Origin of the sequence: Streptodolium elevatio (assembly GCF_040649515.1) — a bacterium.
Taxonomy (GTDB): domain Bacteria; phylum Actinomycetota; class Actinomycetes; order Streptomycetales; family Streptomycetaceae; genus Yinghuangia; species Yinghuangia elevatio.
Genome location: NZ_JBEZFP010000009.1, coordinates 1 through 56,157, shown reverse-complemented (window position 1 = coordinate 56,157; position 56,157 = coordinate 1). Strand labels below are relative to the sequence as shown.

The following is a 56,157-nucleotide window of genomic DNA, read 5'->3' as shown; positions in this document are numbered from 1 at the left end:
CGCGTCGGCGGAGACGGCCCGGCCGCGCTCGGCGAGGAGGGCGGCGAGGAGCGTACGCACCTTCAACTCGGGGACCCGCACCGGCCTCCCGTCGGCGGTCCACACCTCCAGCGGACCCAGGACTCCGAAGCGCATCCCGTCACGGTAATGCACCGGCACCGCCGACGCCGCCCGTTATGCGCGGGGTGACCTGCGGGAATGCCGCCGGAGGCGCTTTGCCTCCGAACCACGGCAGCCGACCCGAAGCCGACCGTAAGCGGATCCGAAGCCCCTCTCGGCAGTGTGCGGTTGTCGGTCGAACGCGGGCGGTCCGGCCGGCCCCCCGGCCACGTCCTCCCGGCCGCCCCGCCCCGTCCGCGTCACCTGGCCGCCATAGGCCGCCCCGCGACCACCCCGCGACCGCCCGCCTGTTCTCGTCCCCGTCTTCCTCAGGAGTCCGTCATGCATGTCACCGCCGCCGCAGGCGCCGAAGTCCCGGCCCGGGCCGACCGCCGGGCGTGGCTGGGCCTGGCCGTGCTGGCCCTCGCGACGCTGCTGCTGTCATTCGACGTCACGCTGCTCTATCTCGCGGCACCACAACTGAGCGCGGATCTCGATCCGAGCAGCACCCAGATGCTCTGGATCATGGACATCTACAGCTTCATGATCGCGGGCTTCATGGTGACCATGGGCACGCTGGGCGACCGCATCGGCAGGCGCAAGGTCCTGCTGGTCGGCGCGCTGGCGTTCGGGGCGGCGTCGCTGCTCGCGGCGTACGCGCCGAACGCCGAGACCCTGATCGCCGCCCGTGCCCTGCTGGGGGTGGCGGGCGCGAGCATCATGCCGTCCACGCTGTCGCTGATCGGCCTGCTGTTCCGCGATCCGCGGCAGCGGGCGTTCGCGATGGGCGTCTGGGCCGCGGCGTTCTCGGTGGGCGTCGCGCTCGGCCCGGTCATCGGCGGGCTGATGCTGGAGGTCTTCTGGTGGGGCTCGGTGTTCCTGCTGGCGGTTCCGATCATGGGCGTGCTGCTGGTGGCCGGCCCACTCCTGCTGCCGGAGTACCGCAACCCCGAGGGCGGTCGCCTCGACCTGGTGAGCGTCGTGCTGTCGCTGGCCGCCATCCTGCCGATCGTCTACGGCATCAAGCAGATCGCCAAACACGGCGTGGACGGCGTCTCGGTCGGCGCGCTGGTCGTCGGGGTGGCCATGGGCGTGTGGTTCGCGCTGCGGCAGCGCGGCCTGGAGCACCCGCTGCTGGACATACGCCTGTTCGCGAACCGGTCTTTCAGTGCGGCCCTGGCCACCAGCACGCTGGTCGGTGCGGCGCTGGGCGGCACGTACCTGTTCATCACGCAGTACCTGCAACTCGTCGAGGAGCTGTCCCCGCTCGAATCGGGACTGCTGCTGGTGCCGGGATCGCTCGCCCTGATCGGCACGTCGATGCTCGCGCCGGTGCTCACCCGGCGGATCCGCCCCGCGTACGTGCTGACCGTCTCGATGCTCGTCTCCGCGACCGGCTACGCGCTGCTCACCCAGGTCGACGAGGGCGGACTCGCGATCCTGGTCACCGGGTTCATCCTGCTGTACGCCGGCACCGGCCCGGAGATGTCGCTGGCCACCGACCTGGTGGTCGGGTCGGCTCCGCAGGAGAAGGCGGGTTCGGCGTCCGCGATGCACTCCACGGGCGGTGAGCTCGGCATCGCGTTCGGCGTGGCGGTGATCGGCAGCATCGGCACCGCGGTCTACCGCGACGAGCTGTCGGGGCGGATCCCCGAGTCGGTGCCGGCGGACGCGGCGAGTGCCGCGGAGGACTCGATGGCCGGGGCGCACGCCGCGGCGGCCGAACTGCCGGACACGGTCGCGCGGTCGCTCATGGAGCCGGCCCGCGAAGCGTTCGTGAGCGGCCTGGGTGCGGTGTCGGTGGTGGCGACGGCGCTCATCGTGGCGCTGACCGTGCTGGTTCTCGTGGCCCTGCGGCACGTGCCGCCGACCGCGGCGGGCACGGTTCCGGACGCCGGGAACGACGACTCCCCGGACGCCGGGCAGGACGCCGGACCGGGCCCCGCCGCGGACGCCGCCCCGGTGACGGCCCGCGCCTGACGGGTTCCTGCCCATGGCTCAGCACTCGGCGTTCAGGGCTCGGCGTTCAGGGCTCGGGCTTCCGGGCACGGCGCGCCGCACGCCGTTCCCGGCCAAGGCCGGCAAGTCCCCCGATCGGGCGGGGACTTGCCGGCCTCGGCTTTCCGCGATTCCGCTCTGGGCCTTCGCTTTCGGTGCTGCGCTTTGGGCCTTCGCTTTGGGCCTTCGCCTTTCGTGTTCCGCGTCAGTGGACGGTCAGACCACCGTCGGGGCTGATCACCTGGCCGGTGATGTAGCTGCCCGCGTCCGAGGCGAGCAGCAGCGCGGGGCCGACCATCTCCTCCGGCGCGGCCATGCGGCCCATCGGGGACGACTTGGCCATCGACGCGACGACCTCGGGCGTGTTGTTGCGCACCATGTCGGTGTCGACGGTGCCGGGGGCCAGGGCGTTGACGCGGATGTTCTCGGGGGCGAGGGCGCCGGCCGCGGAGCGGGTGAACGCCAGCAGGCCGGACTTCGCCGAGGCGTACAGCGACGTCGGCTCCGAGCGCAGGAAGACCCCGGCGCTGATCACGTTGATGACGGAGGCGCCGACTGTGCTGCGGCGCAGGTGCGGCAGCGCGTACTGGGTCAGGAACACCGGGCCGCGCAGGTTGACGTGGAACGACTTCTCCCACGCCTCGGGCGTGTACTGCCCGATCGGGAGGGTGAGCGGGTTCGCGGCGTTGTTGACCACGATGTCGATGCCGCCGAAGCGCTCGACCGTACGGTCCACGAGGTTCTGCAGCGCGTCGAGTTCGCCCATGTGCGTGGCGACGGCGAGGGCCTCGCCGCCCGTGGCCTCGATGTCCTTGACCGCCGCGTCGCACGAGTCGGCCTTGCGGCTGGCGACCACGACCTTGGCGCCGCGCGCCGCGAAGCCCTTGGCGATGGCCAGGCCGATGCCGCGGCTGCCGCCGGTGACGATCGCCACGCGTCCGGTCAGGTCGAACGGATCACGCGCGGCGCCCTGGCCTGCGTCGGGGGCGGTGCTGGTCGGGTTGTCGGACATCGGGCCTCCGTGCCGTCGTCGCCTGTGCCGTGGGTGCGTCGCGGAGAACCGCGTGCAGCACCTGAGAAAACCGGTTTTCTTAGCTCTGGTCAAGTTCTTGCTACCACCCGCGGACCGCGCTCCGGAAGGGCGGTTGACCGCGCGGGGCCGCACGGAGGAAATCCACTGAGACATTCATGTCTCATATGAGGTATCATCGGATCATGTCCACCGACCGCGAGCACGTCCTGCGCGAAGCCGCGACCCAGTTGATCCGGCGTCCCGCGTCCTCCATGGACGAGATCGCGCGTGCGGCCGGGATCAGCCGGGCGACCCTGCACCGGCTCTACCCGGGGCGCGACGCCCTCGCCCTCGCTCTCGGGGCCCGCGCGCTGGAGCAGGTGGAGGCCGCGGTCGACGCGGCCCGCATCGAAGAGGGCGACGCGGGCGACGCGTTGCGGCGGCTGGTGGACGAGCTGATGCCGATCGCCGAGTTCCTCGGGTTCCTCTACGGCGAGAACGCGCTGCTGGACGTCCCTGAGATCGACGCCGCGTGGGAGCGCATCGACGGGCGCGTGACCGCGGTCGTACGCGAGGGCCAATTGGCCGGAACGGTACGCGTCGACCTGCCCGCGCAGTGGATCAGCGAGGCGGCGTTCTCACTGGCCGTCGGGGCCGGCTGGTCCGTGCGCGACGGGCGGCTCGCCCGGCGCGAGGCGCCGCGCGTGGTCGTCGAGCTCCTGCTCGGCGGGGTGCTGCGGCGGGAGTCCTAGGTCCCGGAGACCTCTTCGGCCCCGTCCTCCCCCGCACTTCCCACCCACTCTCTGCGGACGCCCTGCCCGCTCGCTGCTCCTCCCCCGCGACTCCGCCCGCCGGCCCGGACCTCTCCGAGCCCTCGGCGACGCCGCCCACGGCCCGCCCGTGCACCCGATCCCGCCCGGTCCGACCACCTGCGGGGTGTCTGATCGCGACACCTCTCCGTCCCACGCCCCGTGAATTCGTCCCTGCGACGCCTCCCTCCTTTCCGCCGCCCACTTTCCGCTGCTTCTCCCCTACCTGCCCCACCCTGACCTGGGACTTCCCGTGAACCACTCACCCGCCGACACCACAACGCACTCACCCGCCGGCCCTCCGGGCAAGACCGCATCCTCCGGCCACGCCGAGGGCGAGGGCGCGCACCCGGGCCGCTGGCTCGCCCTGACCGTGCTGACGCTGGCCGTACTGCTCGTCGCGATCGACGCGACCGTGCTGGGGCTGGCCGTGCCGTTCCTCAGCGCGGATCTCCAGCCGTCCGGCTCGCAGTTGCTGTGGATCGGGGACGCGTACTCGTTCGTCATCGCGGGTCTGCTGGTGTCCATGGGCACACTCGGCGACCGGCTGGGCCGCAAGCGGCTGCTGCTGTGGGGCTCGGCGGCGTTCGGCCTGCTGTCGCTGGTCGCGGCGTACGCTCCGTCCGCCGAGGCGCTGATCGCCGCCCGCGCGGCGATGGGTGTCGCGGGTGCGACGCTCATGCCGTCGACATTGGCCCTGATCCGCAACCTGTTCCCCGACCCGCGTGAGCGCAGCTTCGCGATCGGCATCTGGGGTGCGATGTCGATGGCCGGTGCCGCGGTCGGCCCGGTGGTCGGCGGGCTGCTCCTGGAACACTTCTGGTGGGGCTCGGTCTTCATGATCAACCTGCCGGTGATGGCTCTGCTGATCGTCGTCGGCGTCAGGGTGCTGCCGGAGTCCCGTAACCCGAACCCGGGTCCGTGGGACGTCCCCAGCGCGCTGTTGTCGCTGGTCGGCATGATCGCCGTCGTGTACGCGGTCAAGGAGACGGCCGCGTACGGCCCGCACTGGGAGGCGGTGGCGTCCGGCGTCCTCGGGGTGGCCGCGCTCGTTTGGTTCACCCGTCGCCAGTTCTCGCTACCGGTGCCGCTGCTGGACATGCGGCTGTTCCGCAACCGCAACTTCTCCGGTGCGGTGCTGGCCGACCTGCTCACCGTCTTCGGGCTGTCGGGCGTGGTGTTCTTCCTGTCGCAGTACTTCCAGCTCGTGCAGGGCCTCAGCCCGCTCAAGGCCGGTCTGGCCGAACTGCCCGCGACCGTCGGCGCCGTCTTCACCGGCGTCGTGGCCGGGCTGATCGCCCGCCGCCTGTCGCCGCGCCTCGTGGTCTCCACGGGTCTCGCGGCGGTGGGCCTGGCACTGGGCGCGCTCGTGGCGCTGGACGACGGCTCGCACTATGCGCTCGTCGGTACCGCGCTGCTGTTCGTCGGCCTGGGCGCGGGGCTGTCGTTCACCGTGACCGCCGACCTGATCATGTCCAGCGCGCCGAAGGAGAACGCGGGCGCGGCGTCGGCGATCTCGGAGACCGCGTACGAACTCGGCGCGGCACTCGGCATCGCGCTGCTCGGCTCGGTGATCACCGGCGTCTACCGCGGGCACCTCACCGTGCCGTCCGGCGTCGACGGCTCGGCCGCGCACGCGGCGAACGACTCCTTTGCCGGCGCGGTCGACGCGGCCGGCGCCCTGCCGGACCCGCTGGGCACCGCGCTGGCCGCCTCGGCGCAGGACGCGTTCCTCGACGGCCTGCGCATAGCCGCGGGCGCGGGCGCGGCCGTCCTCGTCGCCGCCGCCGTCGCCGCGTGGTTCATGCTCCGCGGATCCCGGCTCGCGGAAGACGACGACCACGCGGACCACTGAGCCCGAGACCCACAACCCCGCAGCCCGCAGCCCGCAGCCCACAGCCCACAGCCCACAGCCCACAGCCCACAGCCCACAGCCGCACGGTCGTACAGCCGCAATGCCTATGGAAAGGGCTGAGAGCGCAGGGGTTCTACGGGCAGCGCCGAACCATACGGCGCCACGACCGGCGGTCACTCCAGCAGCAGCGTCCCGCTCGTCGCGCCGCGCACCGACACCGCGGGCGGCAGGAACTCCAGCGGCATCGGCGCCGCGGCCGCCAGTGCCCGGCCCACGGGGTACCGGTGCGCGGCCGGCGGCAGGACGCCGGGGCGACCGTTGGCAACCACGTCCACGCGGCCGGGAGTGGCGGACGGTGCGTGGTCGGTGCCGAGCCTGCGGAGCGCCTGCCGGGCGACGGCTTCGGCGCTGTCGTACAACGTGGTGGCCTCGGGAAGGCCGAGCAAGATCTGTTCGGCGACCAGCGGGTAGTGCGTGCAGCCGAGCACGACCGACCCGCACGCGCGTGGTGTCTGCTCGACCGCCGCGGCGACGGCCTGGGCGATAGCGGCGCCGTCGCCGCGGTCCACCGCCTCCGCGAGTCCTGGGCAGGCGACGGGAAACACCTCGATGCCGTCCGCGTGTTCGGCGATCAGGCGCTGCTGGTAGTCGCTCTGGGTGGTTCGCACGGTCGCCCACACGGCGATCGGCACCCCCGCGGCCGCGGCCGGCTTGACGGCGGGGACGGTGCCGATGACCGGGATGTCCGGCTCGAATCGCTCGCGAAGTGTGTCGATCGCGGTGACCGTGGCGGTGTTGCACGGCACGACGAGGGCCTGCGCTCCGCGCTCGACCGCGACCTCGCCGCCCGCGAGCAGCCGGTCGGTGACGAATTGCGCCGACTTAGAGCCCCACGGCATACCGTCCGGGTCGAGCAGCAGGAGCAGGTCGAGGCTCGGGGCCAGTCGGCGCAGCCAGCCGGCCGTGGGGAGGAGTCCGAGCCCGGAGTCGATCAATGCCACTGTCATCCCGCGAACCTAGCAACCGGCCAACCGGCCGACCCTCCGACGGGCCGGGACCTGCTCTTCGTGTCCGGAGTCGGCGGGTCCCCGACTCCAAGAACCAGTCGTGGTGTCCCGTGCGGTGGCGGAGGTAGGCGATGCCCTGCTGCGGCGCGGCGAGGCGCCGCGGCCACGTACCGGGCCCAGGGTGGATCGAGTTCGCCGCGCAGCCGGCAGTGGCAGGCCAGGGCGTACCCGATTTGCGCGGGGTCGAGGTAGTCCTAGGCGACGGACAGAAGTAGTCGACTCCGTTGAGCGTGCTGTCGTCGAAGTCGCCCAGCGGGGCGGCCGCCCAGGCCGCGGCGCGCGTGGCGCGGGTGAAGGCGGCGGCGTTGGCGGTGAACACGCCCATGCCGAAGAACACCGTCGCGAGGTCGGTGATGTTCTCGTGCTCCGGTCCGTCGAACCCGGTCCGGCCTTCGCCGAGCAGTCGGGCGTGGGCCAGCGCGTGGCCGAGGGTCGCCACGAGGGTGGTCGGCGGTCGACGGGGTCGAATGTGCTCGCCCGGTAGAAGCGCCGGTACCTGCCGACCGTGTGCCGGGAGCGGCCGCCGCTGTCGTGCCTCACCGCGGACGGGACGAAGTCCGGTGTCGGCAGCGCGATCTCGCGGCCGAACTCCGCGGTCAGGCGCCGGTACCACCGCTTGATCCAGTCGCGATCGGCCGGGGACACCGGGCAGGTGTGCCCAGTTGCCTTCGCCGGCAACCACGGCGGACGCCCCCGAGTCCGCGCATCCCACATCGCACAACCACCCCCCGACCGCATTGTGCCCGCCGGACACCGGCCGTCCATCCGGCACTTCCGGGAAACGGCGCTGCCGCCCGCCCCGGCGGCTACCCCTCGCCGGCGCCGTTCGGATGCCGCTCGAAGTGCGCCCGCAGCCGGGCCGCCTGGTGTTCGATCTCGGAGTCCGGGAGCTTTGCCTCCCCCGGCCCGAGCGGGAACGGGCGGCCCGGGGCGGGGTCCACGCGGTAGCGCGGGACGAGGTGGGTGTGCAGGTGCGGCAGGCTGTTGCCGAGCGTCTCGTAGTTCATCTTGAGCGGCCGGTAGCAGGCGATCAGGCCGCGCGCCACGGCGAGGACGTCCGCCCAGTACGAGGTCGCCTCGTCCGCGCTCAGTTCCGTCGGCTCGGTGACGTGTCTGCCGCGCCAGACGACGAGGCTGTAGCCCGGACGCACCTCCGCGCGTTGGAGGTAGGCGTCGGTGTGCTCGCCCGCGCGGATGAGCACGCCGTACTCGGTACGCTCCGGCCTCCCCTGCGCGCACATCCCACAGCCGACGCCCTTGACCAGGTCGTCCCAGTCCGCGGGCCAGTCCTCCGTCATACCGCTCCCCCTTGAGCCGCAATGGAATTCGCCGTCGTGGCCGTGTCCCCTGTTCTCGATTGTCGCAGTGGATCGCGCGCCGGCCCCGGCGGCGGGCGAAATGGGCAGTGCCAGACCCCCGAACGCTTCGGCACCCGGTTCGCCCCCGGGTCCGTCGCCGGCCGGGTCGCATTTTCCGGTGATCCGGATACATCGGCGGGTGTGCGGGCATCGGGTGCGGACCGGAGCTGTGGGCGTACGCCCGCAAAACGGCACGTTAGACGAGTTCCGGCCTGGGTACCCGTACGGGGTATAGGTTCATGGACACGGACGCGGAGGAGGCCGAGATGACGCACACCGGGCACACCGACGGGCAGCCCCCAAGCCGCGGGCCCGGTGACGCGCACGGCAGTGGCCACGGTGGCCACGCCCCGGGCGAAGGCCATGACGGCCACGAAGAGCGGAAGGACCACGCGCGCCACGACACCCAAGGGAACCACGACCCGCACGCGGGCCAGGACGCCCACGCGGGGCACGGCGCGCACGGCGAGGTGTTCCGCCGCCTGTTCTGGCGCTCCCTGCTGCTGTCCGTGCCGGTCCTGGTCTTCAGCACGGGCTTCGCCGACCTGTTCGGCTACGAGCCGCCGGAGTTCCCCCTCTCGACCTGGATCCCGCCGGTGCTGGGCACGGTCGTGTTCGGGTACGGCGGCATGCCGTTCCTGACCGGCGCCCGCACCGAACTGACCGACCGCCGGCCCGGCATGATGACGCTGATCGCGATGGCCATCACGGTCGCCTTCGTGGCGTCGTGGGCGGCCACGCTGGAGATCGCCTCGCACGAGCTGGACTTCTGGTGGGAACTCGTTCTGCTGGTCGACATCATGCTGCTCGGCCACTGGCTCGAAATGCGCGCGCTGGGCGCCGCGTCGGGGGCGCTGGAGGCGCTGGCCGAACTGCTGCCGGACACCGCGGAGCGGATCGACGCCGACGGGACCGCGCACAACGTGCCCATCGCGGACCTCGCCGCGGGGGACACCGTGCTTGTCCGGGCGGGCGGCCGGGTGCCCGCGGACGGCCAGGTCGCCGAGGGCTCGGCCGAGTTCGACGAATCGCTCATCACCGGCGAGTCGCGGCCCGCGCGGCGGCAGGCCGGGGACACCGTGGTCGCCGGGACCGTGCTGATCGACAACGTCGTACGCGTGACCGTCACCGCGACCGGTGAGGACACCCAGCTCGCGGGCATCCGCCGCATGGTCGCCGAGGCCCAGAAGTCACGCTCGCGCGCCCAGGCGCTCGCCGACCGCGCCGCCGCACTGCTCTTCTACTACGCCCTCGCCGCCGCGCTGGTGACCGTCGTGGTGTGGTCCGTGCTCGGCGAGACGGGCGGCGCGGTGGAGCGCATGGTCACCGTCCTCGTCATCGCATGCCCGCACGCACTGGGCCTGGCGATCCCGCTGGTCATCGCCATCTCGACGGAGATCTCGGCCCGGCAGGGCATCCTCGTGAAGGACCGCATCGCCCTGGAGCGCATGCGGGACGTGCAGACGGTGCTGTTCGACAAGACCGGCACGCTCACCAGGGGCGCCCCCGCGGTCACCGCGCACGCCGCGGCCGACGGCCGGGACGCCGGCGAGATGCTGGCCCTGGCGGGCGCGGCCGAGCGCGACAGCGGCCATCCACTGGCCAAGGCGGTGGTCCGGGCCGCGCAGGACGGCGGCGGGAACCTGCCGGGTCCGGTACGGGACTTCCGTACCGAGGAGGGCGTCGGCATCCGCGCCGACGTGGCCGGGCGCGATGTGCGCGTGGGCGGCCCAGGACTGCTCCGCAACGCACGCCTGACCGCGGACGAACAGCTCGCGGGCCGGGCCGCGGAGTGGTCCCGCCACGGGGCGACCGTCCTCTACGTCGTCGCCGACGGACGCCTGGAGGGCGCGCTGGCGCTCGAGGACGAGGTGCGTCCCGAGTCGTACGAAGCCATCGCCGAACTGCACCGCACGCACGTCAGCGCCGCGATGGTGACCGGCGACGCCCGTCCGGTCGCCGAATGGGTCGCCGGACAGCTGGGCGTGGACTACCTCTACGCCGAGGTCCTGCCACGCGACAAGGACGAGAAGGTCGCCGCCCTGCAACGGCGCGGCCGACGCGTGGCGATGGTCGGGGACGGCGTCAACGACGCCCCGGCGCTGGCCCGCGCGGACGTGGGCATCGCAATCGGGGCGGGCACCGACGTCGCGGTGCAGTCCGCCGGGATCGTGCTGGCCTCGGACGACCCGCGCGCGGTCGTCTCGATCCGCCGCCTGTCCAAGGCCGTGTACGCCAAGATGCGGCAGAACCTGCTGTGGGCCGCCGGGTACAACCTGGTGACCGTGCCGATCGCGGCGGGCGCGCTGGCGTGGGCCGGGATCGACATGCCCATGGAACTGGCGGCGATCCTGATGAGCCTGTCGACCGTGGTCGTGGCCCTGAACGCGCAGCTGCTGCGCCGCCTGGACCTGCGCCCCGAGTCGGCCTCGCGCAACGGCGGGCGCTGAGCCGGTCGTCCGGGATCGGCAGACGGGATCGACATCTGCGGTCGGTCCCGCCGACCGGTCCCACCATGACGCAACCGGGACTCGGCGACGCGCGAGGCTCAGCCGATGTCGGCGACGTGCGCGACGTTCTCCCGGTCCACGGGGTCGTCGCTCGGCTCGCCGGCGAACCAGGCGTCCAGCATCTCCTGGAGCAGCGGCGCCGAGGTGAGCCGCAGGCTCAGCGCGAGGACGTTGGCGTCCGCCCATTTGCGGGCCCCGTCGGCCATCACGGCGTCGGTGCACAGCGCGGCTCGTACGCCCGCGACCTTGTTCGCCGCGATGGACGCCCCGGCGCCGGTCCAGCACGCCACCACGGCCTGGTCCGCGCGTCCCTCGGCGACGGCCCGCGCGGCGGCCTCGGAACACCAGGCCCAGTCCGCGCGCTCGCCGGGCACAAGGGCGCCGAACAGCTCCACCTCGTGGCCGCGCCGCTTCAGTTCCTCGCCGATGAGTTCGGCGACGCCCGCCACCTCGTCCGCCGATACCGCGATCCGCATGCCGGCTCCCCTGGTCTCGTGGCTGTCTCTCTCGTCCGCACGATCTCGTACGCACGGTCCCGTACGCGGCGTCCCGTCCGCACGGACACGGTCCGGCACGCGTCGCCGCCGCCGCGGGTCACGGCCCCTCCGCCGATGCGCCTGCCTGCCCGTGTCGGACAACGGTGCCACACTGGGCAACATGGGCACGGCCCCGACACTTCCCGGCACCCTTCGCGCCGATCCGGTCCCGGTTCGGGTGCTGCGGCACGCCTCGGTGCTCGGGACCTGGGAGATGGCCCGCCGCGGCCCGCACCCGGCGCTGGCCGGCCTGATCGGCGAATACTGCGGCTACATCGAGGAATCCACCGTTCCGGTGCGGCGCCGCCAGGTGGCGGAGCGCCGCGTCGTGCTGCTCATCAGCTTCGGTGACCCCATTCGCCTGCACACACTCCCCGGGGTGGACGCGCCCGACGAGACCGTGTCGTTCGTGGCCGGTCTGCACAACGGGCCGACGGTGACCGAGCACGTCGGGGTCCAGGCGGGTGTGCAGGTCGACCTGACACCGCTGGGCGCGTACACGCTGCTCGGTCTGCCGATGGCCGAACTCGTCGACCGCATTGTGCCGTTCGAGGAACTGGCGGGCGGCGCCGCGGGCTTCGGCCGGGAACTGCCGGAACGGCTGGCCTGCGCGGCGACCTGGGACGAGCGCTTTGCCCTGCTGGACGCGGTGTGGACGCGCCGGCTCGCGGAGGGGCCGGTGCCGCGGCCCGAGGTCGTACGGTCCTGGGAGCTGCTGGAAGCGTCGCGCGGGTGCGTGGGCGTCGCCCAACTGGCCGACGAGACAGGATGGAGCCGCCGCCACCTCACGGCGCACTTCCGCCGCGAAGTCGGACTGCCGCCCAAGGCCGCGGCCCGCCTGCTGCGGTTCCGGCACGCGGTGGGCCTGCTGGGCAGCCCCGCGCCGCCCGGGCTGGCGATGCTCGCCGACGTGTGCGGCTACTACGACCAGGCGCACCTGAACCGTGACTTCCGCGACCTGGCGGGCTGCACCCCGACCGCGTACCTCGCCGCGCTGCGGCCGGACGGTGCGGGCGTCGAGGGCTGAGGCACGGCTACCGCCTCCCCTGCCCGGCCACCTTCTCGGCCCTCCTGTCGGCCCGGCCGCGGACCGTTCCCATTCGTCCAAGACGCGCGGTGCGACGGGGGCGAGAGTGGAGGAAGCGGTGTTCCACCGCTGATCGGGGATCCGGAGTTCCGAAGAGAGGAAGTGCGGCCATGTCCGACAAGCCGATTGCCGAGGTGGTCCCCGCCCTGCGGTACCGCGACGCGCCCGCGGCCATCGCGTTCCTGCGGGGCGCGTTCGGCCTGGAGCCGACGTTGGTCGTGCCGGGCGAAGGCGACGTGATCCAGCACGCGCAGCTGGCCTGGGGCAACGGGTGCGTCATGCTCGGGAGCCTGCTCGACGGGGGCGACGGCCAGATCGAGATGACGGTGGGCGGCAGTTGCCTCTACCTGATCCTCGACGACGTGGACGCGCACTACGCCCGCGCGGTCGCCGCCGGTGCGGAGATCACGCGCGAGCTCCGCGACGAGGAGTACGGGGGTCGCGGGTACGTGGCCCGCGACCCCGAGGGCAACCAGTGGTGCTTCGGGTCGTACCGCCCCGAGTAGCAGCCGCCGAGGCCGCGGTGGTCAGCCCTCGTGCGCCGCGAGGTAGCGGTCCACCTTGGCACGCTCGTAGTGGTAGACGGCCTCGACGGGGCCGACCGGCACGAACGTCGCGGTGGCGCAGTCCTCGTACAGGTCGACACGCGTGTAGCCGACGCCGGTGACGCCCTGGTAGGTGCCCGCGGGCGGGAACACGTCCGCGCGGTACGCGACCGCGGGCGCGGCCCACACCGGGACGCCCGCGAGCGCGCCGCAGGTCGCGTGGTGGTTGTGCCCGGTGAGCACGATGCGCACGTCGGTTCCCGCGATGGCCTCGGCCAGGCGCTCGGGGTCCTTGAGCGAGAGGCGTTCGAGGAACGCCAGCGGCGTGGGGATCGGGGGGTGGTGCAGCGCGAGGACCGTCCCGGCCGGGGCGGGCTGGGCGAGTTCGGCGCGCAGCCAGGCGAGTTGGTCGTCCGTGAGGGCGCCTCCGTGGCTGCCGGGCGTGGTGCTGTCGAGCACGATCACCCGTACGTCGCCCGCCCGGTGCACGAAGTCGTGCGGTGCGTCGCCGGGTTCGGTGCCGAGCAGGCCCTCGCGGAACGCCTCACGGTTGTCGTGGTTGCCCATGCCGAACAGCGCGGGCGCGCCGATGCGCGCGGCCGCGGGCTCGACCAACGCGCGCAGGCGGCGGTAGGCGCGGACGTCCCCGGTGTCGGCGAGGTCGCCGGTGAACAGCAGTGCGGCGGGGGCCAGATCGGCGGACTCGACCGCGTCCAGGGCGTGGCCCATCTGCGTGAGGGTGTCGAGAGTGCCCATGAGCAGCTCGCCCTCGGGCACGATGTGCACGTCGCTGAACTGCACGAGGGTGTGGCGGGGAGTGCGCACGGGCGTTCCTCACTCGGGTGGGTACGGGGTCTCGCGTCGACGCGGTCGACGCTGCCGACACGGTCGACACGTGTCGACCGACCGAGTAGTCCAGCCCCAAAGGGAGACCACGTCAAGGGTCGCACTATGCGTCCGCCGCCGACCGTGCCACGCACTCCACCGCCTCCGCGACCCGCCCGGCGCAGCACCGGCGGACGCGGCCGGTTATTTTCTCCTGATGGAGTTCACCGCACTCGGCTACCGGCACCCGGACGTACGCAAGCTGTGCGACGAGGTGCAGCAGATATACGTCGACCGCTACGGGGACCCGGACGAGACGCCGGTCGACGAGGCGGACTTCGACCCGCCGACGGGACTTTTCCTGGTCGTGTACGAGGAGGGCCGCGCGCTGGCGTGCGGCGGATGGCGGATCGGTTCGTACGACGAGCCCGGCCACGACACGGGCGACGCCGAGCTCAAGCGCATGTACGTGCGGCCGGAGGCCCGCGGCCGCGGGCTCGCCCGGGCCGTGCTCGCCGAGTTGGAGCAGCGGGCGCGCGACGCCGGGCAGCGCCGGATGATCCTGGAGACGGGCGCGCGCCAGCAGGAGGCGATCGCGTTGTACCGCTCCTGCGGCTACGCCGACATCCCGCGCTTCGGCTTCTACAAGGACAGCCCGCTCAGCGTCTGCCTGGCCAAGCCGCTCGGCTGAGCCCCACATCGCGGGTACGTCGTCGCGCCGCGGCCGACCCGCCCGCCCGCTCTCGGCACAGAACGTCCGCGGTCGGGCGCGCGTCGGCGAGCACCGCGGACTCAGTCCACCTGCGGAAGCGCGCCGGGCCCACCCGGGCCGGGCCCGTCTGAGGACCGCGTGACCTGACCTGTTCCGCCGGTCCCCCCTGGGCCGCCCCCGCCCGCACCTGCGCCGGCGTTCCCCGTCCGCACCGCGCCCGAGCCGTTCCCCGCGGCACCCGGGGGCGCGTCGTGGAAAGCGTCCTCGGGCAGGCCGAGGGCGTCCGCGACCGCGCGGCCGAGGTCGGCCGGGTGCCGGAGCGAGGTGCCCGGGGTCACTTCGTACGTGTTGCGCCGACCGGTCTTGGTGCGCCTGAGGTAGCCGGCCTCTTCCAGGTCGGCGAGGATGCCCTGCACGGTGCGCTCGGTGAGCAGGCAGGTGGCGGCGATGTCCCGCACCCGGGCGTCGGGGTCCCGGGCGATCACCGCGAGGACACGCGCGTGATTGGTGAGAAAGGTCCACGAGGGACGTGCGTCGTCGAACTCACTCATCACCCCATCGTAGGACGACTCATTCCGGCAATAGAACATCTGAAAAGTTCTTCCGGAATTACTTGACGTGCTTTGGGTCCGATCCCCATGCTGGTTCCGGCCTCACCGGCAGTTGAAACAGCAGTCCCCCACCCGGTACGCGAGGGAGTCGGACATGACTCGGCGGCCACGCCCACGGCCCGAGAACCCCAGCCGCGCCGTGCCCCGGCCGCCCACGCCGGACCTCCGGCTGCGGGCGGCCGCCGACAACGGCCGAGCGCTGCTGCACGTCGTCGGCGAGATCGACCAGGAGTCGGCGCCGCGCCTGCGCCGCGCCCTGGAGACCCTGCTCGGCGACGGGGCGTCACACGTGTACGTCGACCTCGAAGGCGTCACCTTCTGCGACAGCACGGGGCTGCACGCCCTGCTGCACGCCCGCACGCAGGCGCTCGCGGAGCAGGTCGAACTGACCCTCGCCCCCGGCGCGGCGGTGCTGCGGTTGCTGGAAATCACCGAGACCGCCGCCCTGTTCACGCTGCGCACCGCGGAACCGCCCGCCGATCACTCGAGCACTCCCCAGGCGCCCGCACCCCGGCCGTCGGCACCGCGGGCGCCGGCCCCCCAGCCGCCCGCATCCCGGCCGTCGGCGTCGCCCGTACCAACGGCGTCGCCCCGGCCGCCCGAACCGCCCGCGGACCCGCCGGCTCAGCGGTAGGAGTCGACCAGCCGCGCCAGGTGGGTTCCCGCGGCGTCCAGGGGCGTCGTGCTCCGCATGATCTGCGCGGACATCTCGGCACCCTCGAACGTGCTGATCACGGTGTGCGCGAGATCGTCCGCGACGTCGGCGGCGAAGCCTGAGCGCACAAGCCTGTCGCGGACGATGCCGTGCCAGTTCACGAAGGCGCGTTCCGCGGCCTCGCGTACCTCCGGGAGGCGGCGGGCGCTCTCCAGCGCCGCGGTGGTGACCGGGCACCCGTCCAGCCAGCCGGAGTCGCGCATGCCGACGGCGAGTTCGCGGGCGCACGCGATCATCGCGGCGGCGGGGTCGTCCTCGCGATCGAGGACGCCGCGCAGCAGATCCGCGAACTCCCGGTCGCCGTGGCCGATCGCCTCGACCGCGAGCTCGACCTTCCCGCCGGGGAAGAAGTGGTACACCGACCCCAGCGTGGCCTGGGCCTCCCGCGAGATGTCCTTGAGCCCGGTCCCCTCGTAGCCGTGCCGCTGCATCAGGCGCGACGTGGCGTGGACGATGCGGTCCCGGGTGCCGACCTCCTGCTTGCCTCTCATGTCCGCAGCCTACTGGATAGAGCGTTCGTTCTAGTCATCTGCTACGGTCGGACCGCACTGGATAGAACGTTCATTTTAGTCGCGAGGAGTTCTCATGTCTCGACCGTCCGTCACCGTCGTCGGCCTGGGCCCCATGGGGCAGGCGATGGCCGCCGCGTACCTCGACCGCGGGTACGAGGTGACCCTCTGGAACCGGACGCCGAGCCGCGCGGATGCCCTGGTGGCGCGCGGCGCGCGGCTCGCCGCGAGTATCGAAGCCGCTTTGCGGGCGAACGAGTTGGTGGTGATGAGCCTTACCGACTACGAGGCCGTGTACGCGATCCTGCGCCAGGCGCCGCAGGCGCTGTCGGGGCGGACGGTCGCCAACCTCACGTCGGACACCCCGGCCCAGGCCCGCGAGGCCGCGGCCTGGCTCGCCGGGCACGGCGCGGTGCAGATCACCGGGGGCGTGCAGACACCGCCGCCGGGGATCGGGAGCGCGGACGCGGCGACGTACTACAGCGGGCCCGCCGAGGCGGTGGAACGGCACCGCGCCGCGCTGGAGGTACTGACGTCGGTCGACTACCTGGGCGAGGACCCCGGGCTCGCGGCGCTGTACTACCAGATCGGGATCGACATGTTCTGGACCGGGCTGGTGGGCTATCTGCACGGTCAGGCGGTGGCCCTGGCCAACGGCATCTCGGCCGAGCGGTTCCTCGAACACGCGGTGAAGACCCTGGACTTCAAGTACTTCCTGGAGTTCTACGCACCGCGCATCGACGCGGGCAACCACGAGGGCGACGTCGACAACCTCGGCATGGCCGTGGCCAGCCTGTCGCACGTGGTCCGGACGGCGGAGGACTCCGGGGTGGACCCGTCCGTGCCCGCCGCGATCCTCGAACTGTTCCGGCGCGGGGTCGAGTCCGGACGCGGTCGGGACAGCCTGACCAGCCTCACGGAGGTCGTGAAGCGCTGACGGCCGCCGCGGTGCCGCCGCGGTCGGCCCCGGTCGCGGCGGTCAGTGGCCGGATGGGCCGGGTTCGACCTCCCGCGCGGGACTGCGGGTGTTCTCCACGCCGGGAGCGGGCGGGGCGGGAGACGCGGGGCCGGGCGACGGCGTCGCGGTTGCGGCCTGGGCCGGAGGGCGGAGGCCCAGGTCGGCCGGGTCGGCCCCGGCCTTCAGTTGCCCGGAGACGTAGGCGTTCATCGGCTGGGCCAGGACCGGCGGCGGATCGGCCGGATACGGGGCCGCATAGGCGAGGGGCACCGGCTCCGGCTCAGGGCTCGCGGAGGACAGGCCCGCCGACGCGGCTTGCGACGCCTCGGACGACGAGGGCCCGGCCATCGCACGTCCCTCCTTGTGGTCCTCGCGCTACGCAGGTACGTGCGCGGCCCGGCATGACCACGCACGTCTCGGCGGGTCTCCCCCAATCAAACACGAAACGGGCGCATCCCAAGCAACCGGGTGGCCTCACCGAACGCCGTCGACGCGGTCAGCGGCCACTCCCCTCGACCTCCGCCGGCACCCCGCCGCCGGCCACCCGGGCCGCATCCTGTTCCGCCGCAAGCACGCGTACGGCGATCCGCGCGCGCGGCGACGGCCTCGTGTCGGCGAGGCGCTCGGCCCCGTACACCGTGCTCAGCAGCGCACCAAGACCCGAGTCGGCCAAGTAGCCATGGCCACCGCACAGTTCGACGGCTTCCTCCACCACGCCGCGACACGCCCGCCCGACGTGGTCGGCGGCCGCGAGGACCACCTCCTCCGCCGCCCCGTGCTCATCCGCCTGCGCCGCGAGCCGCCAGGCGGCGTCGAGTTCGCCGTACATGTCGGCGAGGCGGCGCCGTACCACCGGCAGCCGCGAAACTGTCGTCCCGTATGCCGTACGCGAGTTGACCCGATCGACCGCGGTCCGCAGGGCGCGCCAGGCGGCCGACAGCGGTTCGGCCACCGCCTCGTCGAAGGCCGCCTTTCCTCCGTCGAAAGGCCGTTCACCGAGGACGAAGGAGGCCACGGCCTCACGGTGCAGGTCGTTCGCACCGACGCTGATCGGGCCGTCCAGCCGCATGACCGCTTCTGCGGCGAACCTGGTCTCCCAGGACTCCAGTTCACTGCGCGCCCGCCCCGGGGGCCGGGTCGCCGCGAACCGCCGCACCGCCGAGGCCGCCTCGCGGGCCGCGTCCCGGACCAGTTCGGTCAGCCGGATCTTGGCGAGCATCGCCGCCACCAGGTCCGGCCGCGCCAACTCCATGGCGAAGACGGGCGCGAGTGCCGTGCCGCGTCCGGCGAGCAGATGTACCCAGAGGCCGCCGAGTTGCTCGGCGAGCACCGGATCGACCTCGCTCCCGTCCCGGCGACCGTCCACGCAATTGGCCCCTACCCCCGCCAGACAGGCCGTCAGGTCCGACACCAGCCGGTGCGCCCAGCCGAGTTGGAACAAGCCGCCGTGCTCGGCACGCACCGCCCGGGCGACCTGGCGCCGCCCGGCCCCCTCGTCGCCCAGCAGCTCGGCTTCCGCACCGTCGAAGACGATCTCGTCGAGCGTGTACCCGGCGATGGTCGGGATCCGCCGGATCTCCACTCCGTCGGCGGCCATCACCCCTCCGGTCCGCGGCGCGGCCGGGTCCGTCGCCACCGCGCTCCGCAACGCCACCACGAACATCGCGGTCCCGCCGGGCGTCCGAGCAACCGTCAGGCAGCGGTCGGCCTTGGCCGCCCCGGTGACCAGTGCCTTGGTCCCGGTGATCCGCCACGTCCCGTCGCCGTCCTGCCGGGCCTCGGCCCGCAGGCCCGCGAACAGGTCGTTACCTGCGGCGAGTTCGGTGTACGCGCAGCACCATGTCTCGCGCCCGTCCAGCATTCCCGGCAGCAGCCGCCCGCGCTGCCCGGCACTGCCGTACGCGGCCACCGGCGCCGACGCCAGGACCACGCCCGTGTCCACCAGCGGCGCGTGGTGCCAGGCGACCTCGTACGCGAACGCCGCCGCCCACGACGCCGGCCGCCCGCCACCGCCCGCTCCGGACGGCACGGAGATCCCGAGCCACCCGCGCTTGCCGGCCTCGCGCAGCAGCGCGCGTTCGAACTCCTCGCCCAAACCCGTCCGGTCGTCGGGATCACGGTGTGCGGCGATCCGGCCGAGCGCCATGGCCGGGGTGAGCCACGCGCACACCTCGGCACGGAACTCCTCGGCCCCCGGCGCGAGTCCGAGGTCGAGCGGGCGGTGCGCGGGCGCGGGTGTCGCAGGGATCACTCGTCCTCCGGCAGGTCGAGGTCCAGCAGGCGGATCGCGTTGCCGCGGGCGAGCTTGTGGACGAGTTCGGGGGCAAGGTGCCCGAACTGCTCCTCGGCGGCCTTGCGCGAGTGCGGCCAGGTCCCGTCCTGGTGCGGGTAGTCCGTCTCGAAGGCGACGTTGTCCTCGCCCACCCGGTGCAGGAGCTCGACGCCGACGGAGTCCTTGAAGAAGCACGAGAACATCTGCCGGTGGTAGTACGTCGACGGCGGTTCGGGGCACAGGCTCTGGCTCCCGGACCAGCCCCGGTGCGTCGACCACACGTCGTCGATGCGTTCCAGGAGGTAGGGGATCCAGCCGATCTGCGCCTCGGCGAACAACAGTTTGAGCCGCGGCCGGCGGTGCAGGACCCCGGAGAACAGCCAGTCGGCCATGGACGCCACGGAGTTGCCGAAGATGATCGTCGACGCCACCGCGTCCGGGCCGTCCGGCGACGCCTGCGGGGTCTTCGTCCCGGAGCCGATGTGCATCGACAGGACCGTGCCGGTCTCCTCGCACGCCTCGAACAGCGGCTCCCAGTAACCCGAATAGATGCTGGGCAGACCCAGGTACGTCGGCAGCTCGCTGAAGGCGACGGCGCGCACGCCCCGCGCGGCGTTGCGGCGCACCTCCTCGGCGGCGAGTCCGGCGTCCCAGAGCGGGACCAGGCACAGCGGGATCAGCCGTCCGCCCGAAGTGCCGCACCACTCCTCGACCATCCAGTCGTTGTACGCCCGCACGCACAGCAGCGCCAGCTCGCGGTCCTGGCCGCCGAGGAACAACTGCCCGCAGAACCGAGGGTAGTTGGGGAAGCACATCTGCGCCTGGACGTGGTTGAGGTCCATGTCGGCGAGCCGGTCCTGCGTACGCCAGCAGCCGGGGCGCATCTCGTCGTACGTGATGCCGGTCATCGTGATCTCGTCGGCGGGGTACCCGGCCGCCGCGATGAGGCGCTTCACCGAGTAGTAGTGGTCCTCGTAGTGCCACCACGCGACGTCCGGTCCGTCGGTCCCCGGCGCCTCGCGGTAGGTCCCGCCGGTCAGCACCGGTACGCCGCCGGGCAGATGCTCGATGCGCGGCCCCTGGTCGCGGTAGCGGGCGGGGAGGCGGCTCGACCACAGGTCGGGCGGTTCGACGACGTGGGCGTCGAGGTCGACCAGGCGGGGAATCGGCGAGGCGGTCACGAGCGGCTCCATCTCCGGTTTTCCGACGGCGTGGCGCGAGCTACGGGCCTATCATCATAATGATTACAAGGTGAGGATGATAGGCTCACGCGACCACGCTCCTCCCCCGTCCGTGCACCATCCGCGCGATCCGCGCGTCGAGGCTCCACCGACGACAGCCAGCCAAGAACCGCCCGCCGCAAGGGAGACCGGAATGGCCGACGGCGATCACTACGGCTTCACCCACCTGCGTACGGAACTTCGCAGCCGGATCCTGCACGTGACGCTGGACCGCCCCGCCCGCCGCAACGCGATCAGCCCCGAGATGCACGCGGAGTTCACCCCCTTGTTCCGCCGCATCGCCACCGACGACCAGGTCGACGTGGTCGTGGTGACCGGCGCGGGCGACAAGGCCTTCTGCGTGGGCGCCGACTTCTCCGGCATGGACGCCAAGCTCGCCGAGGGCTACCCCGACGGGAACCCCGAACTCCTGGAGGGCTCCGCGGCCCTGGTACGCGCCCAACTGGCCGTGCCCCAACCCGTGATCGCCGCGATCAACGGCGACGCGCTCGGCCTCGGGGCGACGCTCGCCCTCTTCTGCGACGTCACCTTCCTGGCCGACACGGCACGCATCGGCGACCCGCACGTCAACGCCGGACTGGTCGCGGGCGACGGCGGTGCGATCCTGTGGCCGCTGTTGCTCGGCGTCAACCGGGGCAAGGAATACCTGATGACCGGCGACCTCATGAGCGCCGAAGAGGCGCTGCGGTACGGGCTGGTCAATCACGTGTGCCCGACCGCGGAGGTGCTGGGGCGTGCCACCGCACTCGCCGAACGCCTCGCCGCGGGCCCCCAGGTGGCACTGCGCTTCAACAAGCGCCTGGCCAACACGGACCTGAACGACCGCGTCAACCGGCTCCTGGACACCTCGTTGGCCTTGGAGGCCATGACGTTCACCACGGCCGACCACCGCGAAGCCGTGACGGCCTTCCTGGAACGCCGTCCACCGCGCTTCGGCGCACGGCCCGCGCCGACCGCCGCGGGCGAGCACCCCGCCCCGGCCCCGGAAGGAGCGCGGCCGTGAGCATCCGCGTGAACCGCATGTCCGGCTCCACCGGCGCCGAGGTCGTCGGCGCCGACCTGGTTCGCGCCGACACCGCGACCCTGGACGCCCTGCGCGCCGCGTTCCTCGAGCACCACGTGCTCGCCATTCGCGGACAGGATCTGAGCCCCCATCAACTCCTGTCCTTCGCCGCCGAGTTCGGCGAGGTCTTCGTCCACCCGTACGTGCCGTCGCTGACCGGCCACCCCGGCCTGATGGAGATCTACCAGATGGTCCCGCTCACCGAGACCTGGCACGCGGACGTCACCTTCTCCGCCGCACCGCCACGCACCACGGTGCTGCACGCGCGCGAACTCCCGCCCGCCGGCGGCGACACCATGTTCGCCAACCAGCACCTCGCGTACGAGCGCCTCTCCCCCGGCCTACGCCGCGTCCTCGACGGGCTCACGGCCGTCCACCAGGGCACCTCCCTCGCCGCCGACGCCGGACTCACCGAGTCGACCGTCACCGCCACCCACCCGGTGGTCGTCGCGCACCCGGAGACCGGACGCCCAGCGCTGTACGTCAACGCGGACTACACGCGCCGGTTCGCCGACATGACCGACGAGGAGTCCGCACCGCTCCTCGCCTACCTCTACGAGGCGGCCACCCGGCATGAGTTCGCCTACCGGCACCGCTGGCTCCCGGGCGACGTGGTCATGTGGGACAACCGCAGCGTGCAGCACCGCGGTGTCAACGACTACGGGTCCGCGCGGCGCTACCTGCACCGCGTCACGCTGGAAGGCTCCGCACCAAGGCCGTTCAGCGCGGCGCACACGGCGCGCCGCGCAGACGCCGCCGACACGAGCGCCGCGGACACCACGGGCGGCACGGACACCGCCGGCACGACGGTCGGAGCCCGCGGATGACCCTCATGACCGGCGCCCAAGCCCTCGTCACGCAACTCCGCCGCGAAGGGGTCACCCACCTCTTCGGCCTGCCCGGCGACCAGATCATGCACCTGCTCGACGCGCTCTACGACGAACCCGGCATCACGTTCGTCACCACCCGCCACGAGCAGGCCACCACCTACATGGCCGACGGATACGCCCGCGCCGTCGGGCGGGAGGGCTGCGCACTCGTCGTGCCCGGCGTCGGCCTCTACAACGCGGGGGCCGGCCTGGCCACCGCGTACGCCGCCTCCTCCCCGGTCCTGCTCCTGGCCGGCCAGATACCGCGCGACGCCATCGACCGCGGCTCCGGCGCGCTGCACGAGATCCACCGCCAACTCGACGTCGTCGCCCCGGTCGCGGGCCACACCGCCGGGATCCGGCACGCCGCGGAGGTCCCGGGCGCGGTGCACCGCGCATTCGCGGCCATGCGCACCGGACGCCCCCGCCCCGCCGTCCTGGACGTCCCGCCCGAGGCGTTGGCCGAGAAGGCCGACGTCAAGCTGCCCGCGGCGGCCGAGAGGCGCCGCGCCCAACCGGACCCCGACGCGGTACGCGACGCCGCCGCGCTGCTCCTGCGCGCCGAACGCCCGCTGCTGTGGGCGGGCGGCGGCGCGGTCTCCGCGGGCGCGCACGACGCGCTCACCGCGATCGCCGAGCACCTCCAGGCTCCGGTGGTCACCACCCGCGAGGGCAAGGGCGCGGTCGACGACAGGCACCCACTGAGCGTGGGAACGATGTGGTTCAACCCGCGCCTGCGGCCCGTCCTCGACGACGCCGACGCGGTGCTCGCGGTCGGCACCCGCTTCTCGGGCAGCGGCATCGCGCCGCACGTCCCGCTCGTCCACCTCGACGCCGACCCCACCGAGTTCGACCGCCACCACACCGCGTCGGTGGCGATCGCCGCGGACGCGCTGCCCGGCGCCAAGGCGCTCCTCGCCGAGCTGCGGCGCACTTCCGGGCCGCGGCCGCCGCGCACCGCCGAGACGGCCCGCATGAGGCGGCAGGTCCACGAGCAACTCGCCGCCGTGGGGCCGCAGTCCGCTATCGTCGACACGGTACGCGCCGCTCTGCCGGACGATTCGATCCTCGTGCCCTGCACGACGACGGTCGGCTACATGTGCCACATGCGCTACCCGGTGCACGCGCGGCGCGGCTACCTCGCCACGTCGTACATGGGGACCCTCGGCTTCGCCTTCCCCACCGGGCTGGGCGCGAAGGCCGCTCGGCCCGACGTGCCCGTGGTGACGCTCAGCGGGGACGGCGGATTCCTGTTCGCGGCGGGCGAGTTGGCCACCGCCGTCCAGTACGGCATCAACACCGTCAACGTGGTCTTCGACGACGGGGCGTACGGCAACTCCAACCGCGACCAGCGCGAACGCTTCGGCGGCCGCGAGATCGGCACCGCACTGCGCAATCCCGACTGGGCGGCCCTGGCCCGGTCGTTCGGGGCGAACGGCGTCGCCCTGTCGGCACCCGACGATCTCGGTCCCGCCCTGCGCGACGCACTCGGCGCCGACGCCCCGACCGTCATCTCGGTACCGATCCCCCGCCTGCCGAGCCCGTTCTGACGTCAGACCCGCACCGGCCGCGCGCCGTGGTCGCGCAGCGGATACTCCTGCGCCCCGGCGATGTGCCGTGACGCCGCTGTGAAGACCTCGACCTCGTCTCCTGACTCGATGAGGTCGATCAGTTTGCCGTGCACGCGCAGCCCCGCCGCCCGCGCGCCGCGGTCCGTGCCGGCGAGCGCCGCCCCGGCCCACGCCTGCTCCTGCCGCGCCCACAACACCTCGACCGCGCCCAGCAGGATCTGCATCGTCGCGTTGCCGCACAGCGCCACCAGCGCCTCGTGGAACGCCCGGTTCTCCCGCAGGTACGCCCCGCCGTCGTCGAGCGCCGCCGCCATCCGCCCGTGCACGTCCCGCAGTTGCGGCACGACCTCGGTCGCCCGGTCCCCGCGGGCCGCGCACAGTGCGGCGCACACCGGCTCCAACTGCCGCAGCGCACCCGCAAGATCCGCGAGCTCGACCTGTCGCGCGTGCATGACCATGCCGAACATGTGGGCCGCGTCCGCGGGTTGCGGTACGTGCACCACCGCCCCGCCGGCGTTGCCGCGCCGCACCGTGATCAGGCCCTCGGTCTCCAGGATGCGGAACGCCTGCCGCACGGTGGTGCGGCCGACCCCGAACTCGACGGCCAGGTCGTCCTGTTTTGGCAGCGTGCCGCCGTCCGGCACGGCGCCGTCGAGGATCCGGGTGCGCAGGCGCGCGGCGACCGCGTCCGCGACGCTGTGGTGGCGTACCGCGTCGGCGCCCGCGGGCGGCCCGGCGCGCGCCGGCAGGCCAACGGTCACCCCTCCTCGACCGGTCCCTTCACCGCGAGGCGGGCGATCCCCGCGACCTCCTCGGCGCTCAGCTCCACGAAAGCCTCGGCATTCGCCACCACCTGCTCGGCGCTCGTCGCGCCGACGAGCACCGACGGCACCTCCGGCTGCGCCGCGAGCCACGACAGGGCCAGCTGCAGCAGGGTCCGGCCGCGCTCTTCGGCGTACGCGGTCACGCGCTCGACGATGGCGAAGTTCTCGTCGGTCGCCACGCTCGCGAACCACGGCCCGGCGGCCAGCCGCGAGCCCTCCGGGAAGTCCTCGCCGCGCCGGTACTTGCCGCTGAGCAGCCCGGACGCGAGCGGGAAATACGGGATCACGCCGAGTCCCAGGTGCCGGGCGGCCGGCACGGTGTCGCGCTCGACGTCGCGGTTGACCAGGCTCCATTCCAGCTGCGTCGCGATGAAGCGGGCGCTGTTCGCGTTGCGGGCGATGTGGTCGGCGTCGACCAGTTGCCACCCGGCCAGGTTGGAGTTGGCGATGTAGCGGACCTTGCCCTGGCGCACCAGGTCGTCGAGGGCGGACAGCGTCTCGTCGAGCGGGGTGTCCGCGTCCGGGAAGTGCAGGTAGTACAGGTCGATGTGGTCGGTGCCGAGGCGGCGCAGGCTGGCCTCGCAGGCGCGCATCACGTGGCGCCGGGAGGCCCCGCCGCCGTACGGGCCCTTGGCGGGCGCGCCGAACTTGGTGGCCACCACCACGTCGTCGCGACGGGCGCCGAGGGCGCGGCCGAGCATCTCCTCGGAGCGGCCGCCGCCGTACATGTCCGCGGTGTCGAAGAACGTCACGCCCGCGTCGAGGGCCGCGCCGACCACCTTGTGCGCGGCGGGCTCGTCGATGCGCATGCCGAAGTTGTTGCAGCCGAGCCCGACCTCGGAGACCTTCAAGCCTGACGTTCCCACTGTGGTGTACCGCACCGGGTTACCCGCTCTCTGCTCTGTGTTCGCTCTGCGCCGCTCGGTGTTCCCCCCGACCTTGCCGCCCCATCATAGCCATGATAGCTATAAAAGCGACCGCTGACGGGCTGTCAGATTCTCCCTTAGGTTCTCCCGGGGAACACACCCGGCACCGGCCGCCGAACACCCGAGCACTCCCCTTCCACCACCCGCCACCGACACCCCTGGGACGGCAGCATGCGCAAGATCCCGTACGCCGGAAGCGTCCACGACCAGGCCGAGATCGACGCCATGCTCGCGATCCTCAACGGCCCGCCCAGCGCCATGACCATCGGCCGCAACGTCGCTGCCATGGAACGCGAAGTGGCCGCACTCTTCGGCAAGAGCCACGGCTTGATGTGCAACTCCGGCTCGTCCGCGCTCTACCTCGCCATCGAACTGCTGCGGCTGGAACCCGGCGACGAGATCATCACCTCGACGCTCACCTTCTCCACCGACATCGCCCCCATGGTCAAGGCCGGCCTCGTACCCGTCCTCGCCGACGTCGACCCCGACTCGTTCCAGATCGACGTCGACCGCATCGAAGGGCTCATCGGCCCGCGTACGAAGGCGATCCTCACCCCCAACCTCGCCGGCAACGCCCCCGACTGGGACCGCATCCGCGAAATCGCCGACCGGCACGGCCTCGCCGTCGTCGAGGACTCCTGCGACGCCCTCGGCGCCACCCTGCGCGGCACCCCCACCGGCACCCGCGCCGACATCTCCGTCACCAGTTTCGCGATGAGCCACATCATCACCTGCGCCGGCAACGGCGGCATGGTCCTCGTCGACGACGAGGCCCTGCGCGACCGCGGCCTCATGCTGCGCCGCTGGGGCCGGCGCTCCGAACTCCAGTTGTTCGGCTCGAAGAAGGGCAACCGCGACTTCTTCGAGGAGATCGACGGCGTCCTGTACGACAACCTCTTCATCTTCGACGAGATCGGCTGGAACTTCGAACCCAGCGAGCTCGGCGCCGCGTTCGGCCTCGCCCAACTCGCCAAGCTGCCGCGCTTCCTGGCCACCCGCCAGCGGCACTTCGCGGCCCACCACGCCTTCTTCGCCAAGCACCCGGACGCGTTCATCGCGCCGCGCCAGACGGACGGGCTGGAGACCGGCTGGCTGAACTTCCCGGCCATCGTCAACCCCGAGGCCGGCTTCAGCCGCGGCGACCTGCAGCAGTTCCTCGAGGCGCGCGGCATCTCCACGCGCACCGTGTGGTCCGGCAACATCCTGCGGCAGCCCGGCTTCAAGGACATCACGCACCGCGCCGACCCCGACGGCTACCCCAACGCCGACCGGGTCATGGAGTACGCCTTCATCGTGCCGCTGAACCACCGCATGGACGACGAGGACACCGCGTACATCCACGAGCAGGTGGAGGCCTTCCTCGCGTCCCGCTGAGCCCCGGCGGACACCGTCCGCCGACCGTCTACGGTGGCACGTATGACAAACCTGGTCACCCTCGACGAGCTGCGCGAAGCCCACAAGCGGGTCACGGGAGCGGTGGTACGCACGCCGCTGCTCCCGTGCCCGCACGGCGACGCCGACCGTCCCCTGTGGCTCAAGCCCGAGAGCCTCCAGCCGATCGGCGCCTTCAAACTGCGCGGTGCCCACAACCTGATCGCGTCGCTCACCGACGAGGAGCGCGCCCGCGGCGTCGTCGCACACTCCAGCGGCAACCACGCCCAGGCCGTCGCCTACACCGCCCGCCGCTTCGGCATCCGCGCGGTCATCGTCATGCCGGACACCGCGCCCGCGGTCAAGGTCGAAGCGACCCGTGCGCTGGGCGCCGAGATCGTCATGGTCACACCTGACCGGCGCGACACGGCGGCCTTCGAACTGGCCGAGGAGCACGGGTACACCGCGGTGCCGCCGTACGACGACCGCCGCATCATCGCGGGCCAGGGCACCGCAGGGCTGGAGATCGCCGAGGACCTGCCGGACGCCTCGACGGTCCTGGTGCCGGTCAGCGGCGGCGGGCTCATCTCGGGCATCGCGACGGCGGTGAAGTCGCTGCGCCCGGACACGAAGGTCATCGGCGTCGAGCCGGAACTCGCCGCCGACGCCGCCGAGTCGCTGCGCACGGGAGTGCGCGCCACGTGGCCGTCCGAGGCGACGTACCGCACGATCGCGGACGGGCTGCGCACCACGTCGCTGGGCGAACTCCCGTTCGCCCACGTGCTGCGGTACGTCGACGACATCGTCACCGTCAGCGAGGACCAGATCCGCGCGGCCGTCCGGTTCCTGGGGCGCTCGGCGCGCCTGGTCGCCGAACCGTCCGGAGCCGTGGCGACGGCGGCCTACCTGTTCCGACGCGACGCGCTGCCGCCCGGGCGCGACCACGTCGCGGTCGTCAGCGGCGGCAACGTCGACCCGGCGCTGTACGCCCAATTGATCTGAACCGGAGGTCCGGCGGCCCCGCTGGGCCGACCGATCCGCTCCGCGTCACTCCGACTGGGCGCGCAGCTCCTTCGCCGCCTCCGACAGGTCCTTCGCGGTGTCGATGGCCCGCCAGTACGCACCCTGCGGGATCGGGAACCCGGCGAGGCGCTGCTCGCGGGCCAGGCGCGGGAACGTCGTGCGCTCGTGGTCGCCGACGTCGGGCAGCAGGGCGGTGAACTCCGCCGAGAAGACGTACACCCCGGCGTTGATCAGGTACGGCGACGGCGGCGCCTCGATGAAGTCCAGGACGTGGCCGAACTTGTCGGTCTCCACGACTCCCCACGGGATGCGCGGGCGGGCGAGCGAGAGCGTCGCGGTCGCGTGCCGCTCCTCGTGGAACGCGGCCATCTCGCGGAGCGAGAAGCGGGTCCAGATGTCGCCGTTCGTGGCGTACCAGGGCTCCTCGGGCCGCGGCAGGGCGGCCGCCGCGAACTTCAACCCGCCGCCGCGCCCGAGCGGTTCGGTCTCCACCACCGTCGACACCGCCAGCGGCAGGTCGGCCGTCTTGAGCCAGTCCTGCAGCACCTCGGCGAGGTGCCCGCACGAGATCACGACGTCGGTGACCCCCTCGGCCGCGAGCCATGCCAGTTGGTGGCCGATGATCGGCGTGCCGGTCCCCGGGATCTCCACCATGGGCTTGGGCCGGTCGTCGGTGTAGGGCCGCAGCCGCGAGCCCTGTCCCCCGGCCAGGATGACGGCCTGCGTGACATCACGGGCAGCGTGCGACGCGCTGTGTGGTGCGGAAGTCATGCCCAGACCTTAGCGAGTCGCACGGCCCGGGCCGAACCCACGCCGAACCCGGTACTGAGCCCCGCGCGGAACCCGTGCCGAACCCGCGCCGAACGCCGCCGCCCGGCACCGGCGCCCTGGCGAGGGCGCCCCGGCGGAGAGCGGCCGCGGCAGGCGGGGAACCGTCCGCCCCGACGACCCGTCCGACCGGCGCCGGGGGTTCTCCGTTGTCGGTGCGGTGTTGTGGACTGTTGACGAAAGGCGTCCACAAGGGCCGGTTATTTTTGCCGTACGGCTGTGCCCCGTCCGGGCATCGGAGCACCTGTCGGGGCCTCGGAGCTTGACGGCGTAGGGAGTACGTGTGCCACGGTTCGCGGGCCCGGCGCGGCTTCGCGGACACGACCCAAGGGGTCCCGCCTCTTTCGGCGGGGTTGTCCGGTCACTAGCATCCGTCGAGGGACGTCCGCGTGACCTGGTTGACCGGTGGGGACCGGATGCGGTCGCGGAGTCCGTGGGGGCGATGAGTGGGGGGCTCGGGATGAACCGTCGTACGTTCGGCTGCGTATGGGCCGCGGTCGGCATGTGGCTGCTGACGGGCTGCTTCGGGGCGGACGAGAACGGCCGTGCGCACGGCGTTCCCTCGACTCCGGGCACGGCCCCGTCCGCCCCCGGCTCTTCTGCGCCGGCGACGCTCGCGGAACGGCTGCGCGTGACCGGGTGCGATCTCCTGACCGAGGACCAGGTGCGGACCGAGCTCGGCGCCACGCAGATCAGCCGCCGGCCGGAAGACGGCGGCCGTACCTGCCTGTTCATCGGTCCCACCGGCGAAACGGTGCTGTCGGTACGTATCGGCGACGTGCCCCGCGCGCTGCTCGGCGGCCCGGAGCAGGTCGCCCGACTGACCGCCTCGCCGACCGCGCGGACCGAGCAGGTCCCCGAACTCGCCGACGCCGCGGTCTTCTACAGCGACCCGGGCAAGGCCAACGGCATCGCCTTCGCACGCGGGCGCGGCGAACGCGTCACCAGCGTGAACCTCACGGCCGCCGGCCCCAACGCGCAGTCCGGGCTCGACACCCTTGTCGCCCTCGCCCGGCACGCGAACAACGCGCTTCGCTGAGCCCCGGTCCGCCGGACCGCGCCGCGACGAGCCGGGCCGCGTGGGCCGGTTCGCGAACTGGACGATCACCGGACATTCAGCGACCAACCGGTCAGTGCCACTCTCCCGTGCACTCCGCGTCCACACCGGTCGGTCCGATCTGCCACGATGGGGCGGCGCAGGAGGGGCCCCGCCGGGGGCCCACCCGAAGGGAGCCGCCGCAAGATGCCGTCCCCAAAGACCCGAGTCGTGTCGCGTACGGCCGAAGTCCGCGCGCGGATCCCCGACGACGCACGTACGGGAAGGGTGCCCGCGCCGTCCCGGCCGCGCATGGAACGCCGTACGGAGCCCCGCGACGCATCGCCGCCGCAAGCCGGTACGCCGCACCCCGACTCCGCGGGCACCGACACCGAGCTCCGCTCGCTCACCCTGGCCACCAACCGCACCAGCACCCGTACCAGCGCGACCGGCGGCCCCGCGCTGCCGCTGCGCGACGGCGTGCGCGTGTACCTCGAAGGGCTGGCCGCGTCGGCGGCGTCCGCATACGCCACGCCGGTCGACGACCTCGCCGAGGCCGAGGTGGCCGTGCTGCGGGTCGCGGCAGCGGCGGGCACCGGGACCACCGAGGAAGACACCGACCGCGTCCTCGACATAGCCGCCGCGGTCCCCACGATCGTCGTGCTGCGCGTCGAAGGTCCTTGCCCTGCCCCGGAGTTCACCGGCAACTGCGCGGCGCTCCTGATCGACCTCGGCGCCCCGGACCGGACGGTGCTCGACGTGGTCTTCGGCCGCCACGCTCCCCTCGGCCGCCTGCCCTTCCCCCTCGGCCCCGCCGAAGACCCCGAGTTCCCGCAGGACTTCGGCCTCGGCTACTGAGGCCGAGGCCGCGCCGGGAACACGCCCGGCATCGCACCTGTCAGTCCTTGGGCGTCCCGGCCGGGACCGGTGCCAGCAGCGCCGGACCCGGGGGCGGGGTCCGCGGCGGTTCGGGCCGCCCGGGCTGCTGGACGGCGTCCCTTCGCGCCCGGTCGGCGTTGAGGACGTCCACCGCGCCGCGGGCGTCCCCGATGGTCGCGAAGTCGACGGCGACGAAGTTCACCTGACTGCCGCGCTCGGCTTCGCACCGCCGGGCGCGGTCCAGCACGAACTGGCGGCTGTTGACGCGTCCCGCGTCGATCCGGCTGCCGCCCTGGGCGGTGATGAAGTGGTTCATCAGGAACAGGCCCTTGCCGGTACCGCCGCGGTTCGGCACGCAGCTCATGGACTCCGGGTCGGGGAACGTGTACGGCGTCTCCATCCCATACCGGTAGAAGTTGCGGTACCTGGGATCCGGGCCGTCGGCGCGTTCCGCGAAGACGACGAGGCGCTCGTTGCGGTTGATCATGTCGCGCAGCGTCGGCCACGGCGCGGCGGGGTCCGCGGGCGGGGTCGCGAGGAAGCGGTCGATGCCGGACTGCTGCACGGCCTCCATCATCTGCGTGCCGTCGACGGCGTCCTGCACGACGAGCGTGACCACCTCGTTGGGGTTGTTGTCGAGCCAGTCGCCGACCTGCCGCAGCGTGGCGACGAGGGGGATGGCGCCCCCGCGGCACAGGGAGTGGCAGAGCCAGACGCCGGGGCGCGCCGGGGCGTACCGGTCCACGACGCCGGCCATGATCTGCTGCTCCTCGGGCGACAGGTCGCCGCTGGCGAGCCGGGAGGCGATCTCGTCCGGGCTCTCCCACAGGTACGAGTCGATCAGCAGCGCCCGCGCGCCCAGGTCGAGTTGGGTGACCAGGTCGGGGTCCTGGAGCGGGCTGATGAAGCGGTCCGCGGTGGACGACATGGAGTTGTGCGTGGCGAGGTACGCGACGTCGTCGTAGCTGCGGTCGCACAGCTGGCGCATGCCGTTGCAGCGGCGCTCCTTGTCGGGGTCGCCGACCGTGGGGACGGGGACCAGGATCGTGAGCGCGAGCGCACCGGCCGCGCCAGCCGCGGCGAACCCGGTGATGGTGCGCACCCGCGAGCGCTTGACCGGTTCGCGGCCGCGCTCCTGGCGGCGGATCGCGACGGTCGCGAGGCCGGCGAGCACCGAGCCGGTGAAGACCGGGACCGCCGCCGCGGTCACCCACACGCCGACGATGTCGCGCGTGGCGGCCTCCTGCAGGTCGCCGACCAGGACGCGCACGGACGGCGCCCAGCTGCCGCGGTCCTCCGGGATCAGGTGCGGTGCCGCGCCCCATGCGATGAGGCAGACGGCGGCGGCGAGCAGGCCGCCCGCGGCGAGTCCGACGCCGGGGCCGCGCAGGCGGCCGAGCCCGCGGTAGGGCGCGGTGCGCCACAGCACGAACAGCCCGCCGAGGGCGAACGCGCAGGCCAGTGTGAGCATCTTGCCGAGGCCGAACACCGTGAACGCCCGTAGTTGCGGCAGCGGCCCGAGGTTGACGTCGGTGTCCTCGGCCCGGACGTCGACGACCAGGTCCCACTGCTCGCCGTTGCTCAGCTCCGTCAGACCGTGCTGGGCGTCCAGGACCTTTTCACCGAACAGCGCCGGCACGACCGCGACGAGCACGCCGCCGAGGTCGTTGGCGCGCAGCGAGGCGATCACCGGCTCACGCAGCGGCGCCCGGCTGTCCTCCGGGAGTTTCTCCAGGATCAGGTCCGCGACCTGCGGGGCCGCCTCGGGGGCCAGGTCGAGGGCGGGCAGGCTGTCGGGACTCTGCCCCTGCGCGAGCGCGTCGAGGGCGCGCTGCACGGACGCGACGAACGCGGGCGCGTTGGCCTCGGTGACCGAGGGCACGTCGCCGGTCAGGTCGCCGACGAATACCTCGGCCACGCCGCCGAGGTTGTTGATGACCGGCTTGAGGTCGACGGTGAAGTGCAGGTCGCCCTCGTCGCCGCGCAGGTAGGCGACCGTCCGGCCGATCTGGTCGGCGGTCATGCCGCGCAGCGTGGACGGGGGCAGGACGAGGCGCAGGTTGGCGGTGACCTGGTTGGGCGGGACGGGCAGACGGGCCAGCAGGTCGCGCGTTATGTCGGCCATCTCGGGGTCGACGAGGACCTGGTCGTAGAGGCGGTTGTAGCTGTCCTCGCGTTCGAGGACGGAGTCGTACCAGGCCTCGTCGAGGACGGTGGTGCGGGCGACGCCGAGTCCGGTGATGATCGCGACACTGACGGCGACGACGATGTACGCGGCCGCGCGCACGGTACGGATGCGTCGGCGCGCACGGCGGTCCGCCGCCTGCGCTGCCCCTTGCGTACCTTCCGTACCTTTCACCCCTTCAATATAGGAAAAGCCTACCAATCCCCGAAAAAGACACGACACGGTCCCTCCCAAACGCCGCCGCGATCCCCCGACCGGTCCCCCTGGACGTCCTCCGGCGCCTCAGTCGAAGCGCTGCCCGGAAGACGCGCGAGCATCCCTGGTCACCACGCGTTACGATCCGCGTGACGAAACATCAACTCCCAACCGCGGCACAGGAGTAGGGGACGCGTGAGCGGCATCGAGGACATTTCGGACGGTCCGGAGGCGAACGCCGTCGGCGGTCCGCCGGGCGGCACCGGAGGCGACGACTGGGCACCCACCGGCATCGACGTGAGCAAGCCCAGTATCGCGCGTGTGTACGACGCGGTCCTGGGCGGAAAGGACAACTTCGCGGTCGACCGGGTGATCGCCCAGCAGTCCCAGGACATCGTCCCGGAGATCGGCGACGTCGCCCGCTTCAACCGCGACCTGCTGGGCCGCGCGGTCCGCTTCATGGCCCAATCGGGCATACGCCAGTTCCTGGACCTGGGGTCCGGCCTGCCGACCGTGCAGAACACGCACCAGGTCGCGCAGTCGGTCGCACCCGACGCACGCGTCGTGTACGTCGACATCGACCCCATCGTGCTCGCCCACGGCCGCGCCCTGCTGGCGGAGAACCACAACACCACCGTCGTCACCGCCGACCTGCGCGACCCCAAGGCGGTGCTGGACCTGCCGCAGGTCCGGGAGTTCATCGACTTCGACCAGCCCGTCGGCCTCATGCTGGTCGGCGTCATCCACCACCTCGGCGACGACGAGGACCCGGACGGCATCGTGCGGGCGTACCTCGAAGCCCTGCCCGCCGGAAGCTACTTCCTGCTCACGCACTTCTGCGCGTCGAGCCCGGACGCCCTCGCCCTCGAAGGCGCGCTGCTCACCAGCCTGGGCACCGGCCGCTTCCGCACCCTGGAGGAGATCACCGCGTACTTCGACGGGCTCGAACTCCTCGACCCGGGCGTCGTCTACCTGCCGCAGTGGCGCCCCGAGGAGCCTGTCGCCGCGGAACTGACGGTCGGACAGCGGCTGATGGCGGGCGGTCTCGCGCTCAAGCACTGACGTACCCGCGGTCACGCCGCCGACTCCGGTCCGGCGCGGGTGTGGGTGGCCGGCCGGTCAACGGCCGCCCGCACCACGCGCCGGTCAGGCCGGGTCCGGCCCGGCGGAGTCCGCCCCGGCGGTGTCCGGCTCCGGCGGGTCCGGTCGGGCGGTGTCCGGCCCCGCCAGGCCCTCGAGCCAGGGCCACCACCCGCCGTCGCCGACGAGGTCCGCCAGCATCGCGTGGCCGACCGGGCCGCAGTGCGCGGTGTCGCCGTACGCGTCGATGCTCTGCCACCACTCGGGCCGCCCGCGCAGCGCGTCGTGCACCGGAACGAAGGGAACGCCGAGTTCGGCGCAGGTACGCCCGAACGCGGCCTCCAGCGCGGGGAGATCGCCGCGCCCGGTGTCGCCGTCCGGGATCGGCGGCACGCCGACAACGAGCGCGGGCCAGCCCGCGGCGCGGGCGGTCCCCAGGACGGCGCGCAGGTTGCGCACGCTGTCGTCGGGTGCGACCCGAGGTACACCGTCCTCGTACGTGCTGTCGTTGAGGCCGAAGGCGAACACCACACCGTGCGCGTCCCCGCCGGTCAACCGGCGCGCGGCCTCGTCGTACCAGCGGCCGGCGATGTCGGCGGACGTCTCACGGCGCACCCCGAGGTTGTAGGCGGTCAGGCGGTCGCCGCGGGCGTGCGCACGTGCCGACAGGCGGCCGACCCATCCGCCCTCACGGTCGCCGACGCCTTGCGTGTAGGAGTCGCCGACACAGCAGATGCGCAGGTCGGGGCCCTGCGGGTGGGGAGGTTCCATGATCGGGACCCTAGGGGACGACCCCTCTGCCGGGCCTCCGAGTTTTCCCGCCCGGACCGGCGACGGCTCGCGCGTACCCCGGTTCACCTGGGCTTCTTCACCCGAACGGGGAGTTTCGACCGGTCCGTCCGCAACGGCAGGATTACCCGCATGGCGGCAACTGAGACACCACCTCCCCCCTCCCCTGCCCTCCCCGGCACTCCCGGCGCCGCCGTGGCGACCGTGGCGGTCGGCGCCGACGTGCGCGCCGAACGCGCGGCGCGCGCCCGCATCGCAGCCGCCGAGCTGACCGCACGCGACGTCGCCGGCGTGGTCGTCGGGTGGGTCGACAACGCGGGCATCTGTCGCGTCAAGACCGTCCCCGTCCGGCAGTTGGAGCACGCGGCCGCATGGGGCGTCGGTGCGGCGCCCTGCTTCGACGTGTTCCTCGTCGACGACTCGATCACGGACAGCACCTGGATCGGCGGCCCGGTCGGCGACCTGCGCCTGGTACCGGACCTGGACCGGCTCGTCCCGCTGGCCGCGCAGCCCGGCTGGGCCTGGGCGCCGGGCGACCGCATCACCCAGGACGGCCACGTGCACCCGGGCTGCTCGCGGCAGTTCGCCCGGCGGATGTGCGACGCCGCGGCGGACCGCGGGTTCGCGCTGCGCGCCGGCTTCGAGGTCGAGTGGATCGCGGCGCGGGCCGGATCGGCCGACGGGGCCCCCGAGGTGCCGACCGACGGCCCGGCGTACGGCATGACCCGCGTCGTCGAGTGCTCCGACTACCTGCGCGACATCCTCCAGGCGCTGGACGCCCAGGGGTTGACGGTGCTCCAGCTGCATCCCGAGTACACACCAGGGCAGTTCGAGGTGTCGGTCGCCGCCGAGGACCCGGTCGGCGCGGCGGACAGCGCGGTCCTGGTACGCCAGACCGTGCGCGGGGTGTCGGCGCGGCACGGCCTGCGCGTGTCGTTCGCGCCCGTGGCGACGCCGGGGACGGTGGGCAACGGCGGCCACCTGCACCTGAGTTTGTGGCGGGACGGGGTCAACCTGATGCACGGCGGCGACGGTCGGTACGGCCTGACCTCGGTGGGCGAGGCGTTCCTCGCGGGCATCGTGGCCGCACTCCCCGCGCTGACCGCGGTCGGGGCGCCGTCGGCGGCCAGCTACCTGCGGCTCGTCCCGTCGCACTGGGCGGGGGCGTACCGGTGCTGGGGCCTGGAGAACCGCGAGGCGGCCGTGCGGCTGATCACCGGGAGCACGGGTGAGCGGGAGTCCGGGGCCAACGCCGAGGTGAAGTGCTTCGACGCGGCCGCCAATCCGTACCTGGCGATGGGCGCGGTGATCGCCGCGGGACTGGACGGCGTCGAGCGCGGCTCGGTGCTGCCGCTCGAGACGACCGCCAATCCCGCGGAGACGGGCGCGGAGCGGCTGCCGGCGTCACTGCCGGAAGCGGTGGCCGAGTTCGACCGCTCGGCGGTGCTGTCGGCCGCGTTCGGCCCCGAACTGCACGCCGCATTCGCGGCCGTCCGACGCGCCGAGGCGGCGCTGTTCGCGACGTCGACTCCAGAGGAGATCGTCGCCGCCACCCGCTGGCGATACTGACGCGACCCGCCGCCGCGTTCCTCCGCCGCGACCACATCCGTCGCGGCGGAGGGGCGGTCCGTCGCATGGGGTGCGAACGGTTGCGACCGGGCGCGGTCAGGTGCGGTTCGGGCGCAGCGTCCACACGATGTTCATCTCGGCGGTCGTCGTGCCGTCCTCGGTGCGGATCTCGACCGCCACCGGGAATTCGGGCCGCTCGCCCTTGTCCAGCTGCGCCACCACGTCCTCCGCCGGGCGACCGAGACGTGCCTCGGCGAGCACCGGCCCCATGGCCAGCTTCTTGTACGCGATGTCCGCGGTGACCGCGAGCGGCACCGCGCGGCCCAACTGGTCGCCGAACGCCGCCAGGACGATCGCGCCGGACGCGGACTCGCCGAGCGAGAACATCGCGCCCGCGTGCGGGCCGCCGACGTGGTTGTGCAGGTCCGCGTTGTCCGGCAGCCGCAGGACCGCGTGCTCCCGGTCGATCTCGACGAACTCCAGACCGAGGGTCCGGACCAGGGGCACGGACTGCTTCAGCCCGTCGGCGATGAAGTCGAATTGAGTGCTCACCCCCGGATGCTACCCGCAAGTAACTTCAAGGGGGAAGGGGCTGCCGAGGCCGACCCCCTCCTCCGCGGGCGGCCTGCCCCGGGCCCGCAGGTACAACAGCCCGGGGCGCCGCACGGTCACGGCCTGGCCGCACCGGATCCCGCCCCGGCACCCGAACACGCGCCCGCGGGAACCGGCTCGGGTCGGTCGCCGAGGTCCGCCAGGTCCCCGAGGTCGCCGACCGCACCCTCACCTTCGTCGCCGTCAGCCGCGGCGGGCTCGGGCGCGGCGGGCTCGGGCTCGTCCGTGTCGCATTCGGCGCCCGCTTCGGCGGCGCTTCCGGACCCGCCTCCCACTGCATCCGTGGCCTGGCCGTCGGTCAGGTCGCCGGCCCGGCCGCCGGCAACGACCTCGGTCAGGCCGTCGCCTCGTTCCTCGGCCGGGCTCTCATCCTCACCCGCGTCCTCGGTCGCCGGCTCGGCGTCAACCGCGGTGGCGGCCCCGGCCTCGGGCATGCCGGCGGGCTCCACCTCCCGGGTCGCCGCGGTTCCGGCGAGCGCCGACAACGCCCGCTCCGGCTGCCGCTCCGGCGAGGCGAGCCAGTGGAACACCCGGCCCCGCACCTCCGCCGCCGCGTCGTCCGCGACGGCCTGCGGGTACACCGTGACCTCCTCGAACGCCCGGCCGCGGCGGTCCCACACGATGCGGCGCCGCAGGTAGCCGGCCTCTTGCAACTCCTCCAGGTACCCCTCGATCGACTTCACCGACTCCCCCGGGCGGGACGCGAGTCGCGCCCGGTCGGGCCGGGCCTGTTCGGGTAGTAACAGCAGGTGCACGGCAAGGCCCCGTGCGGGCACGCTCAACCGGGCGTCCTTCATCAGAACGTCGTTGACGCCCAGTCCCCCGGCCCCTGCGCCGCCCCAGATCCTCCGCATGGCGTGCCCTCCCCATCTCGGTACTCCACCCCAACCGCCGTGGCCGACACGATGGTTGCCCCGCTTCCCAGTGTCCGTCGCCGGTCCGGCGTGCGGGGGACGACAGAGCGTTAATGACGCAAAAGGGTGAAGGAGACTTCGTGGAGGTCCCGTGAGGAACCGACATTAGCCGCAAATTCTCGTCGACATGGCACACATTTCCGGATACTCGTCGCTTGTTCGCCACCGCATCCGCCACCCGGAATCGTGATCACCGCCCTGGCCTGCCGACCGCCCCCCGCCCTCGCAGTGCCGCGCACGCGGTGATGGGATTGGCTCCATGCGTCCTTCCGCAGCCCTGCTGCTCGACGAAGCCTGGCGATCGCTCGGCGGCGACCCCGCGCTCGCCGCACACGTGTCGTTCACGGGCCGCGCCGACACGCTGCCCGCGCGCCTGCCGGTGACCGAGCTGGCCCAGGCGACCGCGGGGGCGGCGGGGCTCGCCGCGGCCGAGTTCGCGGCCGTACGTTCCGGCGCACCGCTCGCCACGGTCACCGTCGACAGCGAGGCGACCGCCATAGCCTTCACGAGCGAGCGGCATCTGCGCCTGAACGGACGTCCGCAGGGCGGCATGGACCCGCTGTCGAAGTTCTACGTCTGCGCGGACGGCGTGGTCCGCGTGCATGGCAACTATCCGCACCACCGCGACGCGCTCTTCCGCGCGCTGGAGATCACCGGCACGCCGGACGACCCCGCCGAGACGGTCGCGCCCGCGCTGCTGCCGCTGTCCGTCGCGGAGGCGGAGGAACGCATCCGGAACGCGGACGGGCTGGCGTTCGCGGTCCTCACCCCCGACGAGTGGCGGGCCCACCCGCACGGTTCGCAGGTCGCGGACGACCCGTTGCTCACCCGGCGCAGAATGGGCGCGCCGTCGCCGCGGCGGGCCGGCGGACCCGCGTCGCACGACGGGACGGTGCTGCCGGCGTCCGGCATCCGGGTCCTCGACCTCACGCGCGTCATCGCCGGGCCGGTGGCCACGCGCACGCTCGCCCTTCTCGGCGCCGACGTGCTGCGCATCGACTCCCCGCACCTTCCCGAGTTGCCCGCGCAGCACCTGGACACCGGCCTGGGGAAGCGCTCCGCGCTGCTGGACCTCGGCACGCCGGATAGCATCGCCGTCCTGGACGAACTCCTGGCCGACACCGACGTCGTCGTGACCGGCTACCGCCCCGGTGTGCCGGCCCGCTTCGGGCTGGCCCCCGAGGTGCTGGCGGCCCGGCACCCGGGCATCGTCACGGCGAACCTGTCCGCATGGGGTGGGCCGGGGCCGTGGGCGCGGCTGCGCGGCTTCGACAGCCTCGTGCAGGGGCCGACCGGGATCGCCTGGATCGAGGCGGACGGCGACGACCGGCCCGGCGTACTGCCCGCCCAGGCGCTGGACCACGGCACGGGCTATCTGCTGGCGGCGGGCGTACTGCGCTCGCTGACGGAGCGCCAGGCGGACGGCCGGGGCTCGCACGTCGAGGTCGCGTTGGCCCGGACGGCGGCGTGGCTGCTGCGGCACCACGACCCCGAGGAACACCTTCCCGGGTTCCCGCGCCGGGTCGCCGCCGCGCGGCATCTCGGCTTCAAGGTCGCCGAGCAGGGGGAACTCGCGTACGCCCTGCCCCCGTTCGCCCTCAAAGGCGGTCCGGCCGACTGGGCGGCCGCCCCGGTGCCGTGGGGCAGCAGCCCGGCGGCGTGGTGGTGAGGGCCCCCCGCGCGGCGCTTCCGGACACGGGCACGTGCCGACGCCCCCGCTAGTTGCGTGGCAGCAGGAACAGTTGGTCCTCGTAGCACCAGCCCCATTCCTCGCCCGGCTCGAAGGAGCGGATGAGGGCGTGCCGGGCGCCCTGCCAGTGGCCGGTGGCATGTCGGCGGGGCGAGTTGTCGCAGCAGCCGACGTACCCGCAGGACAGGCAGACACGCAACTGCGCCCAGGTGCCGCCCGACTTGAGGCAGTCCTGGCAGCCGTCCATCGAGCTGGGGGCGACAGAACGCACCTGGTCGAGGTGTGCGCAGGTCGCGCCCTCCTGTCCGCGGACCTGCTGGGCCACCTCGTACCGGGTCGTGCTCATGCCGTGCTCCTCCGCCTCGCCGCCGACGTGGCCGTCGGCCCCGCCGCTCGTCGTCCGCCTGGTTGCCGGGACGGGGCGAAGGTTCCCGTTCAGGCCCGGGACAACACGTCGGCGGCGGGATCGACGCAGCTCAGCACGCCGACGAGGGTGCGCTCGAGGAACTGGGCCAGGGCGGCGCGGTCCTCCGCGGGGTCCTGGTCCTGCCAGGCCACCACGGTCTCCTCGGCGAAGACCACCCACGCGCGGGCGGCGGTACGCAGCAGCGGTGTGTCGTCGAGGCCCAGCTCCGCGCATCCGGCGAGAATGCGTGCCGCCTGGGTGCGGCGGGCGGCCTCGACGTGTTCGCGTACTGTCTCGTCGGCGCTCGCGGCGCCGCGGACCAGGGAGACGTAGGTGGCACGGTGGTCGAGGACGTAGTCGACGAAAGCGCCCAGCACGGCGTGCAGGCGGGCGAGCGGCTCCAGCGCGGGGTCGGGGGCGGTGTGCGCGAGGAAGTCCTCGCACGCGGCCTCCACCACGGCCCGGTGGAAGCCCTGCTTCGACTTGAAGTAGTGGAACATGAGGCCGCGCGAGATCCCGGCCCGTTCGGCGAGTTCGTCGATCGAGAGCTCGTCCAGCGTGCGGGATCCGAGCAGTTCACGGCCCAGGAGCAGCAGCTGCGCTCGCCGCTGATCCGGGGTCAGGCGGGTGCGTCGGGGTGCGGGCATGCCGGACAGTGTACGGAGGTCCGGCGCAAACTATTGACTACCGTTCAGTAATCTTCCTAGGGTCGTGCTGCCCGCACGCCAGGCCCGACCGAGCGCCGGAGAAGACCTTGCCGACACAGCCTCCCCACGGCTCCTCCGCGGAGCCACCGGTCCCGCACGTCCGCGTCGCCGTCATCGGCGGCGGGTTCTCCGGCCTCGGCGCGGGAGCCCGCCTCCTGCGCTACGGCATCGAGGACTTCGTCATTCTGGAGCGCGGCGCGGACGTCGGGGGGACGTGGCGCGACAACACGTACCCGGGCGCCTGCTGCGACGTCCCGTCCAACCTCTACTCGTTCTCGTTCGCGCCGAACCCGACGTGGTCACGGTCCTTCTCGCCGCAACCCGAGATCCAGGAGTACCTGCGGCGCTGCGCCCGCGAGTTCGGGCTGCTCCCCTACCTGCGGTTCGAGCACGAGGTACGCGCGGCGCGGTGGAACGACGCGGCATCGCTGTGGGAGTTGGAGACGTCCCGGGGCCCGCTGACCGCCAACGTGCTGCTCGCGGGCGGCGGTCCGCTCAGTGAGCCCTCGTACCCCGACATCAAGGGGCTCACCACCGCGTTCGAGGGTGAGATCTTCCATTCGTCGCGCTGGAACCACGGCTACGACCTGCGCGGCAAGCGTGTCGCGGTGATCGGCACGGGCGCGTCCGCGATCCAGTTCGTGCCGCAGATCCAGCCCCGCGTCGCGCACCTCGACCTCTACCAGCGCACCGCGCCGTGGATCATGCCGCGCACCGACCGTGCCCTCACCGGGACCGAACGCGCGCTCTACAAGGCGGTGCCGCCGCTGCAAAAGGCCGTGCGGCTGGGCCTGTTCTGGGGGCGCGAGACCTTCTGGCTCGGCTTCAACGGCAAGCACCCCGGCATGGTCAAGCGCATCGAAGGCATCGCGCGCATGCACCTGAGGCGGGGTGTCCGCGACCAGGAACTGCGCGCCAAGCTGACGCCCGACTTCACCATCGGCTGCAAGCGCATCCTGCTCTCGAACGACTACTACCCCTCGCTCGAACAGGACAACGTCGACGTGGTCACCGACCGCATCGCCGAGGTCCGGGCGAACTCGGTGGTCACCGCCGACGGTGTCGAACGCCCCTGCGACGCGATCATCCTGGGCACCGGGTTCCAGGCCACCGACATGCCGATGGCGCACATGATCACCGGCCGCGACGGCGTGCTGCTCGCCGACGCGTGGAAGGACGGCATGGCCGCCCATCAGAGCGCCACGACCGCGGGATTCCCCAACCTGTTCTTCGTCATCGGCCCGAACTCCGGTCTCGGGCACTCCTCGATGACGCTGGTGATCGAGGCGCAGATCAAGTACGCGGTCGACGCCATCCGCCAGATGGACCGCCACGACATCGCCGACCTCGACGTGACGCGCGCCGCGCAGGACGCCTACAACGCACGGTTGCACGCCAAGCTCGACGGCACGGTGTGGGTCACGGGCGGCTGCGACAGTTGGTACCTGGACTCGCGTACCGGCAAGAACACCACGCTCTGGCCGGACTTCGTGTGGAAGTTCATGTGGATGAACCGCAGGTTCTCGCCTGCCGGGCACCGGGCACGCCGCTGGGACCAGGTACGCGAGCCCCGGCCGACCGCGGCGTCCGTCGCCGCGCCGACAGAAGGAGTCTGACGTGCGGGAGTTCGCCGGCAAGGTCGCCGCGATCACGGGTGCCGGATCGGGTATCGGACGCGCGCTCGCGTACGAACTCGCCCGGCACGGCGCCCGGCTGGCACTGTCCGACGTCGACGAGGAAGCCGTACGCGAAACCGCCGCGGTCGCACTCGGCCACGGCGCGAGCGAAACGGCGGCGAGCCGGGTCGACGTCGCCGACCGGCACGCGGTGCAGGCATGGGCGGACGAGACCGCGGGCCAGTTCGGCACGGTCAACCTCGTCGTCAACAACGCGGGTGTCGCGCTGACCGCCTCCGTGGAGGAGATGGACTGGGACGACTTCGAGTGGCTGATGGGCGTCAACTTCTGGGGAGTCGCCCACGGGACCAAGGCATTCCTGCCCCACCTGCGCCGCGCCCGCGACGCGCACCTGGTCAACATCTCCAGCGTCTTCGGCCTGATGGGCATCCCGACCCAGAGTGCCTACTGCGCGGCCAAGTACGCGGTGCGCGGCTTCACCGAGTCGCTGCGCCAGGAGATGCGCATGTCCGGGTCCGGTGTCCGGGTCACGACGGTGCACCCGGGCGGCGTCAAGACCAACATCGCGCGCCGCGCACGGGCCGCGGGCAACCGTGAAGTCGACACGCTTGCCGACGAGTTCGACAAGGTCGCCCGCACCTCGCCGGAGCGCGCCGCGCGCATCATCGTGCGCGGCGTGAAGCGCAACCGGGCGCGGATCTTCGTCGGCCCGGACGCGACGCTGATCGACGTCGGACAGCGTCTGCTGGGCGCCGGCATCGAGCCGCTGGTTCGCACGTTCTCCGGCCGGTCGTCCCTGGAGACGGGCGCCCCCGCTCCGGCGTCGACGTCCGCCGGGGCCAAGGCCGCCGCGACGCAGGCCGCCGGGACACAGGCCACCGAGACGCAGGCCGCCGAGACGCAGGCCGCCGAGACAAGGGCCGCCGAGCCCGTACTCGCCGAGCCCTCGGCCGCTCCCCCGACCGGGACCACCACCCGCCCCGCGACCGGCAGTTAGCGCGCCTCCGCCCCCTCATCCGTCAGGAGTCGTCAGATGACCGATGTGAGCTCACCCGCCCCCGACGAGGTCACGCCGCCCGCGAAGGCCGCCGAGGCGACGCAGCCCGCGAAGCAGCAGCCCGGGATGCCCGCGAAGAAGGCCGCCCGTGCCGTGGGCCGGAGCAAGCCGAGGAAGGCCGTTCCCGTCCCGAAGACCGCGCGCGGTGCGGCGGACGTAACTCCCCTCGCGGAGAAGGCCGTTGCCGTCGCTCCCGGCACGCCCGAGATCCCTGCCGCACGCACCCCGGCGTCGCCCGCGCCGGTACGCCGCATCCGCGTGGTCCTGGCCCGCGACGGCGCGGCCCTGCACGTCGTCGAGTACGGCGCGTCCGACGCCGCGGTCACCGTCGTGCTCGCGCACGGCTGGACCCTCACGCACGGCGCATGGACGGCACCGGCCCGGGCACTCGCCGAGGACCCCGGGGCGTCCGTGCGGGTGGTGACGTACGACCAGCGCGGCCACGGCCGTTCCAGCTCGGGGCTGGCCCGGCCGTTCTCCGTCGATCAGTTGGCCGAGGACCTGGTGGACATCCTCGACGCGACGGCGCCGACGGGGCCGGTCGTCCTCGGCGGGCACTCGATGGGCGGCATGACCATCATGGCGCTGGCCGCCGCGCACCCGGAGCTGTTCGGCGAACGCGTGGCCGGGGTACTGCTGGTCGGCACCTCGGGCGGCGACCTCGTCCCCCAGGCGCCGCCGTTCCCGCTGCGGGACCGGCTCCGGGGACGGGCCGGGATGCGGTTCTTCGCCTTCGGCGAGCGGCGTCCGTCGGCGTTCGCGCGGGGCCGGCGGCTGCTGCCGGGCCCGCAGACCAAAGCCCACCTGCGGGCGGTCAGGCGGGGCCTGTTCGGCCCGGGCGCGGACGAGGCGGCGGTGCGTTCGTGCGCCTGGATGATCTACAACACGTCGGCCGAGGCGGTGTGCGGCTACTTCCCGGCCCTCGCCGCGCACGACCAGTCCGGCCAACTGGCCGCGTTGTCCTCGGTCCCGGTGCGTATCGTCGTCGGTGACCTCGACAAGCTCACGCCCGTCGGCCACAGCAAGCGCCTCGCGGCCGAACTGGCGCACGCGGAACTGACCGTCGAGACCGGCTGCGGCCACATGGTCCTGACCGAACGCCCCGCGTCCGTGACGACCCCGCTTCGCGACCTGTGCCGGGCGGCGGTCGGCGGCCCGCCGGTGCAGGCACGCGCCACGTAGTCGGCCCACACCGGCCCGCCCGCCGCCGGGCTGTGCCGTCGTGGTGGTTGCAGTGCGCCCTCGCCGAGTGTCGCTTGACTTCGAGTGCGCTCAAAGGGGGAGGCTGGGTCGCGTACCGCATCCCACCCGGATCCCAGGGAGCACCGCATGAAGACCACCACGCTCGGCAGCGACGGCCCCGTCGTCGGCGTCATCGGACTCGGCTGCATGGGCATGACACACGCGTACGACCCCGCCGGGCGTGACGACGAGACGTCGATCGGCGTTCTGCACCGGGCGGTCGAGCTCGGGGTGACGTTGATCGACACCGCCGACGTCTACGGCCCGTACACCAACGAGGAGTTGGTCGGGCGCGGCCTCGCCGGCATCCGCGACCGGGTCGTGCTGGCCACCAAGGTCGGCCTGGAGACCAAGCCCGAGGGCGAGCGCGGGGCCGGCATGCGGGCGATGCGCTTCAACGGGAAGCCGGAGCACGTGCGCCGCTCGATCGACGAGAGCCTGCGGCGCCTCGGCACCGACCACGTCGACCTCTACCAGCTCCACCGCGTCGACCCCGAGGTGCCCGTCGAGGAGACCTGGGGTGCGCTCGCCGAGGTCGTGGCCGCGGGCAAGGCGCGGCGGATCGGGCTGTCCGAGGTGAGCGTCGAGGAGATCAAGCGCGCGCAGGCGGTGCACCCGGTCGCCTCGGTGCAGAGCGAACTCTCGCTGTGGACGCGGGACGCGCTCGCCGAGGTGGTGCCGTACTGCAACGCGCAGGGCATCGCGTTCCTGCCGTTCTCGCCGCTCGGCCGCGGCTTCCTGACCGGGAACTTCGCCACCGTGGACGACCTGCCCGAGGGCGACTGGCGCCGCGGGCTGCCGCGCTTCCAGGCCGACGCGATCGCCGCGAACCAGGCCCTCGTAGCGGCCGTACGCGCCATCGCCGACCGCCTCGGCGCCACCCCGGCGCAGGTCGCGCTCGCGTGGGTCCGCGCGCAGGGCGAGTACGTCGTGCCGATCCCCGGCACCAAGACGCCGAAGTACCTCGCCGACAACGCCGGGGCGTCCGATGTCGTCCTGAGTGCCGCCGACTTGGCGGACCTCGACGCGCTGCCCGCGCCCGAAGGCACCCGGTACTGACGCGGTTCATACCCGCCCCGTTGTTCAATGCGAGTTCGAACGCATGGGCATCGGGGCGGGTTTGCCTTCTGCGGGAGCAAGTGCCGGAGGAGATGCGTTTCTTCTGCTACACGATTGATACAACGTCAGGAAAGTTGTGATACAAAGCACTTGTAGTCACGGAGCAGGCTCGCGGTTCGCGGACACCGCTTGAGCGCGTGACATCTCACAGGCATTCCCGGAAATCAAGGGTTGCCTCCCTCGGACATGGGGTAGCCGACGGCACCAGACTCGGGTGGGTCCACTCCACCACGAGAGGTTTTCGTCCCCCTATGCATGCTTTCCGCTCCCCTCGTAAGTCCGCGATACGTGTTACCGCCGTGGCCGCCTCCGGGGTCGTCGCCATGGCGATGCTGACCGCTTGCAACGGCGACGACGACAACAAGTCGCTCACCCCGCCGCCGATGCCGACGTTCTCCGTCCCGAAGATCGACATCCCGGACATCGACATCCCGGACCCGAGCGACCTGCCCACGAGCACGAAGCGGCCGACCAGTTCCTCGTCGAAGCCCACCGGTGGCGCGACGTCGTCGACGGACGAGGTCGAGGCGGTCGACCTCGAAGAGGGCGAATGCATCGACACCTCGTCCAGCGGCGATATCAGCAAGAAGTCGTGCTCCGGCCCGCACATGGGCGAGGTCGGCGCGATCGTCACGCTGCCGGACAGCCCGTCCCCCACGTCGCCGGACTTCGAGGCGTCCATCGAGTCGAAGTGCGAGGACGAGGTCATGCCGATCATCAACCGGCAGTCCAACGCGAGCGCGCTGACGTTCAGCTTCTACTACCCGCAGTTCTCCTCCTGGACGAGCGGCGACCGCACTCTCCAGTGCATCATCGTGCGCGACGATGGCGCGAAGCTGACCGCCAAGCTCAAGTAGTCGGCCTCGTACGCCGGGCCCCGAGAGCCCTCGCACGCAACGCGCGTGACGGCCCTCGGGGCTTCTGTCTGTGATCGAGCGGCCGCGGCTACTCCGAGACCGGCGCTGCCGCCAGGCCCATCAGGTCCTCGGCCCACTCGCGCTCCGCGTCCCCGCTGCCGGCGACCACGACCAGGCTACGGGTGGCCCGCGTCAGGGCCACGTACAGCGTGCGCAGGCCGCTCGGCGACTGGTCGGCGATGCGCTTCGGGTCCACGATGACGGCGGCGTCGAACTCCAGGCCCTTGGCGTCGAGCGCGTCCATGACCTGGACGCGCGGCGGCAGTTCCGCGAGGGCCGCCAGGATCGGGCCGGTCTCGCCGACGGGCGCGACGACGCCCACGGTGCCCTCGACCTCGTCCACCAGCCGGGCCGCGGTCGCGCGTACCGCCGAAGGCACGTCCGCCGCGGCCAGCAGCGTCGGCTTCTCGCCGCCGGTGCGCACCGCCCGCGAGGGCTTGGCGCCGGGCACCGCGCGCAGCAGCACGTGAGCCGCGACGGCCGCGATCTCCGCGGTGTTCCGGTAGTTGGTGGTCAGCTCGAACTCGTGCCGGGGCCGGTCGCCCAGCGCGTCCGACATCGCGGCGGCCGAGGCGTCCAGGTCCTCCCACGCGCTCTGCGCGGGGTCCTCGACGATGGTCCATGTCGCGTGCCGCCCGCGGCGCTTGAGCATGCGCCACTGCATCGGGGCCAGGTCCTGCGCCTCGTCCACGACGATATGGGCGTACTCGTCGGGCTCTTCGTCCTCGTCGCGGCGGCCGCGGCCGGAGCGGGCCATGCGGTCGGCGTACGTCGTCACCTCGCTGATCTCGTCGGCCGGCGCCGACGACCGCACGCTCTCCCCGGTGAAGATGTCGAACCCGTCGACGACGTAGGGGTTGTCCTCTTCCGGCATGCCCGGCGTGCGAGGGCGCTGCCGCGGCAGCGGGCCCACCAGGCCGTCGAGTTCGTCGAGCAGCGCGACGTCGAGGAAGGACACCTCCCCGGTACGCGCGGTGTGCTCCCACGAGTTCGCCAGCAGCGTCACCTGGTCGCGGGAGAGTCGCCCGCGCGCGGCCCGGTCGACACGTGCCGGGTCGGCGAGCCCGCGCAGGACGTCGATCGGGCGGACCAGCGGCCACCAGGTGTTGAGGAAGACCGCGAACTCGTCGCGCGCCGCGACGTCTTCGAGGAACGCGTCCTTCTCGCCACGGGCCGCGCCCCGGGACGCGAGCCGCGACCACAGTTCGGCGAGCACGGTCTTCGCGGCCTGCACGCGCTGGCCGTTCGGCCCGCGGCGGGCCCGGTGCAGCAGGTCGCGGCGGATACGCCGCAGTGCGGCCGTGTCGAGGACGACTTCGGTGCCGCGGTGCCGCACGCGCAGTTCGTGCGGCGCACCGGGCGGCGTCGCGTCGACCGCGCGCCGCAGCACCGGCAGCATGCCGGTCGAGCCCTTGAGCCGGGCCACGGCGGCGGTGTCGTGGTAGGCGGCGGTGATGCCGTCCACCATGTCGCCGAGCGAGTGCAGGACCGCGCCGCCCTCGCCGAGCGACGGCAGCACGCGTTCGATGTACGCGGTGAAGCGCGGGTTGGGCCCGACCACGAGCACGCCGCGCGACCCGAAGCGCTGCCGGTGCCGGAACAGCAGGTACGCCACCCGGTGCAGGGCGACCGCGGTCTTGCCGGTGCCGGGTCCGCCGCGCACGATCACCGAGCCGTCTGCGGGTGCCCGGATCGCGTCGTCCTGCTCCTGCTGGATGGTCGCGACGATGTCGCGCATGCTGCCGTCGCGCGTCCGGCTGAGGGCCGCCAGGAAGGCGCCGTCGCCGACCACGACCAGGTCGTCCGGTGCGGCGTCGGGGTCGAGGAGGTCGTCCTCGATGTCGACGAGTTTGTGGCCGCGGCAGTGCAGCACGCGGCGGCGTACGACGCCGCGCGGGTCCTCGGGCGTGGCCTGGTAGAACGCCTCGGCGGCCGGTGCCCGCCAGTCGACGACGAGGATCTCGCTGTGCTCGTCGCGCACCCCGATACGGCCGATGTGCCACACCTCGGCGTCGTTGCGGTCGAGGCGGCCGAAGACGAGTCCGTCGTCGGCGGCGTCGAGGGTGCGGGCCCACAGTTCGGCCCGGAAGACCATCGTGTCGCGCTCGACCAGCGAGCCCACCGTGCCGACCTGGGCCTGCTTGTAGCCCTCGCGCACGAGTGCGCGCGCTTCGCCGCGCATGGCCTCCAAACGGACGTACGCGCGGTCGATGTGGTGCTGTTCGGCCGCGATCTCGCGCTGCTTGGCGTCGAGCGCGGCCGACGCCTCCGGCAGGGCGGCGGAGGCCTCCGGCGCGGCGGAGTCGGCGGAGGCTACGGGACCGTCGGCGTCGCGGACGACGCCGTGCGGTTGCTGCCCGGGAGGGGGCAGGGGCATCGGGCTGGCTCCTCGTGCAGGGTGGGGCGAACAGTAGACCCTAGTACGCCCGAGCCCCGCTTCTCCCCGACGCCCCGCCCCGCGGACGGCCGCGGCGTCGCCCGCGGGCCGGTCGGGCCGCCGCGGGGGCGGCCTCCACGCGCAAGCTCGGCAGGCGACCTCGGCGGGCGGTACGTCGTGAGGCCGGCCGCGGTCGCGCCGTTCAGCGCCGGGCGCGCAGGCGCTTCACCGCCACCCCCGCGCCGACCAGCCCCGCGGCGCCGAGCAGCGCCCAGGCCCACACCGCGAGTCCGGGGCCGTCCGAGCCGCCGCCTGCCGCGCTCGGGGTGCGGGCGGCCTGCGCGTTCGGCGTGCTCGCGGCGGACGGGGACGGCTCGCTCGGCGGCGCCGGCTGCACGGACAGGGCCAACTGCCCCTCGGCCTCGCGCGCGGGAGTGGAGGTGTCGGCGACGCGGATCGTGACGGTGTGGTCACCGGGATCGGCGGCGGTTCCGCTGAGCTTCCCGGTCAGCGGGTCGAGGGTGAACCCGGGCGGGAGCGCGTCGGCGGACCAGCGGTACGGCTGGGTGCCGCCTTCGGCCTGCAGCGTCGCCGTGTACGGCTGTCCGACGACCGCGGGCGGCAGGACGCTGGTGGTCACCGCGAGCCCCTTCACCGGTGTCACCAACGCTCCGGCGCTCGCCTCCGAGTTGCCGACCGCGTTCACCGCGCGCACCTGGTAGGTGTAGGCGGTGTCCAGCGTCAGCCCCTTGTCGGTGTACAGGAGTGTCGCCGCACTGACCGTCGTGACCAGCGCCGGGGCCGGCTGCGCGCCGCCCGCGCGGTAGATCTGATAACCCGTCAGCGGGCTGCCGCCGTCGTCTGCCGGGGGCATCCACGAGAGCACGGCCTCCGCGTCGCCGGGCGCCGCGGTCAACGTGCCGGGCGGACCGGGGATCGTCATGCCGCTCGAGGTCAACGTGACGGTACGGCTGCCGCCGGGCATGTTGCCGGTGATCGTCAGCGTCCCGGTGACCGGACCCCGCGCGGTCACAGCCGCCTGCACCGCGATGCTGCACCGCCCGCCGGCCGGCACCTGGGTGTTGGCCGCGCAGCTCGTTCCGGTGTTCTCCACCGCGAAGGGCGGCGTGGCCACGATCGAGGTCAGGCTGAGGGGTGCGCCGCCGCTGCTGCTGAAGGGGATGTTGCGGATGGCGGTGCCGGGCACCGCGACCGGGCCGAAGTCGACGCTGGTGGGGAGTTCGTCGATGTCCCCGGCGGGGACGGTGAACACGAGGACCGCCCGGGCGGCGCCGGCGTTGGCGCCGGCCTGCGTCGACGCGTCGGGGAACACCTGGGTGTCGGGCGGGTAGGTGGCGAGCGTGGCGCCGGCGGCCGCGGACAACCAGGGTTCGGTCGAGCTGCCCCAGAACGTGGTGGACACCTGGTCGACCGCGACCATGACGACCTGCCCCGGGCGCAGCTTCCCGGACGCGCTCACGGCACCCTTGCCGGTGGTGAGTGCGCCGGGCCTGCCGGTGAGGGAGTCGGCGGCGCCGTACAGCGACACGGAAACCGAGACCGCCTCGTTCGGCACCGTGATGCTGGTGTAGCCGGACTGCGTGACCTCGACGGTCTGTTCGGTGTTCGGGGCGGCGGGCAGGAGGGCCGGCCGGGCGTCGGCGGCGGGGGCCGGGCGGGCGTCGGGCGGCGTCCAGGACGCCGCGGCGGCAGGCGCGGCGGTCAGCAGCAGCGCGGCGGCGAGGAGCGCGGCCCGCTTGCGAACCCGTTCGACCATGGTGTTGGGGACCCCCCGTGGGCTGCGTCCGGAACCGGACGGCGTCGCAGCTCACGGTGTGCCCGGTCGGTCGTACGCGCGGATGCTAGCGCTGTGCGGCCGCGTCCGGGAGAGCGCGGGGCGCGGACATCACCCGAACGACGGCCGCGTTGCGTGCAGGTGGGCGATTGCGCCGGTTTCGCACGGTCCGCAGATGGCGGCGAGGCGTGCCCTCGCGAGTCGGTTCCGGGGCGGCTCGACCGCGGTCGCGGGTCCGCCTCCGGGGTGGCGGCCCGGACAAGGACCTGCCCGGTGACCAGCGGCCGACAGGGGTTGGAGGCCGGCCGGCAGTCACCGGGCAGGAGTAGGGGAAACGACGGACGGGGACCGGTGGTTCCGGACCTACGGGTCGGATCCGTGGATCGGAACCGGGAACCGCGGGGCGGCCGGCACCCGGCGCCGTGGATCGACACGTGATCGGGTGGACCTGATCGGGTGGACCTGGTCGACCGCCTGGTCGATCGGGCCTGCGGGTCAGGCCCCGTCGTGCGGCGGCCCGACGCGCAGACCGCGGCCTTCGTCGAGGTCGCCGTCGATGTCGCCGATCCGGGCGGGCTCGTCGATCACGCCGGTCCCGTGGGTCTTGTCGGTCTTGTCGGTCTTGTCGGCGGCTTCGGATGCGGACCCGGCGACGGGTCCGGTGTCGCCCTTGTGCTGTGCCCCATCCGGCAGTTCAGGCGGTGTGTCGCCTTCCAGCCGCCATTCGTCGCCGATCCGGCGCCAGCGCAGCGGCCCCTCCTCGCGCCACGGCTGATTGGCTGCCAGGTAGGCGTCCCAAAGAGCCACCTGGCGGCGGGCCCGTTCGACCACGCCGACCCGCTTGCGCTCCGGCCGCGGACCGGTCGGCCGCCAGTCGCGGCCGTCCCGCGAGTCCGCACCGAAGAGCGGGCCCAGGACCACCACGACGACCAGAAAAGCTATGAGCAGACCGGCTGTTGCGTACTCCACTTTCCCTACCTCCCCACCACGTCGACCGAGGACTTCGCGGGGGCGCGGTCGTGGACGCGGTACGCGGCGCAGGCCGCACACACATCTCCCGGCCGGGCGGCGGGCTGATGCTTCGGATCGGTCCGCTCCCGCCCTCGGTCGACCCCAGTCTTGGCCTGCCGCAACCAAGATCAAAGGGCCAATCGTGGCCCGGTGGCCTGGGCCAATCCGTCGACTGGTCCAGAATTGGCAGGCCGTTGCCACCGGACCGGCCGGCTGATGGCTAACGAGCCGACCCTCGACGCGAAGTGGAATGCGGTCCGACGGTACGCCCGCATATCCGGCCAGTGGCCGGATTGCGCGGATGTGTCGCGCAGTCCGTCGTACGCACGCCAGACCAGCCCGCCATGGCCGGTCCGGATGAGTCCGCACGGCCCGAAAACACCGGTCCGCCAGCGGCAGGACACACCCGTCGGGCATCGTGGGTGCGTAGGATCTCCGAACCCGGGCAGACCACGCCCGGGGCCGAGCCCCCGCTGCCGGCTCTGCCGATCAGCGGGCGAACCGGCAGGCGCGCACCTCCCCCCAGCGCGTCGCCGGCATGGGGTGGGCCCGCAGACATTCCCCCCGTCTGCGGGCCCATCTCTCTTTGCGGCGGCGGCCGTTGCGGGTCCGCCGGCGTGTCGTCGGGGCGCGCAGCGCCGCCCGCGCGTCAGTCCAGCGGGAACTTCTCGCCGACCAGTTCCTCCGACAGGGTCCACAGCCGCACCGCGGACTCGGGGTCGCGCGCCCACGCGGCGTGCTTGGTGCTGATGCCGCAGTCCTCGGTGTAGACGCCGCCCTGGTCCGCGAGTTCGGGCGCGGTCGCGGCCCACACCTGGGTCGCGGCGCCGGCCGGGACGGACTTCATGGCGGGCATGTCGGCGCGTGTGACCTTCGATTGCAGGGACGCGCCCTGCTCCCTGCTCATGTAGCGGCCGAGGTTGGTGCGGATCATGCCCGGGTGGACGGCGTAGGAGCGTACGCCGCGCGGTGCGAGCCTGCGGTCCAGCTCGACGGTGAAGAGCACGTTGGCGGTCTTGGACTGGCCGTAGGCCTTCCAGGGGTGGTACTCGGTGGTCTCGAAGTTCGGGTCGTCCCACAGGATGTCGCTCGCCACGTGGCCGCCGGAGCTGAGGTTGACGACGCGTGCGGGTGCGCCGCGCACGAGTGCGGGCACGAGCAGGTTGGTCAGCAGGAAGTGCCCGAGGTGGTTCGTCCCGAACTGCAGCTCGAAGCCGTCCGCGGTACGCCCCATCGGCGTCGCCATCACGCCCGCGTTGTTGACGAGCAGGTCGACGCGCTCGTGGCGGTCGAGCAGCCAGGCGGCGAAGGCGCGTACCGAAGCCAGGGACGTCAGGTCGAGTACGCCCGCCTCCACCGACCGGCCCGGTCCCGCGACGGCGGCGACGGCCTCGGCGCCCTTGGCCTCGTCGCGTGCGGTCAGCACGACGTGTGCGCCGGCGCCGGCCAACACCCGGGCGGTCTCCAGCCCGAGGCCGGAGGTCGCGCCGGTGACGACGGCCGTCCGTCCGGCGAGGTCGATTCCGGCGATGACCTCGTCGGTGGTGGTCTCGGGTCCATACGTGGGCATGGCGACTCCTCAAATACTTGACTCGATCATGCACTATGCGCCACCCGCCTTCACCTGACAAGGCATCAGTAGTCTGAACCCGCAAGTCCGCTGGTTCGCACGCCGCGACGACAGGTCGCCGGCACAACGGGAGGACGGCCATGCTCGAAGGACGCGGTGCGGTGGTCACGGGGGCGGCGCAGGGAATCGGCCTGGAGATCGCCCGGGTCTTCTGCGCGAACGGCGCGCGGGTCGTGCTCGGCGACCGCGACGGCGACGCGGCGCGGGCCGCCGCCGAAGGCCTCGTCGCCCAGGGCGGCAGCGCGGTCGGGGTGGCCTGCGACGTGACGGTGCCCGAGCAGGTGGACGCCCTGGTGCGCACGTGCGTCGAGACGTACGGCGCCCTCGACATCTTCGTCAACAACGCCGGCGTGACGCGCGACGCGACACTGCGCAAGATGACGATCGACGACTTCGACATGGTGATCGACGTACACCTCAAGGGCACCTGGCTGGGCACGCGCGCGGCGTCGCTGGTGATGCGCGAGCAGGGCCGCGGCGCGATCGTCAACATCTCGTCGCTGTCCGGCAAGATCGGCCTGCCCGGGCAGACCAACTACAGCGCCGCGAAGGCCGGGATCGTCGGCCTGACCAAGGCCGCCGCCAAGGAGCTCGCGCACCTCGGGGTACGTGTCAACGCCGTGCAGCCGGGCCTCATCCGCACCGCGATGACCGAGGCGATGCGGCAGGACATCTGGGACGCCAAGGAGCGTGAGGTCCCCCTGCAACGCGCGGGCGAGCCGGTCGAGGTGGCGAACGCGGTGCTCTTCCTCGCGTCGGACCTGGCCAGCTACATCACCGGCACGGTCGTCGAGGTGACCGGCGGCCGCGGCATGTGACGCCGATGCGCGGGTCGGTGGGCCCCCGGTCCCGCCGGCCGGCGCATCCCTTCGCGGAATTCATGCGGTCAGCACCAACGGCCCGTCCGCGGTGACGGCCACCGTGTGCTCGAAGTGCGCGGCCCGCGAGCCGTCGGCGGTGGCGAGCGACCAGCCGTCCGGCAGCAGGCGGTACGCGTCGCCGCCGCCCTCCAGGAACATCGGCTCCAACGCCAGCACCAGGCCCTCCCGGAGCCGGAAACCGCGCCCGGGCCGCCCGTGGTTCGGCACGTGCGGGTCCTCGTGCAGTTCCGTGCCGACGCCGTGCCCGCCGTGGTGCCGGAGCACGCCGTAGCCGTACGCCGCGGCCACCTCCTGTACGGCGTACCCCAGGTCGCCCAGCCTGCCGCCCGGCACCATCGCGGCCACGGCGGCGTCGAGTGCGGCCCGCGTGGCCTCGCACAACCGCTCGCCCGCGGCATCGGCCGACCCGACCGCGACGGTGGTCGCGGCGTCCGCGTGGTAGCCGCCCACGACGGCCCCGGCGTCGATGGACAGCAACTGGCCGGACCGCAGCACGTGGCGGTTCGGGACCCCGTGTACCACGACGTCGTCGACGGACAGGCACAGCACGCCGGGGAACGGCGGCACGTCGCGGTGCGGCCGTTGGCCGAGGAACGAGGGCTTGGCCCCGGCCTCCCGGATCACCCGGGCGGCGATCTCGTCCAGCTCCCACAACGTGACCCCCGGCCGCGCGGCCTCGGCGACCGTGCGCAGCGTCGCGGCGACGACGGTCCCCGCCTCGCGCATCAGCTCCAGCTCGGCCGCGCTCTTGAGTGACACCATGCCCGCTTCCCCTCTCCTGGGATTCTTATCCTGGCCAAACAATACACACCAAAGAATACACACCAAAGAATACCCGCCAAACAAAGCAGGCCATATAATCGTGGGCATGGTGCGCACCCCTCTTACCGACGAACAGCGGGACCGCGGCCGCGTGCTCGGCCAGGCACTGCGGGAGGCCCGCGGGCGACGCAGTGCGGCATGGGTGTCGGCGGAGTCCGGCGTCCCGCTCGACACGCTGCGCAAGATCGAGCGCGGGGCGGTCTCGATGCCGGCCTTCTTCACCGTGGCGCAGCTGGCCCGGGTGCTGGAGCTGGACCTGTCCGCCCTCGCCGCGGAGCTGCTGCCCCCCGGCGACGAGAACGAACACGCGGGCGCGGCCTAGGGAGTGTCTTCAAATTCGCGTCGGATAGCCCGCGGGCCGTGGTGCGTGCGCTCGCAAGGCGCGGGCCGCAGCTCGGCCTGGGTTTGGCCGG

At 72.9% G+C, this 56,157-nt stretch carries 51 protein-coding genes (1 of these 51 only partly in view); 26 read left to right on the top strand and 25 right to left on the bottom strand.

The annotated features are described in order from the left end of the window. A protein-coding gene (locus AB0C36_RS05465; RefSeq protein WP_358349598.1) for an AfsR/SARP family transcriptional regulator crosses the window boundary here: on the bottom strand, nt 1–135 show its 5' portion. The gene continues 3,309 nt to the left of window position 1, outside the view; 135 of the gene's 3,444 nt are visible here — the first part of the coding sequence; the start codon lies at nt 133–135; the stop codon falls past the left edge of the window. A 306-nt stretch (nt 136–441) separates the two neighbouring features. Between AB0C36_RS05465 and AB0C36_RS05460 the strand changes: the two genes are divergently transcribed. Then, the gene (locus AB0C36_RS05460) at nt 442–2,079 is read left to right on the top strand and encodes an MFS transporter (RefSeq protein WP_358349596.1); all 1,638 of its coding nucleotides are present in this window, start codon (nt 442–444) and stop codon (nt 2,077–2,079) included. A gap of 223 nt (nt 2,080–2,302) precedes the next feature. Here AB0C36_RS05460 and AB0C36_RS05455 read toward each other — a convergent pair whose 3' ends face one another. Then, nucleotides 2,303–3,109, bottom strand: a complete 807-nt coding sequence (locus AB0C36_RS05455; protein ID WP_358349593.1) for an SDR family NAD(P)-dependent oxidoreductase — start codon at nt 3,107–3,109, stop codon at nt 2,303–2,305. Between the two features lie 203 nt (nt 3,110–3,312). Between AB0C36_RS05455 and AB0C36_RS05450 the strand changes: the two genes are divergently transcribed. Continuing rightward, nucleotides 3,313–3,861: a TetR/AcrR family transcriptional regulator gene (locus AB0C36_RS05450; protein WP_358349591.1), complete on the top strand. Its 549-nt coding sequence runs from the start codon at nt 3,313–3,315 to the stop codon at nt 3,859–3,861. Nucleotides 3,862–4,285: 424 nt separating this feature from the next. Next, nucleotides 4,286–5,773 carry an MFS transporter gene (locus AB0C36_RS05445; protein WP_435838987.1) on the top strand — a complete coding sequence of 496 codons (1,488 nt, stop codon included), beginning with the start codon at nt 4,286–4,288 and terminating at the stop codon, nt 5,771–5,773. A 173-nt stretch (nt 5,774–5,946) separates the two neighbouring features. On the opposite strand, the gene AB0C36_RS05440 is transcribed toward AB0C36_RS05445, so the two are convergent. Then, complete coding sequence (locus AB0C36_RS05440) at nt 5,947–6,780, bottom strand: glutamate racemase (protein WP_358349588.1); 834 nt, start codon at nt 6,778–6,780, stop codon at nt 5,947–5,949. A gap of 866 nt (nt 6,781–7,646) precedes the next feature. Continuing rightward, a complete protein-coding gene (locus AB0C36_RS05435) occupies nt 7,647–8,138 on the bottom strand; it encodes an HIT family protein (RefSeq protein WP_358349585.1) in 492 nt (163 codons plus the stop codon). Between the two features lie 299 nt (nt 8,139–8,437). Here AB0C36_RS05435 and AB0C36_RS05430 point away from each other — a divergent pair, with 299 nt between their 5' ends. Beyond that, complete coding sequence (locus AB0C36_RS05430; protein WP_358349582.1) at nt 8,438–10,648, top strand: heavy metal translocating P-type ATPase; 2,211 nt, start codon at nt 8,438–8,440, stop codon at nt 10,646–10,648. Nucleotides 10,649–10,746: 98 nt separating this feature from the next. Here the strand turns inward: AB0C36_RS05430 and AB0C36_RS05425 are convergent, their stop codons facing one another. Beyond that, nucleotides 10,747–11,184 (bottom strand): RpiB/LacA/LacB family sugar-phosphate isomerase, encoded by a 438-nt coding sequence (locus AB0C36_RS05425; protein WP_358349579.1) that lies wholly within the window; start codon nt 11,182–11,184, stop codon nt 10,747–10,749. Nucleotides 11,185–11,365: 181 nt separating this feature from the next. Between AB0C36_RS05425 and AB0C36_RS05420 the strand changes: the two genes are divergently transcribed. Next, complete coding sequence (locus AB0C36_RS05420; RefSeq protein ID WP_358349576.1) at nt 11,366–12,271, top strand: helix-turn-helix domain-containing protein; 906 nt, start codon at nt 11,366–11,368, stop codon at nt 12,269–12,271. Between the two features lie 170 nt (nt 12,272–12,441). Further along, on the top strand, nt 12,442–12,837 hold the full coding sequence (locus AB0C36_RS05415) for a VOC family protein (RefSeq protein ID WP_358349573.1): 396 nt from the start codon (nt 12,442–12,444) through the stop codon (nt 12,835–12,837). Between the two features lie 21 nt (nt 12,838–12,858). Here AB0C36_RS05415 and AB0C36_RS05410 read toward each other — a convergent pair whose 3' ends face one another. Next, a complete protein-coding gene (locus tag AB0C36_RS05410; RefSeq protein WP_358349570.1) occupies nt 12,859–13,701 on the bottom strand; it encodes a metallophosphoesterase in 843 nt (280 codons plus the stop codon). A gap of 217 nt (nt 13,702–13,918) precedes the next feature. On the opposite strand from AB0C36_RS05410, the gene AB0C36_RS05405 reads away from it, so the two are divergent. Then, complete coding sequence (locus tag AB0C36_RS05405; RefSeq protein WP_358349568.1) at nt 13,919–14,392, top strand: GNAT family N-acetyltransferase; 474 nt, start codon at nt 13,919–13,921, stop codon at nt 14,390–14,392. A 101-nt stretch (nt 14,393–14,493) separates the two neighbouring features. Here AB0C36_RS05405 and AB0C36_RS43190 read toward each other — a convergent pair whose 3' ends face one another. Further along, nucleotides 14,494–14,964, bottom strand: coding sequence for a helix-turn-helix transcriptional regulator (locus AB0C36_RS43190; protein ID WP_435838984.1), 471 nt, complete (start codon nt 14,962–14,964; stop codon nt 14,494–14,496). 154 nt (nt 14,965–15,118) lie between these two features. On the opposite strand from AB0C36_RS43190, the gene AB0C36_RS05395 reads away from it, so the two are divergent. Then, the gene (locus tag AB0C36_RS05395; RefSeq protein ID WP_358349565.1) at nt 15,119–15,658 is read left to right on the top strand and encodes an STAS domain-containing protein; all 540 of its coding nucleotides are present in this window, start codon (nt 15,119–15,121) and stop codon (nt 15,656–15,658) included. Here the strand turns inward: AB0C36_RS05395 and AB0C36_RS05390 are convergent. Next, nucleotides 15,649–16,230 carry a TetR/AcrR family transcriptional regulator gene (locus tag AB0C36_RS05390; protein ID WP_358349562.1) on the bottom strand — a complete coding sequence of 194 codons (582 nt, stop codon included), beginning with the start codon at nt 16,228–16,230 and terminating at the stop codon, nt 15,649–15,651. The two genes, AB0C36_RS05395 and AB0C36_RS05390, sit on opposite strands and share 10 nt — an antisense overlap. A gap of 94 nt (nt 16,231–16,324) precedes the next feature. Between AB0C36_RS05390 and AB0C36_RS05385 the strand changes: the two genes are divergently transcribed. After that, nucleotides 16,325–17,185, top strand: coding sequence for an NAD(P)-dependent oxidoreductase (locus AB0C36_RS05385; protein ID WP_358349560.1), 861 nt, complete (start codon nt 16,325–16,327; stop codon nt 17,183–17,185). A gap of 42 nt (nt 17,186–17,227) precedes the next feature. Here AB0C36_RS05385 and AB0C36_RS05380 read toward each other — a convergent pair whose 3' ends face one another. The 3 genes from AB0C36_RS05380 to AB0C36_RS05370 form a co-directional block, all read right to left on the bottom strand. Continuing rightward, on the bottom strand, nt 17,228–17,554 hold the full coding sequence (locus tag AB0C36_RS05380; RefSeq protein WP_358349557.1) for a hypothetical protein: 327 nt from the start codon (nt 17,552–17,554) through the stop codon (nt 17,228–17,230). Between the two features lie 148 nt (nt 17,555–17,702). Then, nucleotides 17,703–19,457 (bottom strand): acyl-CoA dehydrogenase family protein, encoded by a 1,755-nt coding sequence (locus AB0C36_RS05375; protein WP_358349554.1) that lies wholly within the window; start codon nt 19,455–19,457, stop codon nt 17,703–17,705. Then, entirely contained in the window at nt 19,454–20,659 is a 1,206-nt protein-coding gene (locus AB0C36_RS05370) for an amidohydrolase family protein (RefSeq protein ID WP_358349551.1), read from the bottom strand. The genes AB0C36_RS05375 and AB0C36_RS05370 overlap by 4 nt, the downstream gene beginning before the upstream one ends. A gap of 193 nt (nt 20,660–20,852) precedes the next feature. On the opposite strand from AB0C36_RS05370, the gene AB0C36_RS05365 reads away from it, so the two are divergent. The 3 genes from AB0C36_RS05365 to AB0C36_RS05355 are packed head-to-tail and all read left to right on the top strand — an operon-like array spanning nt 20,853 to nt 24,201. After that, nucleotides 20,853–21,722: an enoyl-CoA hydratase/isomerase family protein gene (locus tag AB0C36_RS05365; RefSeq protein WP_358349549.1), complete on the top strand. Its 870-nt coding sequence runs from the start codon at nt 20,853–20,855 to the stop codon at nt 21,720–21,722. Next, on the top strand, nt 21,719–22,609 hold the full coding sequence (locus tag AB0C36_RS05360) for a TauD/TfdA dioxygenase family protein (RefSeq protein WP_358349547.1): 891 nt from the start codon (nt 21,719–21,721) through the stop codon (nt 22,607–22,609). Before AB0C36_RS05365 ends, AB0C36_RS05360 begins: the two co-directional genes overlap by 4 nt. Further along, nucleotides 22,606–24,201 (top strand): thiamine pyrophosphate-binding protein, encoded by a 1,596-nt coding sequence (locus tag AB0C36_RS05355; protein ID WP_358349544.1) that lies wholly within the window; start codon nt 22,606–22,608, stop codon nt 24,199–24,201. Before AB0C36_RS05360 ends, AB0C36_RS05355 begins: the two co-directional genes overlap by 4 nt. A 2-nt stretch (nt 24,202–24,203) precedes the next feature. Here the strand turns inward: AB0C36_RS05355 and AB0C36_RS05350 are convergent, their stop codons facing one another. Continuing rightward, on the bottom strand, nt 24,204–24,983 hold the full coding sequence (locus AB0C36_RS05350; RefSeq protein WP_358349542.1) for a FadR/GntR family transcriptional regulator: 780 nt from the start codon (nt 24,981–24,983) through the stop codon (nt 24,204–24,206). Continuing rightward, entirely contained in the window at nt 24,980–25,897 is a 918-nt protein-coding gene (locus AB0C36_RS05345) for an aldo/keto reductase (protein WP_358349539.1), read from the bottom strand. Before AB0C36_RS05345 ends, AB0C36_RS05350 begins: the two co-directional genes overlap by 4 nt. A 246-nt stretch (nt 25,898–26,143) precedes the next feature. On the opposite strand from AB0C36_RS05345, the gene AB0C36_RS05340 reads away from it, so the two are divergent. Next, nucleotides 26,144–27,346, top strand: coding sequence for a DegT/DnrJ/EryC1/StrS family aminotransferase (locus AB0C36_RS05340; RefSeq protein ID WP_358349536.1), 1,203 nt, complete (start codon nt 26,144–26,146; stop codon nt 27,344–27,346). A gap of 42 nt (nt 27,347–27,388) precedes the next feature. Beyond that, nucleotides 27,389–28,345 (top strand): threonine ammonia-lyase, encoded by a 957-nt coding sequence (locus AB0C36_RS05335; protein ID WP_358349534.1) that lies wholly within the window; start codon nt 27,389–27,391, stop codon nt 28,343–28,345. Nucleotides 28,346–28,390: 45 nt separating this feature from the next. Here the strand turns inward: AB0C36_RS05335 and AB0C36_RS05330 are convergent, their stop codons facing one another. Beyond that, on the bottom strand, nt 28,391–29,137 hold the full coding sequence (locus AB0C36_RS05330) for a nucleotidyltransferase family protein (RefSeq protein WP_358349531.1): 747 nt from the start codon (nt 29,135–29,137) through the stop codon (nt 28,391–28,393). Nucleotides 29,138–29,654: 517 nt separating this feature from the next. Between AB0C36_RS05330 and AB0C36_RS05325 the strand changes: the two genes are divergently transcribed. Then, entirely contained in the window at nt 29,655–30,233 is a 579-nt protein-coding gene (locus AB0C36_RS05325) for a hypothetical protein (protein ID WP_358349528.1), read from the top strand. Between the two features lie 204 nt (nt 30,234–30,437). After that, nucleotides 30,438–31,088, top strand: a complete 651-nt coding sequence (locus AB0C36_RS05320; RefSeq protein WP_358349525.1) for a glycoside hydrolase family 3 protein — start codon at nt 30,438–30,440, stop codon at nt 31,086–31,088. Nucleotides 31,089–31,128: 40 nt separating this feature from the next. On the opposite strand, the gene AB0C36_RS05315 is transcribed toward AB0C36_RS05320, so the two are convergent. Beyond that, the gene (locus tag AB0C36_RS05315) at nt 31,129–33,468 is read right to left on the bottom strand and encodes a phosphoinositide-specific phospholipase C-related protein (RefSeq protein WP_358349522.1); all 2,340 of its coding nucleotides are present in this window, start codon (nt 33,466–33,468) and stop codon (nt 31,129–31,131) included. A 216-nt stretch (nt 33,469–33,684) separates the two neighbouring features. On the opposite strand from AB0C36_RS05315, the gene AB0C36_RS05310 reads away from it, so the two are divergent. Continuing rightward, nucleotides 33,685–34,551 (top strand): SAM-dependent methyltransferase, encoded by an 867-nt coding sequence (locus tag AB0C36_RS05310; protein ID WP_358349519.1) that lies wholly within the window; start codon nt 33,685–33,687, stop codon nt 34,549–34,551. Nucleotides 34,552–34,635: 84 nt separating this feature from the next. Here AB0C36_RS05310 and AB0C36_RS05305 read toward each other — a convergent pair whose 3' ends face one another. Further along, nucleotides 34,636–35,340: a GDSL-type esterase/lipase family protein gene (locus tag AB0C36_RS05305; RefSeq protein WP_358349516.1), complete on the bottom strand. Its 705-nt coding sequence runs from the start codon at nt 35,338–35,340 to the stop codon at nt 34,636–34,638. Between the two features lie 150 nt (nt 35,341–35,490). Between AB0C36_RS05305 and AB0C36_RS05300 the strand changes: the two genes are divergently transcribed. Then, complete coding sequence (locus AB0C36_RS05300; RefSeq protein WP_358349514.1) at nt 35,491–36,927, top strand: glutamine synthetase family protein; 1,437 nt, start codon at nt 35,491–35,493, stop codon at nt 36,925–36,927. Nucleotides 36,928–37,023: 96 nt separating this feature from the next. On the opposite strand, the gene AB0C36_RS05295 is transcribed toward AB0C36_RS05300, so the two are convergent. Further along, nucleotides 37,024–37,479: a DUF4442 domain-containing protein gene (locus AB0C36_RS05295; protein WP_358349511.1), complete on the bottom strand. Its 456-nt coding sequence runs from the start codon at nt 37,477–37,479 to the stop codon at nt 37,024–37,026. 116 nt (nt 37,480–37,595) lie between these two features. Continuing rightward, a complete protein-coding gene (locus AB0C36_RS05290; protein ID WP_358349508.1) occupies nt 37,596–38,393 on the bottom strand; it encodes a hypothetical protein in 798 nt (265 codons plus the stop codon). Nucleotides 38,394–38,712: 319 nt separating this feature from the next. Here AB0C36_RS05290 and AB0C36_RS05285 point away from each other — a divergent pair, with 319 nt between their 5' ends. Continuing rightward, nucleotides 38,713–40,122: a CoA transferase gene (locus AB0C36_RS05285; protein WP_358349505.1), complete on the top strand. Its 1,410-nt coding sequence runs from the start codon at nt 38,713–38,715 to the stop codon at nt 40,120–40,122. Nucleotides 40,123–40,171: 49 nt separating this feature from the next. Here AB0C36_RS05285 and AB0C36_RS05280 read toward each other — a convergent pair whose 3' ends face one another. Continuing rightward, nucleotides 40,172–40,489: a UBP-type zinc finger domain-containing protein gene (locus AB0C36_RS05280; protein WP_358349503.1), complete on the bottom strand. Its 318-nt coding sequence runs from the start codon at nt 40,487–40,489 to the stop codon at nt 40,172–40,174. Between the two features lie 89 nt (nt 40,490–40,578). Beyond that, nucleotides 40,579–41,196, bottom strand: coding sequence for a TetR/AcrR family transcriptional regulator (locus AB0C36_RS05275; RefSeq protein ID WP_358349500.1), 618 nt, complete (start codon nt 41,194–41,196; stop codon nt 40,579–40,581). Between the two features lie 107 nt (nt 41,197–41,303). Here AB0C36_RS05275 and AB0C36_RS05270 point away from each other — a divergent pair, with 107 nt between their 5' ends. The 5 genes from AB0C36_RS05270 (at nt 41,304) to AB0C36_RS05250 (ending at nt 47,168) form a co-directional block, all read left to right on the top strand. Next, the gene (locus AB0C36_RS05270; RefSeq protein WP_358349497.1) at nt 41,304–42,872 is read left to right on the top strand and encodes a flavin-containing monooxygenase; all 1,569 of its coding nucleotides are present in this window, start codon (nt 41,304–41,306) and stop codon (nt 42,870–42,872) included. A 1-nt stretch (nt 42,873) separates the two neighbouring features. Beyond that, the gene (locus AB0C36_RS05265) at nt 42,874–43,890 is read left to right on the top strand and encodes an SDR family NAD(P)-dependent oxidoreductase (protein WP_358349494.1); all 1,017 of its coding nucleotides are present in this window, start codon (nt 42,874–42,876) and stop codon (nt 43,888–43,890) included. Between the two features lie 36 nt (nt 43,891–43,926). Beyond that, on the top strand, nt 43,927–45,132 hold the full coding sequence (locus AB0C36_RS05260) for an alpha/beta fold hydrolase (protein ID WP_358349491.1): 1,206 nt from the start codon (nt 43,927–43,929) through the stop codon (nt 45,130–45,132). Between the two features lie 147 nt (nt 45,133–45,279). Next, the gene (locus tag AB0C36_RS05255; RefSeq protein ID WP_358349488.1) at nt 45,280–46,251 is read left to right on the top strand and encodes an aldo/keto reductase; all 972 of its coding nucleotides are present in this window, start codon (nt 45,280–45,282) and stop codon (nt 46,249–46,251) included. A 359-nt stretch (nt 46,252–46,610) separates the two neighbouring features. Then, nucleotides 46,611–47,168, top strand: a complete 558-nt coding sequence (locus tag AB0C36_RS05250; protein WP_358349485.1) for a septum formation family protein — start codon at nt 46,611–46,613, stop codon at nt 47,166–47,168. Between the two features lie 88 nt (nt 47,169–47,256). Here the strand turns inward: AB0C36_RS05250 and AB0C36_RS05245 are convergent, their stop codons facing one another. The 4 genes from AB0C36_RS05245 to AB0C36_RS05230 all read right to left on the bottom strand — a co-directional run bounded on the left by AB0C36_RS05245 (nt 47,257) and on the right by AB0C36_RS05230 (nt 53,981). After that, nucleotides 47,257–49,605, bottom strand: a complete 2,349-nt coding sequence (locus AB0C36_RS05245; RefSeq protein WP_358349482.1) for a HelD family protein — start codon at nt 49,603–49,605, stop codon at nt 47,257–47,259. Between the two features lie 202 nt (nt 49,606–49,807). Continuing rightward, nucleotides 49,808–51,382, bottom strand: coding sequence for a fibronectin type III domain-containing protein (locus tag AB0C36_RS05240; protein WP_358349479.1), 1,575 nt, complete (start codon nt 51,380–51,382; stop codon nt 49,808–49,810). 513 nt (nt 51,383–51,895) lie between these two features. After that, nucleotides 51,896–52,369, bottom strand: a complete 474-nt coding sequence (locus AB0C36_RS05235) for a hypothetical protein (RefSeq protein WP_358349476.1) — start codon at nt 52,367–52,369, stop codon at nt 51,896–51,898. Nucleotides 52,370–53,060: 691 nt separating this feature from the next. After that, complete coding sequence (locus AB0C36_RS05230) at nt 53,061–53,981, bottom strand: SDR family NAD(P)-dependent oxidoreductase (RefSeq protein WP_358349473.1); 921 nt, start codon at nt 53,979–53,981, stop codon at nt 53,061–53,063. Between the two features lie 140 nt (nt 53,982–54,121). On the opposite strand from AB0C36_RS05230, the gene fabG reads away from it, so the two are divergent. Continuing rightward, nucleotides 54,122–54,859: a 3-oxoacyl-ACP reductase FabG gene (gene fabG / locus AB0C36_RS05225; protein ID WP_358349470.1), complete on the top strand. Its 738-nt coding sequence runs from the start codon at nt 54,122–54,124 to the stop codon at nt 54,857–54,859. 60 nt (nt 54,860–54,919) lie between these two features. On the opposite strand, the gene map is transcribed toward fabG, so the two are convergent. Further along, entirely contained in the window at nt 54,920–55,684 is a 765-nt protein-coding gene (gene map, locus AB0C36_RS05220) for a type I methionyl aminopeptidase (protein WP_358349467.1), read from the bottom strand. A gap of 106 nt (nt 55,685–55,790) precedes the next feature. Between map and AB0C36_RS05215 the strand changes: the two genes are divergently transcribed. Further along, the gene (locus tag AB0C36_RS05215) at nt 55,791–56,066 is read left to right on the top strand and encodes a helix-turn-helix domain-containing protein (RefSeq protein WP_358349464.1); all 276 of its coding nucleotides are present in this window, start codon (nt 55,791–55,793) and stop codon (nt 56,064–56,066) included. The last annotated feature ends 91 nt before the right edge of the window (nt 56,067–56,157 follow it).

What these genes read in the sequence shown, in the direction of transcription:
- AB0C36_RS05365 (WP_358349549.1), top strand. Translation starts at nt 20,853, where the DNA reads ATGGCCGACGGCGATCACTACGGCTTCACCCACCTGCGTACGGAACTT.
- AB0C36_RS05455 (WP_358349593.1), bottom strand. Translation starts at nt 3,109, where the DNA reads ATGTCCGACAACCCGACCAGCACCGCCCCCGACGCAGGCCAGGGCGCC.
- AB0C36_RS05440 (WP_358349588.1), bottom strand. Translation starts at nt 6,780, where the DNA reads ATGACAGTGGCATTGATCGACTCCGGGCTCGGACTCCTCCCCACGGCC.
- AB0C36_RS05355 (WP_358349544.1), top strand. Translation starts at nt 22,606, where the DNA reads ATGACCCTCATGACCGGCGCCCAAGCCCTCGTCACGCAACTCCGCCGC.
- AB0C36_RS05430 (WP_358349582.1), top strand. Translation starts at nt 8,438, where the DNA reads ATGGACACGGACGCGGAGGAGGCCGAGATGACGCACACCGGGCACACC.
- AB0C36_RS05240 (WP_358349479.1), bottom strand. Translation starts at nt 51,382, where the DNA reads ATGGTCGAACGGGTTCGCAAGCGGGCCGCGCTCCTCGCCGCCGCGCTG.
- fabG (WP_358349470.1), top strand. Translation starts at nt 54,122, where the DNA reads ATGCTCGAAGGACGCGGTGCGGTGGTCACGGGGGCGGCGCAGGGAATC.
- AB0C36_RS05285 (WP_358349505.1), top strand. Translation starts at nt 38,713, where the DNA reads ATGCGTCCTTCCGCAGCCCTGCTGCTCGACGAAGCCTGGCGATCGCTC.
- AB0C36_RS05230 (WP_358349473.1), bottom strand. Translation starts at nt 53,981, where the DNA reads ATGCCCACGTATGGACCCGAGACCACCACCGACGAGGTCATCGCCGGA.
- AB0C36_RS05320 (WP_358349525.1), top strand. Translation starts at nt 30,438, where the DNA reads ATGCCGTCCCCAAAGACCCGAGTCGTGTCGCGTACGGCCGAAGTCCGC.
- AB0C36_RS05460 (WP_358349596.1), top strand. Translation starts at nt 442, where the DNA reads ATGCATGTCACCGCCGCCGCAGGCGCCGAAGTCCCGGCCCGGGCCGAC.
- AB0C36_RS05340 (WP_358349536.1), top strand. Translation starts at nt 26,144, where the DNA reads ATGCGCAAGATCCCGTACGCCGGAAGCGTCCACGACCAGGCCGAGATC.
- AB0C36_RS05385 (WP_358349560.1), top strand. Translation starts at nt 16,325, where the DNA reads ATGTCTCGACCGTCCGTCACCGTCGTCGGCCTGGGCCCCATGGGGCAG.
- AB0C36_RS05275 (WP_358349500.1), bottom strand. Translation starts at nt 41,196, where the DNA reads ATGCCCGCACCCCGACGCACCCGCCTGACCCCGGATCAGCGGCGAGCG.
- AB0C36_RS05380 (WP_358349557.1), bottom strand. Translation starts at nt 17,554, where the DNA reads ATGGCCGGGCCCTCGTCGTCCGAGGCGTCGCAAGCCGCGTCGGCGGGC.
- AB0C36_RS05395 (WP_358349565.1), top strand. Translation starts at nt 15,119, where the DNA reads ATGACTCGGCGGCCACGCCCACGGCCCGAGAACCCCAGCCGCGCCGTG.
- AB0C36_RS05335 (WP_358349534.1), top strand. Translation starts at nt 27,389, where the DNA reads ATGACAAACCTGGTCACCCTCGACGAGCTGCGCGAAGCCCACAAGCGG.
- AB0C36_RS05425 (WP_358349579.1), bottom strand. Translation starts at nt 11,184, where the DNA reads ATGCGGATCGCGGTATCGGCGGACGAGGTGGCGGGCGTCGCCGAACTC.
- AB0C36_RS05290 (WP_358349508.1), bottom strand. Translation starts at nt 38,393, where the DNA reads ATGCGGAGGATCTGGGGCGGCGCAGGGGCCGGGGGACTGGGCGTCAAC.
- AB0C36_RS05325 (WP_358349528.1), top strand. Translation starts at nt 29,655, where the DNA reads ATGAACCGTCGTACGTTCGGCTGCGTATGGGCCGCGGTCGGCATGTGG.
- AB0C36_RS05245 (WP_358349482.1), bottom strand. Translation starts at nt 49,605, where the DNA reads ATGCCCCTGCCCCCTCCCGGGCAGCAACCGCACGGCGTCGTCCGCGAC.
- AB0C36_RS43190 (WP_435838984.1), bottom strand. Translation starts at nt 14,964, where the DNA reads ATGAGTGAGTTCGACGACGCACGTCCCTCGTGGACCTTTCTCACCAAT.
- AB0C36_RS05260 (WP_358349491.1), top strand. Translation starts at nt 43,927, where the DNA reads ATGACCGATGTGAGCTCACCCGCCCCCGACGAGGTCACGCCGCCCGCG.
- AB0C36_RS05415 (WP_358349573.1), top strand. Translation starts at nt 12,442, where the DNA reads ATGTCCGACAAGCCGATTGCCGAGGTGGTCCCCGCCCTGCGGTACCGC.
- AB0C36_RS05215 (WP_358349464.1), top strand. Translation starts at nt 55,791, where the DNA reads ATGGTGCGCACCCCTCTTACCGACGAACAGCGGGACCGCGGCCGCGTG.
- AB0C36_RS05280 (WP_358349503.1), bottom strand. Translation starts at nt 40,489, where the DNA reads ATGAGCACGACCCGGTACGAGGTGGCCCAGCAGGTCCGCGGACAGGAG.
- AB0C36_RS05435 (WP_358349585.1), bottom strand. Translation starts at nt 8,138, where the DNA reads ATGACGGAGGACTGGCCCGCGGACTGGGACGACCTGGTCAAGGGCGTC.
- AB0C36_RS05255 (WP_358349488.1), top strand. Translation starts at nt 45,280, where the DNA reads ATGAAGACCACCACGCTCGGCAGCGACGGCCCCGTCGTCGGCGTCATC.
- AB0C36_RS05390 (WP_358349562.1), bottom strand. Translation starts at nt 16,230, where the DNA reads ATGAGAGGCAAGCAGGAGGTCGGCACCCGGGACCGCATCGTCCACGCC.
- AB0C36_RS05330 (WP_358349531.1), bottom strand. Translation starts at nt 29,137, where the DNA reads ATGACTTCCGCACCACACAGCGCGTCGCACGCTGCCCGTGATGTCACG.
- map (WP_358349467.1), bottom strand. Translation starts at nt 55,684, where the DNA reads ATGGTGTCACTCAAGAGCGCGGCCGAGCTGGAGCTGATGCGCGAGGCG.
- AB0C36_RS05305 (WP_358349516.1), bottom strand. Translation starts at nt 35,340, where the DNA reads ATGGAACCTCCCCACCCGCAGGGCCCCGACCTGCGCATCTGCTGTGTC.
- AB0C36_RS05420 (WP_358349576.1), top strand. Translation starts at nt 11,366, where the DNA reads ATGGGCACGGCCCCGACACTTCCCGGCACCCTTCGCGCCGATCCGGTC.
- AB0C36_RS05450 (WP_358349591.1), top strand. Translation starts at nt 3,313, where the DNA reads ATGTCCACCGACCGCGAGCACGTCCTGCGCGAAGCCGCGACCCAGTTG.
- AB0C36_RS05300 (WP_358349514.1), top strand. Translation starts at nt 35,491, where the DNA reads ATGGCGGCAACTGAGACACCACCTCCCCCCTCCCCTGCCCTCCCCGGC.
- AB0C36_RS05405 (WP_358349568.1), top strand. Translation starts at nt 13,919, where the DNA reads ATGGAGTTCACCGCACTCGGCTACCGGCACCCGGACGTACGCAAGCTG.